Source organism: Halorubrum sp. SD683 (genome assembly GCF_002135045.1).
GTDB lineage: Archaea > Halobacteriota > Halobacteria > Halobacteriales > Haloferacaceae > Halorubrum > Halorubrum ezzemoulense.
This window is the reverse complement of record NZ_NEWJ01000005.1, coordinates 1-53,146: the sequence shown is the minus strand read 5'-3', so window position 1 is coordinate 53,146 and position 53,146 is coordinate 1. Positions and strand designations below refer to the sequence as shown.

Below are 53,146 nucleotides of genomic sequence, written 5' to 3'. Positions count from 1 at the left end.
CTCCGGCCCGGTGACCCTCCTCGGTCCACTCGACGTCGCGCGCCTCGCGGCCGAGGAAGTAGTTCTTCTCCGCCTTCGAGTCGACGAAGTGGAGGATCTGTCCGTCCTTCTTCACGTACATCGTGCCCGTGCCGGGCTCGATCTCCTCACCGCTGTAATCGCAGGTGCGTGTCTCGACCATTGGTTATCGGCCTCCGATGGAGTCGGCGTCGCGCTGGGTCTCCCGCAGCTGGAGCACGTCGCCCAGACGGACGGGACCCAGGACGTTCCGGGTGATGATCCGGCCCTGGTTCGATCCCTCTTGGATGCGGCACTTGACCTGCATGGCCTCGCCGTGCATCCCGGTCTTGCCGACGACCTCGATGACCTCCGCGGTCGTCGAGTCGCCGGTGCCCTCTTCTGCGCTCATGGGAGGTTATCGGAGCTCCGCGACCTTCTCGCCGATGTCCTCGACGTCGTCGGCGGCGTCGCCGGCGTCGACGACGGCGGCGGCGGCCGAGCCGACCTCGAGGCCGGCGGCCTGCCCGACCTCGTCCTGCGTGTCGACGAAGGCGACGGGGATCCCCTTCTCCTCGGCGAGCTCGGGGAGGTGCATCACAATCTCCTCGGGGGAGACGTCCTCGGCGACGATGACGAGGTCGGCGTTGCCGCGCTCGACGGCCTTGGTGGTCTCGTTGGTTCCTTTCTTCACGGTACCGGTGTCTCGGGCGACCTCGAGCGCTTCGAGGGATCGCTCCGCGAGGTCCGCCGGGGTGTCGTAGTCTACGTAAACGGGCATATGTTGTTCACCTATCCTCCGTGCGGGCTCGCGTGCCCGTCCCGTGGTCGGTCCCTAACGGAACGGCACATCATCAACCCCACAGAGGCTGTGCCCCGTGGTAGTCAGGACATCCATAAAAGCGCTTTCAATGTCTCGCGCGTGTGCGAGCGGGAGTCACGGGGCGAGATCGCGGGCAGGACCGGCCGTACCGCGGTCGCCGTCGCACCGCCCGCGGCGGACCCGGCGACACTCCGCGCTTTTTATGCGTCGCTCGCCCCTCAGTCGACTCGACGAATGGTCCGCCTCGTTCACTACTCCGACATCGAGAACGTCTTCGACGCCCCCGAGCGAGCGGCGCGCCTCGCCGGCCGGATCCGAGCGCTCTCGGGCCCCGACGCCGCGGTCGTCGGCACCGGCGACACGACCGCGCCGGGCGTCCTCTCGCTGGTCGCGACGGGCAGGCAGGTCCTCGACTTCTACGAGGTGACTGACACCGCCCTCGACACGTTCGGCAACCACGAGTTCGACTACGGTCCCGACCCGCTCCGCGGCCTCGTCGCCGACTCGCCCGCGACGTTCGTCTCCGCGAACGTCCGCGGCGAGGCCGGCGAGCCGTTCGGCCGCGACGAGGGCGTCGTCCCGTGGGCAACCCGCGAGGTCGACGGCGAGACGGTCGGGTTCGTCGGCGTCACCGACCCCGCGACGGACTCGCTTAACCCCATGGCCGCCGACCTCTCGTTCGACGACCCCGTCTCGGCCGCGCGCGACGCGCTGGCTGAGATGCGTGCCGCGGTCGCCGAGCGCGAGAGAGGCGGGGGCGGCGACGAGGGCCTCAATCACGTCGTCGTCCTCTCGCACCTCGGCGCGGGCGACGACGACCTCGCCCGCGAGCTCGATGTCGACGCGATCGCCGGCGGCCACGTCCACAGCCGTCGGAACGAGGTCGTCGACGATACCCTGCTCGTCCGACCCGGCGTCAACGGCGAGGCGGTGGCCGAGATCGACCTCGATTCCAAGCCGCCGGCCGCGACGCTCCACGAGCCCGACGGGGCCGACCCCGCGCCGGGGCTCGCCGACGCGCTCGCCGAGCGGATGGCCGCGGCCGACCTCGACGAGACCGTCGACACCGTCGACCGACCGATCGAGCGGTCCGGCGACGTGGTCCACGGCGGGGAGTGCCGCGTCGGCAACTTCGTCGCGGACGCGTTCCGGTGGGTCCACGACGCCGACGTGGGGCTGTCGAACGCGGGCGGGCTCCGCCAGGGCGACCCGTGGACGGGCGACGTGACGAAGGCCGACCTGATCAGCCTGATCCCGTTCGAGGAGCCGGTGGCGCTCGCGTCGGTCACCGGCGCGGAGCTCAGCGACGTGTTCCGCGAGATGGCCGCCCCCGACGTGGACTTCGGCGAGGACGACTGGTGGCACGGCCACGTCTCGAACGCCCGCGTCGTCTGGGACGACGACGCCGAACTGGTCTTAGAAGCCACCGTCGGGGGCGAGCCCATCGACCCGGACGCGCGCTACACGGTCGCCGTCTCGGAGTACCTGCTCCACTCCGAACACGAGTACCCGACGCTCGGCCAGCGTCATCGGGTCGACGAGGCGGACATCCAGTACGAGGTGTTGGCCGCTTACGCCCGCGAACACGGGATCGCCCCCGAAATTGAGGGACGGATCGAGATCCGGAACCGGGCCCCCGCGGCGGACGACGACTGAACGAGCGGCGACGGGCGGGCGGTCGGGATGCGAGTGTCGGATCGCGTCTCGAAGCGGCGAGTCCGGCGTCACGGCCCCGGTAGGTTCGATCGGGTCACCGAGAGAGAGTTTAACACTGTTTGTTTCGTGTGTACATATAGCACATGGACGCGCTTGACGAGGTGCTCGGGAAGTACGCGACGAGCCAGAAGCTGATGGATCACATCAGGTACACCGCCGAGTCGCTGAGCATGGAATTCGACGGCTGGGGCGAACAGTACGTGAGCGGTCCCAGTCTCTACGTCCTCATCGTCGCCGAGGTGAACTTCGCCGACTACACCGACCCCCTCGGCGACAACGAGTGGCCGGTCGACCGGTGCCGCGTTGTCACGGAGTCGCGTGATACGTTCACGAAGGTCGCCCGGGACGTGGCGTTCAGTCGAGACGGGGCCGTCATCGTGACCGGCGACGGTACCGTTCAGCGACAGATGGTGCGGGTCCGGAACCCCTCTCGCGGCGAGATCGAAGACGTCGACGGCCTCGAGTTCCCCGGCTGGATGGGGACCAAACACATGAGCGCCTTGGAGACGTCGCTCCGCGACGACGTCCTCTGGGGAATCACGCTCAGCGAGGAGGACGGACGCGTTACGACGTTCCTGAACGGTACGTACCAGGACTACCCTCGCGACGAGATCGGGGGGCGGTGGCGACCCGAGACGTAGGCGGACGCCCCACTGAGCGACGACCGCGAGGTTTCGGCGGGACCGTGCGCGTCCGTCGCCGCCACGGCTACTCGAGGTCGACCTCGACGTCGCGCTGGAGTCCGGCCGCCTTCACCGTGTTGTACAGCAACATCGCGCGCGTCATCGGCCCGACGCCGCCGGGGACCGGCGTGATAGCGCCCGCGACTTCTTCCGCCGACTCGTAGTCCACGTCGCCCACCAGCTCGTACCCCTTCTCGGTGTCGGCGTCGACGCGGTTGATCCCCACGTCGATCACGGTCGCGCCCTCTTTGAGGGTTGAGCCGTCGACGAACTCGGGGATACCGGCGGCCGCGACGACGATGTCCGCGTCGGCCAGTTCCCCCTCTAGGTCTTCGGTTCGGGAGTGGCAGACGGTCGTCGTCGCGTTGCCGGTCGGGGACTTCTGTATCAGCAGGTTCGCCATCGGCTTGCCGACGATGTCGGAGCGGCCGACGACGACCGCGTCCGCGCCCTCCGTCTCCACGTCGTAGGCGGCGAGCAGCTTCTGGACGCCGTGGGGGGTACAGGGCTTGAACCGGGCGTCGCCCGCGACGAGGCGGCCGACGTTCTCCGGGTGGAAGCCGTCAACGTCCTTCTCGGGGGCGATCCGCCGGAGGACGGTCCGCTTGTCCACGTGGTCCGGGAGCGGGAGCTGGACCAATACCCCGTGAACGTCGTCGCGGTCGTTGAGGTCGTCGATCGTCTCGTACAGCCGCTCGGCGGGCGCGTCCGCGTCGATCTCGACATGGAAGCTCTCGATGCCCACCTCCTCGCAGTCGCGCTGTTTCATCGAGACGTACGTCTCGCTGGCGGGGTCGCCGCTCATCAGCACCGTGGCGAGGCCCGGCTCGACCCCGGAGTCGGACAGCCGCGACACCTCGTCGGCGACCGCGTCTCGCACGTCCGCCGCGACCGCCTCCCCGTCGATGATCTCCGTCATGAGCGATTCTCGTCGTCCCCGCGGTAAAAGTGAACCGGGATCATGCGTATCGAGTCTCTCATAACTCCCAGGTTATACGTATATATGGATCAGCTACTCCGGGAACAGCTCTTCCTCGCCCTCGACGGCGTCGATCGCGGCGACCTCCGCGTTGGTCAGTTCGAGGTCGGCCGCCGCGAGGTTGGCGCGGAGGTGGGCCTCGCTCGACGCCTTCGGGATCGTCACCACCGGCTCCTTCGCGGCCGCCCACGCGATCGCGACCGCCTCGGGCGTCGCGTCGTGCGCCTCGGCGACCGCGGCGACGGCGTCGATCTCGCGCACCCGACCGCCAGCGAGCGGCGAGTAGGCGACGACCGGATACCCGTGTTCGCGGGCGTGACCGAGTAGCTCGGGTCGGAGGAACAGCGGGTGGAGTTCGGTCTGGTGGGCCGCGGGCGGCCGTCCGAGAACCTCGATCGCGCGGTCGAGGTCCGCGACCTCGAAGTTCGAGACGCCGACGTTCCGCACGAGTCCGTCGTCGCCCACGCGGTCGATGGCGGGCAGCGTCGTCTCGGGGTCGTAGTCGCCGCGAGGGCGGTGAACGTACAGCAGGTCTATCGCGTCGACGCCGAGCCGGTCCGCGCTCTCGCGGGCCGCGGACGCGACCGCGCCGGCCGCGAGGTCGTCTGTCCAGAGCTTCGTCGCGACGGTCACGTCGCCGCGGTCGAGGTCGCCGTCGGCCAGCCCGGCGGCGAGCCCGTCGCCCACGACCGCCTCGTTGTCGTAGATCCGAGCGGTGTCGAGGTGGCGGTAGCCGACGGAGACCGCCGTCGCGACCGCACCCGGATCGTCGATCCCCATCGTTCCGAGACCGACCGGCGGGAGGTCCATGTCGCGACGTGCGCGGGACGGGAACTAAAGGCTCTCGCCGTGTGAGCTGGACGGCGGGGCCGCGCTCGCGGCCGTGAGTTGACGCCAGCAGTTACGAGCGCGGCCCCCGTACGGACGCTCATGTTTCCCTTCCCCTTACATAGTCGTCGACCCGCCCTCCAGCGCTCGCGCGTCGCGTCGGTGGTCGGCGCCGACGCCGCATGAGCCGGACCGGCGCGTGGTCGCTCCCGACGGCCGCGGGACGCGTCGCGGTCGCCCCGGGCGAGATACGCGTCCGGAACCGACTCGACCGCGTGTGCGTCGAGGGGCTCCGGGCCCTCGCGAACGGCTGAGCGCCTTCCGTCGGTCGCGACGTTTCGGGGTCGGCGGTCGCCGCCGCTATCGCCGCGCTCGGGACGCTACTGGAGTGGGTCGGCAGCGGTGGGACTGGTGGCGGGATCGCCGCGTTCGGGCTCGTGACCGGGTTCGCCGGGGTTTGCGTCTCGGCCGTCCGGAACGCGCGGACGGAGATACCGCTGCGAGACGTCCGGCGCGCCGAGTTCAGGGACGGCGACGTGGTCGTCGTTCACGAGGACGAAGACGGCGACGCGGTCGAGACGGCCTTCCGACCGCGGTCGCCCGCGGCCCGGAACGACGCGGCGCTCGCGCTCCGCCTTCGCGGCGTCGACCTGCGCGGTGCCGACGACGCCGACGGCGTCTCTCGGACCGTCGTCGACGCGCCCGAGACGGAACTCGTCGCGTGAACCGTGACGGCTCGTCCCGTTGTCCTACCGGGGTTCACCGCGTCATCGACACCGACCGCTCGACGACCTCGTACCCCTGCGCGGCGAGCGCCTCGGCGTAGTACCGCTCGGCGACCCGCCCCTGCGGGAGCCGCCGGAGGCCGAACCGGCGCGTCGGTCGCAGTTCGAGGTCGACGACGGTCCCGCCGTCGGTCGTCTCGCGGACCGTCGCCGCGTATGAGGCCCACGGCCGACCGTCCGCCGTCCCCTCTATCTCGACCGTCGCGACCGGCGGGTGGTCGGAATCGCTCTCGCCGACCGCGGCGTCGTCGACCGCGTCCCTCCCGCTCACGTCGACGGAGAGGTCGAGCTCGACCGACTTGAGGCCGAGGAGATACGAGAACTCGTAGGTCGCGTCCGTCCCGGGCGCGCTTCTGTCGGTAGCGGCGTCGGTCGACGCTGCCGTGTCGGCGGCGCTCCGGACCTCGTCGGCGACGCCCCACTGGAACGCGAGGTTCGGCGGTCTCGCCGACCCGAACCGCCGGACGACCGCTCCGGGCGACGCGTCCGTCCGGAGGCGAGTCGAGCCGCGCCGTCGAAACACGGGCACGCGGAGCGCGACGACGATGACGGCGCCGACAGCCACGCCGGGCCAGAACGAGATGGCGACGACCGCCGCGAGAAACGCGACGACGACGAGCAGCGCGAGGGTCCAGCCGACGGCGCGCTCCGCCCGGCGGTAGCGGGCGACGACGGACCGCACGTCCGATGCGTCTGTGTCGAGGGGCTGACTCGCGGAGGGCGAGGGCATCGCCCGCGCTTCGGGGACCGATCACATGTCCGTTTTGATCGCGCGGCCGTCGCGAGTCACACGCCGAATCAGATCCCGCCGTCGGCGTCGGGCGGCGCTCGCCCGCAGATGCTCACGAGGTCGTGGAGGTCGTCGATCTCGTAGGTCGGGTGGCAGTCCAGTTCGGTCGACCGGCGGTGAGGGCGGCGGAGGAACGCGGAGTCGATTCCCGCGTTGTCGGCCGCGCGCACGTCCGACTCGTTGTCGCCGACGAACAGCGCCGTCTCGGCGCCGAGGTCCTCGAGGGCGCGCTCGATGTAGTACGGCGAGGGCTTCTTCCGCGAGAGGCTGGCCACCGAGGGGTCGCGGCCGTACGCGACCTCGAAGTGGTCCGCGAGCCCGAAGTGGTCCAAGAGCGCGTCGACGGTCGCCTGCTGGTTCGAGGAGACGACGCCGAGGGAGGCGTCCAGCGCGCGGACGACGTCCACGTCGTCGTACGGCGTCTTCTGTCCCTCCCGGGCGGCGTCGATCTGCGCCGCCGACGCGACCTCGTCTCTGACCCGCCAGAACTCCGCCGGGTCGACGCCGTAGCGCTCGCAGATGTCGGCCAGGGTGGCGGGGTCGACCCCGACGGCGACGTCGTCGACGTGGGCGAGGTCCGGGTCCTCGACGCCGAGGCTCACGAAGGCGTCCCAGGCGGCCTCGCGGAGCGTGTCGAACGGCGTCCGCCCGACCAACACCCCGTCGTTGTCGAAGACGACGGCGTCGTACACGCATCGCCGTGGGTGGGTAACGGGCAAAAAGGTTTCACACGTCGGCCGGTCGGTGCCTCAGACGCCGAAGAGCCGGAGGAAGAGCCCGGCGAGCAGCGCCAGCGCACCGACGATCACGCCGACGAAGGGGATCGGTACCGGGAGCGGGATCACGATCAGCGCGACGCCGACGGCGATCAGCGCGGTCGAGAGCCTCACGGGATCGCTTCGCCGTCGACGCTCAAATACCTTCAGGCGGATTGCGCGCGGCTGACGACCGCCCCCGGCGAGCGCGATAACTCCCGCACTTTCAATACCCGTCCCGTCGAACTCTCAGAACGGACCATGAACATCTCTGATATCGCAGTGCCGGAATACGTCGAGGTCGACGTCGACGAGCGTCTCGCCAAGGTCCGTTCTATCTTCGAGCGAGAGAACCCGAAGGGGATCGTCGTCGTCGAGGACGGCGAGTACGCCGGGGTCGTCGGGGAGAAACAGCTCATGCGCTCGCGCATGGAGGACGACACGAAGGTGTCGGCGGTGATGAAGCCGGCGCCCTCCGTCGACCGTCACGAGGACGTCCGCGAGACCGCCCGGCTCCTCGTCGAGGGCGACGTGAAGATCGCGCCCGTCTACGAGGACGAGAAGCTCTTCGGTATCGTCACGGTCGACCAGATCCTCGAGGCCGTCCTCGACAGCCTCGACGCGATCACCGTCGGCCAGATCGCCACCGAGGACGTGATCGGCATCGGTGAGACCGAGAGCGTCGGGCGCGCCATCAACCGCCTCCGCGAGAACGGCGTCTCCCGACTGCCGGTCCTCGGCGACGACGGCGACCTCGTCGGCGTCGTCACCACGAACGACATCGTGGAGTTCGTCGTCCGCGACCAGGAGCGACAGGGCAGCGGCGACCGCGCGGGCGACATCGACCGGATGCTCGACATCCCCGTCTACGACATCATGTCGAGCCCCGTCGTCACCGCGCGGAACGCCGAGACCGCCCAGGCGGTCGTCGAGCGCATGTTCGACAACGACGTCTCCGGGCTAGTCGTCACGCCCGAGGGCGTCGACACCGTCGCCGGGATGGTGACGAAGACCGACGTGCTGCGCGCGCTCACGTTCACCGAACAGGATTCGATGGACGTCCAGATCACCAACGTCGACCTGTTGGAGGGGACCTCCCGCGAACACATCGTTGAGTCCATCGAGCAGGTCGCCGACAAGTACGCGGACATGCACGTCATCCACGCGCACGTCCGACTCCACGCGCACAAGGAGAAGCTCCGCGGCACGCCCCTGATCCAGTGTCAGATCCGCCTCCGCACCAACGAGGGTCAGGTCGGCGGCTCCGGCGAGGGGTACGGCGCCGAACACGCCTTCCACGTCGCGCTCGACAAGCTGGAGCGGAACGTCTTGGAGATCAAGGGCGTCAACGCTGACGAAGAATACCGCGGCCAGCTCCTCCGGAAGCTCGGCGACCTCTAAGTCGGTAGCGACCCGCGACGGCGGACGCGCGCTTCGCGTCGCCGTCGACAGACCCCGACCGCACCGCCGGGACGGGACCGTCTCCGGCGTGCGTTTCCGTCGCTGCGTCTCATTCTTCCCCGCCGATCACGCGTCCGAGCCCTCGGCGAGTCCGTCGCCGACGATCCGGAAGGTCGCGGTGTCGCCGGCCGGCTTCGACCGGTGCTTCTCGAGGGTGGCACGGCGGTTCCCACCGCGGTACCGGTCGACGCGCAGGATGGCCCCGGTCCAGTGGTTGAGGGTGTTCCCGCCGAGCGCGCGGTCGCGGTCGCCGTCCGGGTCGGTGAACACCTGGTTCGTGATGATCACAGCGATGTCGTGACGGCGGGCTAACGAGAGGAGGTGCGTCACCTGCTTCGCGACCTTCCGGAGCGACTCGCCGCCCTCGGTGTCACTGGCGCGCTCCAGCCGGTAGAAGCCCGTCGCGGAGTCCAACACGATCAGCTCGACCTCCTCGGCGAGCTCCTCGGCGTCGCGCACAGCCTCGCGCTGGTCGTCAAAGTCGTACGCCTCGGAGATCACGAGCCGCGAGGCGATCGAATCGACCGTCTCGTCGGTGTCCGGGTCGTCGGCGCGGCCCGCGGCCAGCTGCTCGAACCGATCGATCGAGAGCCCCTCGGTGTCGACGTAGAGGGCGCGGTCGCCGCCGGCCGCGACCTCCACCGCGGCCGCGAGCGCGAGGTTCGTCTTCCCGGCGGCCGGCGGCCCGTACACCTGCGTGACGACGCCGCGCTCGAAGCCGCCGCCCAACAGCTCGTCGACCGGGCGACAGCCGGTCGGGATCGGATCGCTCACTGTGAAGTGATCCGCCCGCGCTCGTATTTAAACGGTCGATCGCGTCGCCGTCGGGAGAGCGCCGTCCCACATCGACATGAGTCGCTCCCCGTCGGAGAGAGCCGGCGCTCGTCGGGGTGTGATAAGTGTGAGAGAAACGGAGATAGGCGCCATTCGCGTCGAACGACGGCCGAAATCCGGTAGTGCGTGCGGACGCGCCGTCCGCTACGTGGGGGTTAGTTGCGGACGAGGTTCGTCGCGCGGGGTCCCTTGGGGGACGATTCGATGTCGAATTCCACTTCCTGACCCTCCTCGAGGTCCGGGCCGCCGACGTCTTCCATGTGGAAGAACACGTCTTCGTCGTCGTCGAGGTCGCCGTCGTCAGTCGAGATGAAACCGTAGCCGCCAGTGTCGTTGAAGAAATCAACCTTACCGTTTGCCATTGCGAATAGACGTACAGCCCGTTTGGGGATAACCCTTGCGAGGGCCACGGTACCACGGAGGTTCCGGACGTTCGTCTATCGGGGATATTCCGTGTACGGCCGTCTCTCAGGGGCGTCTCGCCGGTCTGCGGCGGTCGCGGTCGTGTTCACCGCGCGCAACCAGCCGCGGGGTTCATTTACGAGCGACTACGTAGTTCGGGCAACGACATGGAGCGCCGCCACTTCCTCCGATCGCTCGCCGCCACCGGAACCGCCGCCGGCGCGACCGCCACGGCCGGCTGCGCCGGCGTCCTCGGCGACTCCGGCGACGACGGGACGATCCTCGGCCCGCCGGAACAGAATCGCGGCGAGCCGGTCCACCCGATCCACGGCGACGAGATGCCCGAGTTCACCGTTCCCGACCCGATCGCGGGCGAGGAGATATCGACGACGCAGTTCGAAGGGGAACGCGCGTTCCTCTGGACGTCCTTCTACACGAACTGTCCGGACGGCGTCTGTCCGGCGCTCATCCTCCGGCTGCGGCGCGTTCAGGAGGTCGCCGCCGAAGAGGGGTTCGGCGACGAGGCCGCGTTCCTCCCGCTCACCTTCGACCCGGAGCGCGACACGGCGGACGTGCTCCGCGAGTACGCCGGGCAGCGCGGCGTCGACCTCGACGCCGGGAACTGGCACTTCCTCCGCCCGGAGAGCTACGAGGCGGGCGTGGAGCTGATGGACGAGAACTTCGGACTCAAGATCGAGAAGACGGACGGCGAGCAGTACGAGAACCTGGAGTACGCGTTCCCGCACTACGGGCTCATCCTGCTGGTCAACAAGCGGGGTATCGTCGAGCGGGCGTACCCGCGCGGGCCGGCCACCGACGTCGAACGGATCGTCGACGACTTCCGACGGGTGGTCACGGCGTGAGGCGACGGCACCTCTTGGCGGGGCTCGCGAGCGTCGGCGTCCTCGGCGGCGCGGGGGCCGTCGCGACCGGCGGGGTACCGGACGCGCTCGGTGGCAACGACGCGCCCGAACTCGTCGAGCCGATAACGCTCGACACGGTCGACGCGCCGGGGAGCCGCGATGGCGAGGTGACGCTGCCCGCCCCGGACCGACCGACGTTCGTCGACTTCTTCGGGACGTGGTGTCCGCCCTGCGCCGAGCAGATGCCGGCCCTCGCGGAGGCGCACGATCGGATCGGCGACGAGGTGCTGTTCGTGTCGGTGACGACGGAGCCCGTCGGTGAGGCGGTCAGCGAGGAGACGGTGGCCGACTGGTGGCGGGAGAACGACGGCGACTGGCTCGTCGCCGCCGACGTCTCCGCCGAACTCGCGGCGCGACTCAACGTCGGAAGCTACCCGAGCGCGCGCGCCGTCGACGCCTCCGGGCGCGTCCGCTGGGCCACGTCCGGGACCCACACCACCGAGGAGTTCATCGAGGGTATACGGCAAGCGCTCGACGGATGACGGGGCGACCCGACTCATGACCGACGTCTCGCTTGCGACAAACGTCCCGCTGGCCGTGACCGCGGGTGTGACAACGTTCTTTTCGCCGTGCGCGTACCCGCTCCTGCCGGGATACGTGGGCTTCTACGTGAACTCCGTCGACGCCGACTCCGCGTCCGTCGTCGGGGCGGGGGCTCGAGGGATCGCGGCCGCGATCGGCGTGTTAGCGACGTTCGCGCTGCTCGCGGGCGCGACCGTCCGGATCGGCTACTCGACGCTGTCGAACATCACGGTGTTCGAGACGCTCGTCGGCGGGCTGCTGATCGCCTTCGGACTGCTCGTGGTTTCCGGGCGCGCGCCGTCGATATCCGTGCCGCTGCCGGAGCGGCGGTCGAGCGTGTTCGGGTTCGGCGTCTTCGGCGCGGGGTACGCACTGGCCGGCGCCGGCTGTGTGGCCCCGGTGTTTCTCAGCGTCGTCGCCCGGGCGATCGCGCTCCCGTCCGAGACGGCGGTACTCCTCCTCGGCGTCTACGCCGGAACTGTCGCCGTCCTGATGGCCGCGACGACCGTCGCGACGGGCGTCGGTCTCGTCAGCAACGCCAACCGGGTGATGAACCACGCGGGACTGCTGAAGCGGATCGCGGGCGCCGTGATGATCGTCGCGGGGATCGGCCAGCTGTACCTCTCGCTGGTCGTGTACTGAGGCCGGACTCGTCTCCCGAACACGGACGGGCCGCGTCTCGCTCCCCGAAACGGGTCCCGTAGATTCTTAACCGATACAGCGGAACTTCCGTACAGCCGAACCGATCGGTTCGGTCCCCGTATCATGAACCTAGACGAGTTCACCGCCGCGAACGCACCGACCGACAGCGCGGAACCGTTCCAGCGCGAGAACAGCTACACCCTAGACGTCGATGTCGACGGCACCGTCATGGCGAAGGCCGGCTCGATGGTGGCGTTCACGGGCGACGTGTCCTTCACCGGGAAGGCCTCCGCGGAGGGCGGTATCACCGGGTTCCTCAAGGAGGCCGCTACGAGCGAAGGAACGCCGATCATGGCCGTCGAGGGGCAGGGCCACGTTTACTTCGCCGACGACGGCAAGAAGGTCCAAGTCGTCGAACTCGACGCCGGCGAGTCGATCACGGTCAACGGCGAGGACGTGCTCGCCTTCGAGGAGTCGCTCTCCTACGAGATCAACACGATCGACAGCCTCGCTGGCGCGCTCGCCGGGGGCTTCAGCAACGTCTACCTCGAGGGGCCGGGCTACGTCGCGATCACCACCCACGGCGACCCGATCGTCCTCGAACCGCCGGTGTCGACCGACCCGAGCGCGACCGTCGCGTGGAGCGGCACGTCGCCGGACGTGGAGGTCAACCGCAGCCTCTCGGACATGATCGGCCAGGAGTCGGGCGAGCGCTACCAGATGCGCTTCGGCGGCGAGGGGTTCGTCGTGGTCCAGCCGCGCGAGGAACACGTCTGAGGCGGCGACGGGAAGTCAGCCCGGTAGCCCGGGGCTATCGCGCCGCCAGCCAGCCGGCGAAGTCGCCGGTGAGGAAGCCGACGTAGTCGACGACGCCGAGGTACAGCACGACGACCACGACGATCAGGATCGGGACCCGGACCGCCCAGATCCAGACTGCGTCGAGGCCGGCGCCGTCAGCGATCCCCTTTCTGAGCTCCTCGCGGCCGACGTCCGGGATCACCCAGCCGACGAACAGCGCGAGCAGCAGCGAGCCGAGGACGAGCAGGATCCCGTCCGCGAGCCCGTCGTACAGGCCGAGGAAGATCGAGTCGATCGTGACCGGGACGCCGAGCAGGAAGACGGCGGCTCCGAGCGCGGCCGACGCGGGCACCCGGGCGACACCGACCTCGTCGATGAGGTAGGAGACGAGCACCTCGAGGATACTGATCGCGGAGGAGAGCGCGGCGATCCCGACCATGCCGAAGAAGACGACGCCGAGGATCCGGCCGCCGGGAATGCCCGCGAACGCGGCGGTGAGGCTCACAAAGATCGTCCGCGGGCCGCCGGCGCCCGGTTCGATCCCGATCGAAAAGAGGACGGGGAAGACGACGAAGCCGACGAGGACGGCGACGAGCGTGTCCAGCGCCGCAATGATCCCGGCGTCGGCCGCGAGGTTCCGGTCCTCGCCGAGGTAGGAGGCGTACGTTATCATCACGCCCATCCCGAGCGACAGCGTGAAGAACGCCTGTCCGGCGGCGGCGGGGAGGATCTCAGTCCAGTTCGCGGCGATTGTGGCGAAGTCGGGCGAGAGGTAGTAGGCGTACGCCGCGCTCGCGCCGTCGAGGGTGAACCCGTACGCGGCCAGTCCGACGAGCAGGACGAGTATGGCCGGCACCATCACCTTCACGCTCAGTTCGATCCCCCGCCTGACGCCGGCGGCGATGATCCCGACGACGAGCAGCATGAACATGGCGTGGAAGAGGAGGGTGTCGAGCCCGGTCGAGACCGACTCGTACAGCGCGTCCGCGGCCGCCGGGTCGGCGACGGTGAAGCCCTCTGTGATCCCGATGAGCGTGTAGCGCAGGAACCACCCCGCGACGACGCTGTAGTACGAGAGGATGATGAAGCCGGTGACGACGAACAGCCAGCCGGCGGACGACCAGACGCCGCTGCCCAGTTCCCGAAGCGCCCCGACTGGGTTCCGGTCGGTGCGGCGCCCGATGACGAACTCTACGAGGATCGCCGGGAACCCGATCAGCGCGACGAACGCGAGGTAGGTGATCAGAAACGACGATCCGCCGTACTGGCCGGTGATGAACGGGAACCGCCAGATGTTCCCCAGCCCGACTGCGCTCCCGACCGCGGCGAGGATGAACCCCGCCCGCGTCGCCCACGTCTCGCGTGCCATTGGTGTGCTGGATGAAATCCCTCTCCCCGATAAAAACGTGTCTCTCTGGGCCGCTTACTGCTGATAATCGAACATGATCAATCGGTCACCGGCCCGGAGACGAACGTTTGCCGCCGTGCGTCCGTCGACACGTCGGCCGGTCGGACCCGCATCGGGGACCGTGAATTTAATAGCCGGACAGGGACCTCACGAGGTATGGAACGCGTAGATGTCGCGATCGTGGGCGGCGGGCCGGCCGGGTCGTCCGCGGCGCACGCGGCCGCGACCGGCGGGGCGGACGCCCTGGTCGTCGAGAAAGGGGTCCCCCGAGCCGACCGCGACGGCCTCGGTCCCGACTCGACCGACGCGGCCGGGATCTTGGACTACTGGGTGGACATCATGGGGATCCACCCCGACGAGTTCGACGACGGAGTAATTCAACGCGAGCTGAACCGCGCCGAGTTCCGGGGGCCCGACGAGTCGGCGACGCTCACTTCCACCGGCATCGACTCCTCGTACGACAAGTTCGGCTACACCTTCCAGCGGGCGCGGTTCGACGACTGGCTCCGCGACCGAGCCGAGGAGGCCGGGGCCGAGTACCGCGTCGGGACCTCCGTCCGCGGCGTCGACACTGACCTCTCGGTGGGCCCCGCCGACGGCGATCCGCGCCACACGCTCGAAATCGCGGACGGCGGCACCGTCGGCGCCGAATTCGTCGTTCTCACCGACGGCCCGCAGCGGACGGTGACGAACCGCGTCCTCGACGAGTACCTGCCCGCGGACGCGCAGGCCTCCGAGCGGTTGGCCTCCCGGACCGCGAACCACATCGCGTATCAGGAGTATCGGCGCGTTCCCGAAGACGTGTTCGAGGAGGTCGAGGACGCGCTGGTCTTCTGGTGGGGCGTGATGCCGGGCGAGACCGCGTACCCGTGGATATTCCCGAACGCGGACCGTGTCTGCCGGGTCGGGCTGACGATGCCGATCGGCCTCGACATCGACGAGATCGACGCCTCGGAGTACGCCCTCCTCCGCGAGGACGACGAGTCGATCCCGCAGGGCGGCGAGTACATCCGCCGACTCTTGGAGTGGCAGTACGGCGACGAGTACGACATCGAGGAGGAGTTCCCGCTCGTCGAGGACGCGGGCAAGCGGGGCGGGACGGAGACGTACCCGATCTCGTCTACCCGGCCGATCGACTCGCCCGTGGAGGCCGGCATCGCGGTCGCGGGCGGCGCGATGGGGACCACGTCGGCGTTCCACGAGGGCGGCGATCACGTCGCGGTCCGAACCGGCGCGATCGCGGGCGAACTCGCCGCCGAGGGCGACTTGGCCTCGTATAACCGCCGCTGGAAGGAAGCGATCGGCGACGAGGTCGTCCGCAACGTGACGATGGCCGACATGGTCGCGGAGTACGAGCCCGCCGACTGGGACCGCGTCATCGCCGCGGCCGACGCGATGCTCGCCGCCGAGACCGGCGACGACCTCCTCTCGCAGCCGTACCGCTCCGGGTGGGAGTCGCTCAAGCTGCTGGTCGGTTACAAGTGGAACAAGCGCCGGGTGAAGAAGGGGTACGTCGGCATCGACGAGAGCGAGTACGTGTACTGACCCGCGGACGCCGTCGACCGCGTCGCCGGCGGCGCTGCCCCCCGACGAGACCGGTCCCGCTACCGGATCACGGGCGCCGCCAGCTCCACCGGCTCCGCGTCGATCCCCGCCACGTCAACCGGTTCGGTCTCGTGGGTCGGCCACCGACCGGTCTTCGTGAGCCGCTCCGTCAGGTCCGGCGCGACGAGGTGCGTGTCCTCGCTTTTCGTTCCTCGGACCGTCGGATTCCACGCGTAGCCCATCGGCCACCGGACGGGCTCGTCGCCGTCGGGCGTCGCTATCCACTCTCGGCCCGCGAACCCGGCCGCGCCGCCCTGGTGGTGCTTCTCCCATTCGTCGGCGAAGCCGACCGCGTCGTACGCCTCTCGGATCGCCTCGAACACGTCGCCGGCGGCGTCGGGGGCGTCCGCGGACGCGGCGTCACCGTCTCCTCCGACGAGCGTCCCGGCCGCCGCGGCCTCGGTGGCTCGGATCGCGGTGGCCTCGACGCGCGCCGCGGCGCGGTGTCGCTCCTCGAACCAGTCCGGCGCGTCGAAGGCCACCGTCCGCGTCATCGAGGCGTAGAGCCCCGCCCGCTCCGCGGTGACCGAGACGAGCGCGTAGTCGCCGAGCGCGGCGTCGCTCGGGGTGTAGTGGCGGAACGCCTGCGCTCGCTCCGCGCCGCCGACGAGGACGACCGGCGTGTCCACGTCGCGGGAGGCGAGCGAGATGTCAATGCCGGCCGCGACCTCGTACTCCGGGTCGTCGGGTTCGAGGTTCCGGCAGACGGTCTCGACGGCGGCCGCGACCTCCCGACCCAGCTCGCGGTACCGCTCGACGTCGTCGTCGGTGAGGGGTTGTCGGAGCCGGCTCCCGTCGACCGCCTCGAAGCCGGACACGTCGAAGTCCGCGGCGGCGGGCGCGGGCGACCGCTCGGCGACCGCCGCGGCGAGTGAGTCGGCGTACCACGGGAACGACTCGACCGCGAACGCGTCCGGAAGCTCCTCGTCGGCGAGCCGGTCCGCCTCGATGTCGTCGGCGATTACGCGGAGTTCGCCGTCGTAGCCAGCGGCCGCGACGCCCGTCGCCGCGTCGGCGTCCACGACGTTGTCGCCGCCGGTGAGCCACGCGAACCCGTTCGGCCGCGCGAACCAGACCGCTTCGAGTCCGCGCTCGGCGAGGTAGGCGTCCAGCCTGTCCGTGCGGGCGGCAAGGTCGACCATACGGACGGACTGTCGCCGAACGGGTAAAACCGGTCGGAACCCGTCTGCGCGCGGACGCCGTGCGACCGCTCCGTACCCGCCGTCCGGTCGACACCGACCGACGACCCGCCTGGGCCGCGACCGTCGCCGCGCCGTCTCCCGATCGAGCCGCCGGGCCGGCCCCGCGGGCGGTTCGAAACGAAAGGTTCAATTATGTCCCACGGAAACGACGAGACGCGTCAGTAAGCCCCTTCGGGTTGGTAGTCTAGTCCGGTTATGACACCTCCTTGACATGGAGGAGGCCGGCGGTTCAAATCCGCCCCAACCCACTTTCTTGCGGCCGATACCACACGACGGCGGGAGTCCCGGATGTAATCACCGGACGATATAGCGACGAGTTCAGCGGAGGCAGTGCGTTATTCTGTCTAACTGAACACTGAACGAGTCATCAGACTGTGATCGCAAACCCGTCGTTCGGGGAGATTTTCTGAGCAGAGATTCTTCCCTCCGAGCATAAGTTTCCGATCCGAGGTCACCTCCGAATTCGGCTCCCGATTTGCGCTACAACTCCCGGTTGTAATCGTCGCGGTCGTGGCGGTAACCGGATTGTCACTGTACCTCTCTGTGACTATGGCCGCGGCTTCCGGCCTCCTCGTCGGAACCATCGTCGGCTTGCTCGTCGCTGCTCTCGCAACGATACTCGATTAATTCCATCGGCTATCGGTGGACGACCCGGGACGGACGCTTGATCCGGCGGTACGTCGAGGGGTCCTGATCCGCCGCGAGCCGGGGGACCTCACCGCGTCGGTCGGGGGTGGCTAATGAGAAGTTTCTTTTACCTCACCCCGGAGAATAGCGGTAGATGAGTGACCGAGGCGGTCGACCGTCGGACCGAACCGAATCCCCCGCTTCGAGCGGTGAAACGGCGGGTTCCTTCGATCCGGCGTCGCCGACCTCGTCCGCCCCGGTCGCCGACGACGGCGCGTCGACCGGGCGACTGGTCGTCGTCTGCGGGCTGCCCGGCGTCGGCAAGACGACCGTCGCCGAGCGGATCGCCGACCACGTCGACGGGCGGATCCGGCGGACCGACGTGATACGCAAGCAGCTGTTCGACGACCCGGAGTACACCGACGCGGAGACCGAGGCGGTCTACGCCGAACTGCTCGCGCGCGCTCAGGACGATGTCGACGACGGGGGCGCCGTCGTCCTCGACGCGACGTTCGCGGATGCCCGGTTCCGGGCGGACGCCCAGGAGACGGCCGCCGAGGCCGCGGCCGAGTTCGACCTCGTCGAGGTCGCCTGCGACGAGGCGGTCGTCGAGCGCCGGATCGAGCGCCGAGACGGGATCAGCGACGCCGACTTCGAGATCCACCTCCACTTCAAGGAGCTGTTCGACGAGGTGGCGTCGGAGCACGTCGTCGTCGACAACTCCGGGACCGAGGCGGAGACGTTCGCGCAGGTCGACGCGGCGTTCGGCGAGCGGGCGACCGACGGCGGCGCGGCCGGGTACGACGCGGCCGGGTACGACGCGACCGACGGCGACGCGACCGACGGCGACGCGACCGGCGAAGGTACGGCCGTCGAAGATTCGACTGCCGACGGAGACGATCGGTCGACCACGCTCACCGACGCGGAGTGAGGTCGGTCCGGCGCCCCGGGGCGCCGTCGTCGTGCGAACGGATCGCGTGACGGGCGCACACACGCGTCTCCAATCACTTATACGGGCGAGCGCACAACGGAAGGTATGAGCGAAGAATCCGGGCGGAAGAACCTCCGCATGCCCAACGACGACGAAGTGTTCGCCGTAGTGACAGAACACCTCGGCGGCAACCACGTCCAACTGCGCTGCGCCGACGGCGAGGAACGACTCGGCCGGATCCCCGGCCGCATGAAGTACCGCACGTGGATCAACGAGGGCGACGTGGTCCTCGCCGAGCCGTGGGACTGGCAGGACGAGAAGGCGAACGTCGAGTGGCGGTACGATGACGAGGACGCCGACCAGCTCCGCCGCGAAGGCCACATCCAGTAGCGACGCCCGACTCGTCGGGCGAGCGGACCGCCCCGGACGCGCAGTTGTGTTGTCACCGATCGATGCTCTCGCCGCTCTTCTCGATTACGCCGCGACCCGGCAGCGGGTCGTCTCGGTCCCCGAACCGGCCGGCGGAAAGATACGGTCAGTACGGCGACGGCCACCGATTCCGCCGGAATCGGGACCGATCGAGAGCGGCCGGGGCGGCCGAGTCGCTCCGGCTCATCCTCCGTAGTGTGTAGTATTGTGGTCTATATCCAAAACCGTTATCAGTCCCGGGCGTGTACCCGGTGGTATGAGTTCGACAGAAGCCGCTCCCGCAGAACCGATCCAGCTGGACGACGCCGACGCGTTCGGCGACCGAGTCGCCGAGAACGATGTCGTTCTCGTCGACTTCTACGCCGACTGGTGCGGTCCGTGCCGGATGATGGAGCCCGCCGTCGAGGCGGTCGCGAGCGACACCGACGCGGCGGTGCTGAAGGTCGACGTCGATGTCCACCAGGCCCTGGCCGGCGAGTACGGCGTCCAGGGGATCCCGACGCTGCTCGTGTTCGCCGACGGTGAGCCGGTCGAGCGTATGGTCGGCGCGCAGAGCGAGCAGGCGCTGACCGACGCGGTCGGCGAACACACCGCCTGAATCGGTCCGACAGGCGTCACACACTGAACACCCGAGACGCGGGACCGCGCCGGCCATCGCGGCCCGAGTCGCCGAAACCGACACCATGAGAACGATCCAACTCGACGACGACGGTATGACCCCGAGAGAGCTCCGCGCGGACGTCCCGGCCCTCGGCGACGCGGCGTACTTCAACTTCGGCGCGCACGGGCCGAGCCCGGAGTACGTCGTCGAGGCGGCCGGGTCCTTCATCGAGGAGCACGAGTACGGCTCCGCGACCACCGACCCGTACGGCCACGCGTTCGAGACGTACGACCGCGTTCGCGAGCGGATCGCGGCGTTCGTCGGCGCCGACCCCGAGGAGGTCGCGCTGACGGAGAGCACGACCGACGGGATCACCCGCGTCGCCGGCGCGATCGACTGGGAACCGGGCGACGTGGTCGTCCGGACCGATCTCGAACACCCGGCAGGCGTCCTCCCGTGGAAGCGCCTCGAACGCGAGGGCGTCGAAGTCCGCGTCCTCGAAACGGAGGCGGGCCGCGTCGACCGCGACGAGTACGCAGCGGCGGTCGCGGACGCCCGGCTCGTCTGTTTCAGCGCGATCACGTGGACCCACGGCACCCGCCTCCCCGTCGCCGACCTCGTTGAGGTCGCGAACGACGCGGGCGCGTTCACCCTCGTCGACGCGGTTCAGTCGCCCGGGCAGGGCGCGATGGACGTGAGCGAGTGGGGCGCCGACGCGGTCGCCGCGGCCGGCCACAAGTGGACGCTCGGCCCGTGGGGCGCCGGATTCCTCTACGTGGACCGCGACGCCGCGGCCGATCTCGCGCCCCACGCGGTCGGCTACCGCGGCGTCGAGGACCCGACCGGCGACGAGATCGAGTTCAAGCCGGCCGCAGGGCGCTTCGAGGTCGGGACGACGACGGCGGCGGCGCACGTCGGCCTCGTCGAGGCGCTCGACGCCATCGAGGCGGTCGGCCTCGACGCGATCGAGGCGCGGATCGAGGCGCTCACCGACCGGCTCAAGGACGGCGTCCCCGAGGACCGACTCCTCAGCCCGCGGGCGTTCGAGTCCGGGCTCGTGACGATCGACGTCGACGACCCGGAGGCGACCGTCGAGCGACTCGGCGAGCGGGACATCGTCGTCCGGTCGCTCCCGCACCCGGACGGGATCCGGGTGTCGGTCCACGCCGTCTCGACGGAGGCGGAGGTCGACCGGCTCCTCGACGCGCTGGAACCCGAGTGGTGACCGGCGGGACGGGTCGCCGTCCCGTTCCACGTCGCGGGGTCGCGTCGGCTCAGTCGCACGCGCCTCGACCGGACGCGTTTTAGTACTCGACGCGCAATACCGCCCATGGGATTCCACACGTTCGACGCCGAGCAGGCGTCGCAGCTCGAGCGCCCGAGCCGCTACCGATGGGTCTCCGCGGAGGAGCTTATCGGCCCGCTGGTCGAGGTCGGCGCCGCGGTCGTCGCCGACCTCGGCAGCGGTACCGGCTTCTACACCGACGCCGTCGCCGAACACGCCGAGACCGTCTACGGCGTCGACGTCCAGTCGGAGATGCACGAGTACTACCGCGACAAGGGGCTCCCGGAGAACGTCGACCTCGTCGCGAGCGACGTCTCGGACCTCCCCCTCGCCGACGGCGAACTCGACGGGGCGTGCTCGACGATGACGTACCACGAGTTCGCGAGTCCGGACGCGATCGGCGAGCTCGCCCGCGTCCTCCGCTCCGACGGGCGGCTCGTCGTGTTCGACTGGTCGGCCGACGGCGACGGCGACCACGGGCCGCCGGTCGACGAGCGCTTCGCTGCGCGCGACGCGCGCGAAACGCTCGCCGACGCCGGGTTCGAGATCGAGCGCGCCGAGACGCGGACCGAAACGTTCGGCGTCGTCGCGCGGGCACCCTAAACGACCGTCCCGTATCTGTCCGAAACCGCCGCCACACCGTCGCATTCGAACGTTCGTGAAGAAATACCGTTAGGTGTATCCAGCCCGTACGAGGGGTATGTCCGTCCGTCACCGATCGGTAGCCGTCGCCGCGCTCGCCATGTTCGCGACGCTCGCCGCGCGACCGGCCGCGGCCCACGTCGACTACGTTACCGAGGACTCCGGCGACCCGCTCGACGCTGTGGCGTTCGTCGTCGAGGTGCTCTCGGACCCGTTCAACGCGGCGCTGTTCGCGGGGTCCGGAGCGCTCGGGCTCGTCGGCATCGCGGCGTACCTCTGGGTGCGACCGACGATCGTCGACATCGTCGTCCTCCGCGAAAAGCTCGCCGGGTACGCCGACCTCGTCCCGTGGATGCTCCGCCTCGCCGTCGGGCTCCCGCTCGTCGGCGCCGGCTTCGAGGGGTATCTCTTCGCGCCGACGCTCGCGTTCGACACCGGGGCGAGCCCGCTCCTCCGGGTGCTGTTCATCGGGCTCGGGTTCTTCACCCTCTTCGGGCTGGCGACGCGGATCACCGCGACGGTCGGCCTGCTGACGTACGCGTGGGTGTTCCTCGCGGTCGACCCCCTCGTCTTCCTCGCCGTGGAGTACGTCCCGGTGTTCCTCGCGCTGCTGATCCTCGGCGGCGGCCGCCCGAGCGCCGACGACATGCTGCTGGCGGTCGCGAGCACGCCGGGCTCATACTACGGCCGGGTCGACCCCGTCCAGTACCTCAAGTCGTTCCTCGACGAGTCGACGGCCCCGCTGCGGCGCTACGTCCCGGCGGTGCTCCGGGTCGGGATGGGCGTCTCGTTCGTCTACCTCGGCCTCATTCAGAAGCTCGCCGACCCCGCGAGCGCGCTCCAGGTCGTCGAGAAGTACGACCTCACGGCGGTGGTCCCGGTCGACCCGGGGCTGTGGGTCGTCGGCGCGGGGGTGACCGAGGTCGCCGTGGGGCTCGCGCTGATCGCGGGTTTCTTCACCCGCGGCGCGGCCGCGCTCTCGTTCGTCCTGTTCACGACGACCCTGTTCGGGCTCCCGGACGATCCCGTCCTCGCGCACGTGGCGCTGTTCGGGATGGCGTCGGCGGTGTTCACGCTCGGCTCCGGCCCGCTCGCGTTCGACTACTGGTTCGGTCGGCCGGCGCTCGACGGCGACGACTCGGCGGTCGCGGCGGACTGACTGCGACGGGTGCTCGTCCGTGACGGGCCACGACCGCAGGCGGGCGCCGCGACCGCGACCCCCCGCCGGCTTTTAAGTTACTCTCGCGCGGTGAGGGAGGTATGCGAGTGGACCTCGGCAACGCCCTGGCGACGACGCCCGGGCTCACGACGGCAACGCTGGACCGACTCGACGACCGCGTCGCGGCCGCGCACGAGCGGATCGCGGCCGGGATGGCCGACGACGAGTTCGGGTACGCCGCCCTGACGCTCCCCGAGACCGCGGACCCGGACGCGATCTACGCCGCGGTCGAGGGGTTCGACCGCCCCGAGGCGGTGCTGACGGTCGGGATCGGTGGCAGCGCGCTCGGCGCGGCGACGCTGTCGAACGCCCTCGACAGCGACGTGGACGCGTACGTCCTCGACAACGTCGACCCCGACGAGACGCGGCGCCGCCTCGCCGACCTCCCGCTCGACGACACCGTCGTCAACGTGGTGTCGAAGTCGGGGACGACCGCGGAGACGCTCGCGAACTTCCTCGTCGTCCGCGAGGCGATGGCCGACGCGGGCGTCGACTGGACCGAGCGCACCCTCGTCACGACGGGCGAGTCGGGGAACCTCCGCCGGCTGGCCGACCGCCACGACCTTCCGTCGCTCCCGGTGCCCGACGGCGTCCCCGGGCGCTTCTCGGCGCTGTCGACGGTCGGGCTCGCCGTCGCCGCGCTCCAGGGCCACGACATCGAGGCCGTCCTCGCGGGGGGCCGCGACGGGATGGACGCGCTCGCCGGGTCGCTGTACGACTCGCCCGCGTACGCCTACGGGGCGGCGACGTACGCGCTCGCGGAGCGGGGCGCGCTCACCAACGCCGTGATGCCGTACGCCGAGTCGCTGGAGACGTTCGCGGAGTGGTTCGCCCAACTGTGGGCCGAGAGCCTCGGGAAGGACGGGCTAGGGCAGACCCCGGCGCGCGCGCTCGGGGCGACCGATCAACACTCCCAGCTCCAGCTGTACCGCGCCGGGCCACCCGACAAGCTGGTGACGCTCGTCCGGCCGACAGAGCGCGCCGACGCGCCGATCCCCGAGACGGACCTCGACGGGCTCGCGTACCTCGGCGGCTCGTCGCTCGGCGGCCTGCTCGACGCCGAGTTCGAGGCGACTGAGGCGAGCCTCGCGGCCGCCGACGTCCCCAACGTGCGGGTCGAGATCGACCGCGTCGACGAACGCGCGCTCGGCGAACTCCTGTTCGGGATGGAGGCCGCTTGCGTGCTGTACGGCGAGCTCGCGAGCGTCTCGACGTTCACCCAGCCCGCCGTCGAATGGGGCAAGAAGGCGGCCCGCGGGCTGCTCGGCGGCGGCGACTTCGAGGAGGCCGAGGCGGTCGCGGAGAAGCGCGAACTGCGAATAGACTGATCCGCTCTGCGAGTGGGGACGTTGCCGGCGCCAATCCCCTTCCGGTGCGTCTAAAGCCCTTGCGAGTCGTGTTCACTGTAATGAGCGACGACCTCTCGGCCTCGGCGGTCGGCCAGCGCGTGTTCCGCGTCGCGAGCGCCCTGTTCGCGATCGTGTTCGCGCTCCTCGTCGCGAGCGCGATCACCGCGCCGGGCGCGGAGCTGGCCGCCTCCCTCGGGCTGGTGTCGGAGGGCACGACCGGCTACCAGCTCCTTCAGACGCTGCTCCAGTTCGTCGGGTTCGCGATCGCGGTCGCCGGCTACCTCGCGATCACCGACCAGTGGACGCTCGCCCGGATCTCCCGCCCCGACGCCCGCGAAGCGGCGATCATCGTCGGCGGGGGTATCGCCCTCTTCGCGTTCCAGTACGGCGCGCTGTTCGCGCTCGATCAGGTCGGCCTCTCGACCGGGCAGAATCAGGCGGTCGTCCCCGCCGGCGACCCCGTCCCGTACTACCTCGCGATGATCGCGGTGTCGCTCGCGGTGGTCGGCCCGGTCGAGGAGCTGCTGTTCCGCGGCGTCGTCCAAGGCACCGTCCGCCACGCGTTCGACGCGGTTCCCGCGGTGCTCATCGCGAGCCTCGCGTTCGGGCTGATCCACCTCCCCTCGGTCTCGGGGACGCCGGTCGAGCAGTGGGCGTACGTCGGTATCGTGGTCGTGTTGGGGTCCGTCCTCGGCGCGTTCTACGAGTGGACGGACAACGTGGTGGTGCCGGGGCTGGTCCACGGCATCTACAACGCGGTCACCTACGCGGTGCTGCTCGCGCAGGCCCTCTGAGGGGCACCGGTTCAGTACGTCTCTTTCCCCCACCGCAGGTCGTCGTAGGTCGCCTGCTGGTCGCTGCCGAGCCGCTCCTCGAACTTCCGGCGGAGCGCCGCCTTCTCGCTGGCTGAGATGCGCGCCAGCGCGTCCGCCTTCGCGACCGGCTCCGGCGGGCCGCGGGTCGCCGCCACCTCGGCGACCACCTGCCGGGTGAGCCGTTCGCGGGTCCCCGCGTCGCGGGTGAACGCGTACGGCGCCTCCAGCTTGTAGGTCACGTCGGTCCGCGGGTCGTAGACGACCATGAACGTGGGCTCGTACAGCTCGGGGTCGAGCTCGCGGTCGACACCGAGCGCGTCGCCGTCGGCGGCCATCGGCGCGTCCGCGCCGCCGCGGCTGCGGAACCACGTGGTGAACGTGAGGTCGTCGTCGAGCCGCGCGCCGCGCTCTGCGCCCCGGTCGTCGTCGGTGAACTCTCCGTCGCCGGCGGCCCCGTACGGCTCGCGGCGCTCCAACAGCCGGGTGAACAGCGCGGTGTCGTCGGGCCACGGCGACTCGACGCCGGCGCGCGAGAGCGCGCGGACGGCGGTGCCGCTCGCGGGGTTCTTCACGAAGCCGGCCAGCGGCACGTCGCGCTCGACGAACCGCTCGACGAGGCGGACGTACTTCTCGATTACCGCGCGCGGCTTCGCCTCGCGGGCGAGCGCGCCGAGCTCCGGGTCGCGGTCGGCCCACGTGAACAGCTCCTTCGGGTAGATGGGGCCGTCGAGGACGAGCAGGTCCTCCACCCGGTCGGCGTGGTCGAGCGCGTGGGTTCCTTCCGCGAGGTATAAGGCGAGCGCGTGGACGACCCGCTCCGCGTAGCGGTTCACCCGCGGGACGTGGAGGACGCGCTGCTTGGTGTGGCCCTCGTCGCGGCGCGTCCACTCGCTGTCGAAGCCGGCGGTCGAGTCGCCGGCGTGGACGGTGGCCACGATGGTGCGGTCGCGGTGGAGGTCGAGGTCGGTCGGCGAGCTCGCCATCGCCGCGTGGGCGACGTCGACGACGAGGCCGTTCTTGAACGTCGTCGGGTTGATCGTCCCCGAGTCGAGCCCGTGGACCGCCTCGAACGGGCGCTCGGCGAGCGCCACGTCGTCGATGGCGGCCCGATGGCGCTCGTGGTCGCCGAGCGCCGCGAGCACGACCCGGCCGTCGCGGCGTAGTTCGGGGAGCCACTCCCGCCAGACGCGCTCGGCGAGGTCGTCGTGGTCCGTCGCGTCCACGTCGCCGCCGATGCCGTACGCGAGCCGGGCGATGTTCTCGACGTGGATCGGATCGAGCGTCACGACCGTACGGCGGGCCGGACCAATATAAAAGGCGTCGGCCGCGCGGTCGACGACCTGGGCGCCCGGCGCGAGTTCGCTCAGCGGGGGTTCACTCGGCGGGAGTTCGCTCAGTGAAACCGGTTCCGTCCGGTGAAGTTCGTGTCACTCAATGAGGTCATTCCGCCCGCCGGGACGAACGTGTTCGATCATCGCCGAACAATCGGCAACGTCGTGGGGTAAATTGTGTCAGCGCGATATCACTCAGAGGCTTAATTACCAGCGTCTCAGGACCTGAGAGACGGTATCAGCGATAATATCTGGAGGCGACGTGTTTTTATACCGTGCGACAATCGTCGCCCATGGCAGAGACTGCGACCGGCGTGGACGCGGGGGGATCGGGCGGGCTGGCGGAGAGCGTGCGGGACGTGATCCGCTACATCCCGGACGGCACCTCGATGCCGGAGGAGATGTGGAGCCCGCGGCATCGGAACATCCTGATTTCGATCGCGGTCCAGGTGCCGCTGCTGATCGGGCTCGGCCTCTACAACGGGACGGAGTCGTTCACCGGCGCGCAGATTCCGGCGACGCCGCTGTGGATGCTCGGCGGGTTCGTCGCCGTCATCCTCGGCACCGGCGCGCTGGCAAGCTGGTCGCGGCTCGGCCGCCGCCAGCGGACGGTGCTCTCCGCGTTCAGCCTCATGACCGTCTCGATGGCGATGGTCAAGCTGTCGGGCGGCTACATCGAGGCGCACTTCAGCTTCTTCGTGTTTATCGGGGTGCTCGCGCTGTACGAGGACTGGCTCCCGTTCGCCGTCGGCGTCGTGTACGTGGCGGTCGGCCACGGCGCGTTCAGCCTCATCGATTCGAGTCTCGTCTACAACCACACCGCGGCGATACAGAACCCGATCGTCTGGGGCGGCATTCACGCGGTCTTCGTCCTCGCGCTGGCCAGCGCGCTGATGGTCAACTGGTACTCGATCGAGAAGTCGCGCGAGGCGGCGCGCGAGCAGCTGGAACTGGCGGAGCGGAAGCAGGCGGAGATCCAGGACGTCGAGGCGGCGAAGGCGGAGGTCGAGGAGCGCCGGGAGGAGGTCGAGCGGCTGAACAGCCACCTCGAGACGAAGGCGGACGACTACAGCGCCGCGATGGGCCGGGCGGCAGACGGCGACCTCACGGTCCGGCTCGACGCGGAGAGCGAGAGCGAGGCGATGGCGCAGATCGGCGCGGCGTTCAACGAGATGATGGAGGACATCGACGCGGCGATGGGCGAGGTGCGGTCGTTCGCGCAGGACGTGTCGACCGCGAGCGCGGACACGGTCGACGGCGTCGAGACCGCGTCCGACCGGAGCGAGGCCGTCAGCCGGTCGGTCACGGAGATCGCCGAGGGCGCCGACGAGCAGCGCGAGATGCTGCGGCAGGTGTCCGACGAGATGAACGACCTCTCGGCGACGATCGAGGAGGTCGCCTCCTCGACCGAGACGGTCGTCTCGGTCGCCGAGCAGACCGCCGACATCGCCGACGAGGGCGAGGAGACCGCCGAGGCGGCGATCGGCCGCGTCGAGGAGTCGCGCGAGGCGCTCGACTCGGCCGCGGGGACCGTCCAGCAGCTCGACGACCGGATGGAGGACATCGGCGAGATCGTCGACCTCATCGGCGACATCGCCGAGCAGACGAACCTGCTCGCCTTGAACGCGAACATCGAGGCCGCCCGCGCGGGTGGCAGCGGCGGCGGGAGCGACGGGTTCGCGGTCGTCGCCGACGAGGTGAAGCAACTCGCGGAGGAGACGCAGGACGCCGCCACCGAGATCGAGGAGCTCATCGGCGCCACGCAGTCGCAGACCGAGGGGACCGTCGAGGCGGTCCGGAGCGCCGAGGAGAACATCGCCGCCGGGGCCGACGCCGTCGAGGACGCCGCGGACGCGTTCGCGCGGGTGTCGGAGAACGCCGCGGAGACCGACGAGGGGATCCGCGAGATCAGCCGGGCCACCGACGATCAGGCGGCCAGCACTGAGGAGACCGTCTCGATGGCCGAGGAGGTCGCGGAGATCAGCGGGTCGACCGCCGACGAGGCCGACGCGGTCGCCGAGGCCGCTGACGAGCAGCTGACCGCGATGAGCGAGGCGACGACGGCGGCCGGGTCGCTCGCGGAGCAGGCGGAGCGGCTCGGCTCGCTCGTCCGGGACTTCAACGTCTCCGGCGGCGGGACCGGTCCCGCGTCGGGCCCCGGCCCGAGCGCGGCGGTCGGCGACGGCGGCCAGCGCGAGTAGACGCGCGGCGACGAGACGTTTTTCCGCGGTTCGGCGCTGTCCGGCTATCTATCGTTCGACTCGCTCCGAACAGCTTCGAGGACCGCCAGCGCGCGCTTCACTCCCGCGCCGTCCTCCACGAACACAAGCGTCCGGGGCGGGCGGACCGCCTTCGGCCGGACGCGGAGGTCGACCTCCCTCGCCGCGTCCGCGACCGCGTCCGGGGCCGCGACCGCTTCGATCCGCGCGCGGTCCGGCTGGACGTACACCTCGGCGACGGTCGGGTCGGGGTCGGTCTCCGTGGACGCGTCCCCGTCTGACGAGCCGTCGCGCTCGCGGACGATCCGGTACGCCAGCGCGCCGTCGGCGGTCGGCTCGACCTCGGGGTCGGCGTCGGCGACGGTCAGCCCGCGGAGCCGGCTCTCGTTCCCCGTCACCTCGGAGGCGAGGAGCTGAGCGATCCGGACGCCGTCCGCGAGTCGGTCCGTCACCATCTCACGCCGCCCCCGAGTCGTCGGCGTCGGTCGGATCGCCTCCCGCGTCGCCCGCCTCGGCGGCGAGCTCCTCGCGCACGTCGACCGCGAGGCGGTCGACCGCGACGCCCTGCTCGCGGGCGTAGAGGACCGCGGCGGCCTCGATGGTGACCGCCAGCGCCCGCTGACGCTCGTTGATCGCGGCGACGGCGCGCTGCTTCTCGACGCCCGCGGCGACGACGGCGTCGAGCGCGCTCTCGAAGGTGGACTGCTCGCGGAGGACCGACTCGTCCGGGGTGAACCCCTCCGGGACGGTCACCTCGGCCGGGTCGAACTGCGGGAGCAGATCGCCGTCCTCGGACGCCAGCAGGCCGCGGCCGAGCGCGACGTCGACGAGCCGCTTCGCCTGGTCGGGCGAGAACCACTCGCGCTCCAGCGACAGCGCGACGACGAACTCCCCCTGCCCGAGCCGGTCCTGTGCCCGAGCCTTGAACGGGGCGGCGACGGCGACCTCCAGACTCATGTGAGACGAACGGCCCGGCGGGCGCGTAAACGTGTCGAACCCGGGGGCGACCGGACGATCCCGGGACTCAGTCGTCGCCGGGGGCGGCGGTCTCCGCCGGGTCGGCGTCGGCCGAGGTCGGATCCGCGTCGATCGTGAGGCCGGTCCCGGCCATAACGAACAGCACAAACGGCGAGAGGAACGCGAACAGGTAGTACGGCGCGTACTCGATGGTCGGGACGCCCGTGGCGCTCGCCATGAAGACGGCGCCCGCGTGCCACGGCATCAGGGCGCCGGTCGGCGTCCCGGCCGCTTCGACCGCGCGCGAGAGCTGGTCGGTGTCGAGGCCGAGTTCGTCGTAGGTGTTCCGGAGCGTGACGCCCGGCAGGACGATGCTCATGTACTGTTGGGCCGTGAGGGCGTTGATGAAGATCGCGGAGACACCAGTTCCGGCGACGAGCGCGCCCGGACTCCGCACGGACGAGGTGAACGCGTGGGCGATCACCGCGAGGACGCCGGTGCGCTCCAAGATGCCGCCGAGTGACAGCGCGGCGACGACGACCGTGATCGTCCACGCGGAGCCGGTGAGTCCCCCGGTCGCGAGGAGTTCGTTCACGGTCGTAGAGGCCGACTCCGGCGAGGTCCCGTACATGAATATCTCCCAGGCGGCGACGAATCCGGTCCCTTGGAGGAGGATCGTCGTGAGCGCGCCGGCGAACACGCCCGCGACGAGTGTCGGCAGCGCGGCGTACCCCCGCAGCGCCAGCCCGAAGGTGACGACGAGCGGGACGAAGGCGACGGCGGTGACCGCGTACGTCTCGGTGAGACCGCCCTGGATCGCCGCGATCTCGCCGGCGGGAATGTCGCCGCTCGTGCGGAGGCCGAGCGCGGCGAAGCCGAGGACCGCGAGACCGAAGGCGATCGCGGTGCCGGTCCGCATCCGTCGGATGTGCCCGTACAGGTCGGTGTTGGTGACGCCGGCGGCGAGGTTCGTGGTGTCGGAGAGCGGCGACTGCTTGTCGCCGGCGTACGCGCCCGAGAGGACCGCGCCGACCGTCATCGGTGCGGGGACGCCGAGCCCCGCGCCGATGCCCACGAAGGCGACGCCGAGCGTCCCGACGGTGGTCCACGAGGAACCGATGGCGAACGCGACGATCGCGGCGAGGACCGCTGCCGCGGGGAGGAACGTCGTCGGGGACAAGATCTCCAGGCCGTAGTACATCATGCTGGGGATCGTGCCGGCGCTGACCCACGTCGCGATCAGCCCGTAGATGGTGAAGATGATGAGGAGCGCCTGGAGCCCCATCACGAGGCCGTTCGCGATCCCGTCGAACAGCGCGTCCCAGTCGTAGCCGAGCCACAGGCCGAACGCGCCGACGAAGGCGATGCTCCACAACAGCGGCGGGTGTGGGTCGAGGCCGAGGACGGCCGAGCCGATTCCGAGGAACGCCACGACGGCGAGGACCGGGACCAGCGCCGCCGTGAGACTCGGGCGGCGGTCTGGATCCAGGTCGTCGTACGCCGTCGGGGTGAACGAGCGTGCCATGTCCGATTGTATTCCTTTGAAGCATAAGTATGGCTCGAAATATGCGTGTGATAGATAGCGATAGATCTTGCCGCTTACGGTGAGCGGCTTCGGCGGGCCCCGCGGCACCCGCCGCGTCCGCCCGTGTGCCGCCGTGTCGCGGCGGTCCGCGAACGGACGCTCTTATACGCGTCGGCGGCGAAGCCGGGATAACATGATATTCGAGGGCCTCCCGACGACTCCGCGCTCCGAGGAGCTCGTCGACAAGGCGTTCTCGCGGGCGGCGCGGGCCGGGCGCGCGAAGCGCGGCCACGAGGCGCAGGAGTCGATGCTACGGACCGCCGGCAACGTGCTCTCGGACAACTTGGAGAACGTCGTCACCTCGTGGCCCGACTTCGGCTTCGACGTCGACCCGTTCTACTACGAGCTCGCGGACGCACTCGTCGACGTCGACCGCCTCCGCCAGGCGCTCTCGCAGGTGATGTGGGCGAGCCGCCAGATCGAGGACCTCCGCGACGAGTACACGACGAAGGTCCGGAACTCCGACGTGGACACCGCGCGGAAACACCGGAAGCAGGCGTTCGCCCGCATGGCGGACATCATGGACCAGATCAAAGACGACCTGCGCTACATCGGCGACTCCCGGGACCAGCTGAAGGTCCTGCCGGACGTGGACCCGGACGAGCCGGCCGTCGTCGTCGCCGGCTACCCGAACATCGGCAAGTCGTCGTTCGTCAACCGGGTCACCCGCGCGTCGAACCAGATCGCGGAGTACCCGTTCACCACGAAGGGCGTCCAGATCGGCCACTTCGAGCGCGACCACATCCGCTACCAGATCGTCGACACGCCCGGACTCTTAGACCGGCCGGCGGACGAGCGCAACGATATCGAGCGGCAGGCGGTGAGCGCCCTCGAACACCTCGCGGACGCCGTGATCTTCGTCATCGACCCCTCCGGCGACTGCGGCTACCCGCTCGAGGTCCAGCTCGAACTCCGCGAGGAGGCCCGCGAGCTGTTCGACGCGGCCGTGCCGCTGCTCACGGTGGCGAACAAACACGACCGCTTCGAGGGCGTCAAGGCGGAATCGGTCGACGCGACGATGAGCGTCACGGAAGACGAGAACGTCGAGGAAGTCCTTGACATGGCCGTCGACGCGGTCGGCTACGAGCCCGACCTCCCCACCCGCGACGGGGAGTAGTCGGTCGACGCGCTCGACGGTCGCGAACCGCGAAAAAAGGCTCCTCGCGGCGCTACGCCGGCGCCGCCTCGTACACGACGTTCACCGAGACGCTCACGCTCACGTCGCCGCTCTCGACGGCGGTCGCGGCCCCGGCGTCGCCGCCCGCGGCCGACTCGTACGTCTGGGCGACGTACGGCCGCGACTGCGACCGCCCGGTCGACACCTCGTAGACCCCCGAGACCTCGAGCCCGCTCGCGTCGGCGAGCGCGGCGGCGTCGGCGTCGGCGTTCGACATTGCCTGCGCGATCGCCTCCTCGCGGACCTCCCGCTCGGTCTCCTCGCTCAGCCCGAACTCGATCCGCTGGACCTCGTCCGCGCCGGCGTCGATCGCGACGTCGATCACCTCGCCGACCGCGTCGACGTCGTCGAGTTCGATCGCGTACTGGTGGACGCCCTGGTACCGCGTCCGGTTCGGGTCGTCGCGGGTCTCGTAGCTCTCCTGTACGTCGTACCGCTCCGTCCGAATCGCGTCGTCGCTGAGGCCCCACTCGGTCAGCGCCGCCCGGAGATCCTCCTCGCCCGCGGCAAGTTCGTCGCGCACGGCCGCGGCGTCCGACCCGGTCGCGGTGACCGCGACGCGGAGGGTGGCGCGGTCGGGCGCCGAGGTCGCCTCGCCCGTCGCCGTCACCTCGATGTTCCGTTCCAGTTGCGCCTCGTCGCCGTCCGTCGGGGTCGCGGTGCCCGCGAACCCCGCACAGCCGGCCAACGCGACGAGGGCCGCGATGCCAACGATCGCTGTCAGTCGCCTGTTCATACGCGCTTAGTCGGTCCGAAAGCACGTATAAACCGCAGATAACGCAAAGAGTCGTTTTCGTCACCGTCCGTCGTCGCCGTCGCGCTCGCCGGCCGCGTCCTCGGTGATCTCCTCGTCCGCGTCGTCGTGGTCCGCGATGAACGCGTCGTCGCTCGCGCCTCCGGAGTCGCCCGCGTCCGCGTCGTCGGAGTCGCCGTCGCCCTGCGAGCTGGTACCCTCGATACCGCCGTCACCGCGGTCCGCGGCGGACTGCACGTCCGTCCCTTCGGAGCGGTTCGACTCGCGCTCGACGCCGCCGGTCACGGTTGCGGCGCGGCGGCCGGAGCCGAACAGCCGCTCGCGCAGCGACCGGCTGCTGGGCCGCTCTGTGAGGAGCACCGAGGCGTCGACCTCGTGGATGACGTCGAGGTGGAGCGAGTTGGAGACGAGCCGCGAGAGCAGCCCCTTCTCCGTGGCCCCGATGATGACCAGCGTCTTTCCGGCGGCCGCCCGACAGATGCCGTCCTCCACGTCGCCGCCGTCGTCGACGACGAGCTCCGCGTCGTCGAGGTCGTGTTCCGCCGCCCAGTTCGCGAGGAACGCCTCGCCCCGTCCCCTGTTTCCGGGCCCGTCCACCACGTGAAGCAGCGTCACCTCGGCCCCGGTGGCGTCGGCGAGCACCTTCGCCACCTCCGCGCTGAGGTCGGAGTCGGGGCCGCCGGAGGTGGGGATGAGGATCCGCGAGGTGTCGAGATCGCGCTCGTTGAGGATGAGGAAGTCGCAGGGAAGCTGGTTGGTGAGCTCGTCGATCGGCCGCTCGGCGCGGGCGGCGCTCCAGAGCTGGTCGTCGCCCCACCCCATCAGCACCGCGTCCGGCCGGGTCCGCCGCGCCATGTTGAACACCTCCTCGAACGAGCGGTGCGAGACGACCGTGGAGGTCGACACCTCCACGTCGTAGTCGGCCGCGGTCGACCGGAGGTTCGCCATCCCCTCGCCGGAGACGTCCGCGATGCGCCGCCCGGCGTCCCCGGTGGACAGCGACATGCGCTCGGGCGCCTGAACGACGTGGACGATGTGGACGACGCCGTCGTCGTGGTCGCTCGCGAGCCGCGCCGCCAGGTCGACGATCGGGCCGTCGGTCCGGGGGTTCGTGATCGGTACCATGACCCGGTACCCCTCGCCCGCGAACAGCGTCGCCTCGGTGGCGTCCAATATCGGGACGTACGAGCGCCCGGCCGCGCGGCCGAACACCCACTCGGGGACCGTGAGGCGGCGGCTCACGCCCTCGAAACGCGCCTCTTCGAGGCGCTCCTCGCTGGTCTGGAAGTAGTTGACGAGCGTGACGAGGACGACCCCGCCGATGGTGTTCCCGAGCAGGACCGGGAGGACGAAGCCGACGAGCCCGGAGAAGAGGCTGATCTCCGCGCCGTACAGCGGGATGCCGTGCTGGAAGAACAGGTACAGCACCTCGGTGAAGGAGACGACCACGTGAAACAGGTCGCCGAGCGGGATCGCGAGGAACGCGAGGTAGACGACGAGCATCCGGCTGACGGAGTCGGTGGAGGCGAAGCCGACCCAGACGACGCCGGCGACGACGAGCCCCGCCATCGCGGCCTTGAAGAACAGCGGCACGAACGGGACGCCGAATCCCCCCTCGGAGATGTACCGCGCCGCGTCGACGGTGTCGCCCGTGAAGACGCCGCCGTACGAGAGGACGGCCGCGCCGATCCCGCCGCCGACGAAGTTGCCCGCGAGGACGATCGTCCAGTGCCGGAGGAGCGTGGGGAGGCTCGCGAGCCGCTCCAAGGTCAGGGCCACCGGCGGCAGGGTGTTCTCGGTGTACAGCTGGTACCCGCCGATGATGATGTAGATGAACCCGAGCGGGTAGAGGAGGACGCTCAGTATCGGGTGAGAGTCGGTCGCCGCGGTCAGCGACGCGTACAGCATGAACGTGATCGTGATAGCCAGCCCGGCGGCGAGCCCGCTGAAGAAGAGTTCGCGGCTCCCAGAGGTCACCTCCTCGTCCGCGGCCGCGATGATCCGCTGGAACACCTCGTCGGAGGAGAACCGGTCCCGGACGGCCTCGCCGACCGCGGGCGCGCCGCTCCGGGACCGCTCGACGACCTCTCGCATGGAATCGTCGTCGGATTGCGTGGGATCCGTCACTGGCCGAGCCCACGGAGGCCCGATAAAAAGCCCTTGCTCTTCCGATCACGCGGACGCGAACCGGCGGACCGCAGCGACGGGCGAAACGAGACGAGTTCAGGGGCGGTCGGGCGAAACGAGACGGACTTAGGGCGGTCGGGAGAACGAGACGGACTCAGGCGCGCTCGACGGTCACCGAGCGGACCTCGACCTCCACCTCGCCGCCGACGACCGACTCGATCCGGTCGTCGAGCGCGGGCGCGAGCCCCTCGACGGTGCCGCCGGGGGGCGTGCCGACCCGGATCACGACCCGGTCGGTCTCGAGCGGCGGGACGGTTCCCGTCCGCTCGACGGTCAGATCGAGGAGTTCGAACTCCGCGTCCAGCGCGGTCAACTCGTCGCTCGCGGCGGCGCGGATGTCGGCCTCGGTGGTCGAGGCGACGTACGACTCGTAGGTGACGCCGCCGAGGAACACCGACAGCAGCGCGATGGCGACCGCGAGGACGGCGGCGCGCTTGAGGAACGCGGCGCGTGCCTCGTCCTCCCGGAACCACCGCTGCGGGCGGTACCCCTCGTACCATAGCATCACGAGCGCCGAGAGGTTGATCGAGAGGACGTTCACCGCGACGATGACGCCCGCCCCGATCACGAGCCGCGGGATCCGAAAGGCGATTCCGATGCCGACCGCGGCCGCGGGCGGGATGAGCGCCACCGCGATCATCACGCCGACGAGCGTCGCGGAGACGCCGGTCATCAGCGAGACGATGCCCGCGATCCCGGCCCCGACCGCGACGACCAACACGAGGACGTTCGGCGCGAGTCGCTCCGACACCTCCGCGAGTTCGAGCGGGTCCAGCCCGGGCGGAACCAAGGCGAGCGAGCGCAGCGCGAACGCGAACGCCGTCGCCGCGATAACTGCGACCGCGACGCCGATCACCTGCATCCGCACTCCCCGCCGGAACAGCGCCTCGTCGTCGACGACGGTGCCGATCGCCGCCGACATCGCCGGCCCAATGAGCGGCGCGATCACCATCGAGCCGACCACGGTGGCGGGCGAGTCGAGCAGCAGCCCCGCCGTGGCGATCACCGACGAGATGACGGTCATCAGCACGTACGTGCCGAGCCCCGAGGCGAGGTCGTCCGCCTTCGCCTGGAGCTCCTCCCGCGAGATGCGGTCGCCGCTCCGCTCGGCGTCCGCCTCGTACTCTTCTTCGAGCGCCTCGAACCGGCGCGAGATGACCGTTTCGGCCGCGACGATCACGGTGTACGTGCTCTCGTCGATCCCCGCCTCCCGGAGTCGGTCGAGGACCGGCTCGACGGCGGCGGTCGGCAGCGGGAACGTCGCGACCGCGGTGTACTCCCGGCCGCTCGTCTCGTCGGTGACGACGTAGTCGACCCCCTCGTCGTCGAGCGCGCGGACGACAGCGGCCCGCTTGCCCGCCGGAATCATGACCTGAACGAGTCGCACGATCGGCGGTCGCGCCGACAGCCCTTATAAGATCGGCACGCAGCGGCCCGGCCGGGCCACGAGAAACGGAACTTTAATGCGCGAATCGCTCGCACCTCCGGACAAGAATGATCTCGCCGCTGGTCATCGACACGTTCCTGCTCGACTACCACCTCGGGCACGTCCTACTGTTCGGGCTCGTCGTCTCGCTTCTGGGCGTCGCGCCGCTGAAGTCCCAGAAAGCCCTCGCGTCGATCATGGCCGTGTTCGGAGTCATCTTCCTGATGGCCCCGTACACGACGATGCCGCCGACGTTCATCCTCCTCGGCATCCCGCTCGTCCTCGTCGGCACGCTGCTGTGGACGATGGCGCGCTGAGAACCGCGTCAACTGACCGTCGAGCGGCGCGCGCGGCCGAACTCTCTTCCTCTCAGCTCTCTCGACCCCCTAGACGGACTCGGTCGGCTCCCCCGCGGTTTCGACTTCTGTTCGATCCCGCTCCTTTTTGCCCCACCGGGGACACTCCCCGCCATGGTAACGGTACGGGCCCCCGCGACGAGCGCGAACTTGGGGAGCGGCTTCGACGTGTTCGGGGCGGCCCTCTCGCGGCCGGCCGACGTCGTCACCGTCGAGAAGGCGGCCGAGACGACGATCGAGGTCACCGGCGTCGGCGCGCAGTACATTCCGGAAGACCCCGACAAGAACACGGTCGGCGCCGTCGTCGAGGCCCTCGACGCCCCCGCGCGCATCCACATCGACAAGGGGGTGCGCCCGGCGTCGGGGCTCGGCTCCTCCGCCGCGAGCGCCGCGGGCGCGGCCGTGGCGCTCAACCGACTGTACGACAGGGGCCGCTCCCGGGAGGAGCTGGTCCCGATCGCCGCCGAGGGCGAGGCGGTGGTCTCCGGGGTCGCGCACGCGGACAACGTGGCGCCCTCGATCCTCGGCGGCTTCACCGTGACGACCGCCCAGGGCACGCACTCGGTCGACGCCGCGGTCCCCCTGGTCGTCTGTCTCCCCGACGTGGCGGTCTCGACCCGCGACGCACGCCGGGTCGTCCCCGAGACCGCCTCGATGGAGGACCTCGTGGAGACGGTCGGCAACGCGGCGACGCTCGCGGTCGGGATGTGTCGCTCCGACCCGGCCCTCGTCGGCCTCGGCATGACCGATCCGGTGGTCACGCCCGAGCGCGCGCGCCTGATCACCGGCTACGACGACGTGCGCGAACGCGCCTTCGACGCCGGCGCGACGGGCGTCACCGTCAGCGGCGCCGGTCCGGCGGTGATCGCGGCCTGCCGCGAGCGCGACCGCCGGGCCGTCGCGGCCGAGATGCTCGACGCCTTCGCCGGCGCCGGGATCGAGGCGCGCGCCTACCAGACCCGCATCGGCCGCGGTACGACCGTGCTGGACGAGTGAGCCCGGGCGGCCGTCCCGCTCGCAGCGGATCACGCGGTCGGCGCGTGGTCCGGCCGATAAGTCGACGGTGACGAGCCGCCGTCGATCGCGCCCTCTCGTCCGGCCCATCCCTCCCAACGGACACGCCGGACTGCGCGGCTCCGCCGCGACCGGACAAGCGTAAAGAGCCGCCGGCGAGAACTGGTGGTATGAACGACACCGCAGGGCTCCGGCTCACGGTGCGTGCCGCCGAGAAGCGGGACGCGGGCCGGGGCATCGCCAGGCTCCCCGAGTTGGCCCGCAAGCGGCTCGCCCTCCTCAGCGGCGACACGGTCGAGGTGCGCGGCGAGCGCACCGCCGTCGCGAAGGTGTGGCCGGGCGGTCCCGACGCCGCCGAGGGCTCCGTCCTCATCGACGCCGACACCCGTGCGAACGCCGGCGTGAAGGTCGGCGATACTGTCACGATCGCGGCCGTCGACGTCGCCGACGCCGACCGCGTGACGCTGGCCGCGCCCGGGCGGCTCGCCGAGGTGGACGTGAGCCGCGAGGTGGTCGAGCGGGCGCTCTCCCGCGAGCTCCGCGACCGCCCCGTCACCGAGGGCGAGGCCGTCCACGTCGAGCGACTGGGCGGGCTCCGGTTCGTGGTCGCTCGGACCGACCCGGCGGGCACCGTCCGGATCACGGCCTCGACGGACGTCTCCGTCGAGTACAAGGACGGCGCCGGGTCCGCCGGAGACCGCGCCGACGCGTCGGCCGCGCCGGGGAGCGACCGCGCCAGCGGGCCGGCGAACCCGGGGACCGAGACGCCCGGCGACGACGGCCGTCCGAAGGGCGGGTCGCCGCCCGAGGAACACACCGCAGGCGCGACCTACGAGGACATCGGCGGATTGGACGAGGAGCTGGAGCTGGTCCGGGAGACCATCGAGCTCCCGCTCTCCGAGCCGGAGGTGTTCACCCGGCTCGGCGTCGACCCGCCGAAGGGGGTCCTCCTCCACGGCCCGCCGGGGACGGGGAAGACGCTCATCGCCCGCGCCGTCGCCAACGAGGTCGACGCGACGTTCATCACCGTCGACGGCCCGGAGATCATGTCGAAGTACAAGGGCGAGTCGGAGGAGCGGCTCCGCGAGGTGTTCGAGCGCGCGAGCGACGACGCCCCCGCGATCGTTTTCTTCGACGAGATCGACTCGATCGCGGGCAAGCGCGACGACGGCGGCGACGTGGAGAACCGCGTCGTCGGCCAGCTGCTCTCGCTGATGGACGGGCTCGACGCCCGTGGCGACGTGATCGTCATCGGCGCGACGAACCGCGTCGACACCATCGACCCCGCCCTCCGGCGCGGCGGGCGGTTCGACCGCGAGATCGAGATCGGCGTGCCCGGCGAGTCGGGGCGGCGGCAGATCCTCGACGTCCACACGCGCCGGATGCCGCTCGCGGACGACGTGGACTTGGACCGGATCGCGGGCCGGACGCACGGGTTCGTCGGCGCCGACATCGAGGGGCTATCGCAGGAGGCGGCGATGACCGCGCTCCGTCGCGCCCGGGAGTCGGACTCGCGGGCGCTGAACGACGTGACCGTCACGAAGGCGGACTTCGAGGCGGCGCACGCCAACGTCGAGCCGAGCGCGATGCGCGAGTACGTCGCCGAGCAGCCGACCACAGACTTCGCGGACGTCGGCGGCCTCGACGACGCCAAGGGGGAGCTCGAACGCGCCGTGACGTGGCCGCTGTCGTACGGGCCGCTGTTCGACGCCGCCGGCGCCGACCCCCCGACCGGCGTCCTGCTGTACGGCCCGCCGGGCACCGGGAAGACGCTGCTCGCGCGCGCCATCGCCGGCGAGAGCGGCGTCAACTTCATCCAGGTCGCCGGGCCGGAGCTGCTCGACCGGTACGTCGGGGAGTCGGAGAAGGCGGTCCGCGAGCTGTTCGACCGCGCGCGGCAGGCGGCGCCCGCGATCGTCTTCTTCGACGAGATCGACGCGGTCGCGACCGACCGGGACGCGGCGGGCGGTGACGGCTCGGGCGTGGGCGAGCGGGTCGTCTCCCAGCTCCTGACGGAGCTCGACCGGGCCAGCGACAACCCGAACCTCGTCGTCCTCGCGGCCACCAACCGGCGGGACGCGCTCGACCCCGCGCTGCTCCGTCCCGGCCGGCTCGAGACGCACGTCGAGGTGCCGGAGCCGGACCGCGAGGCGCGCCGCAAGATCCTGGAGGTCCACACCCGCGGGAAGCCCCTCACGGACGAGGTCGACCTGGAGCGCGTCGCCGACGAGACGGAGGGGTTCTCCGGGGCCGAGATCGCCTCGCTGTCGCGGGCGGCGGCGATGCGCGCCATCGAGCGCGTCGCCGACGAGCACGGCGAGGCCGCAAACGACCACGCCGACGAGGTGGGTATCACCGGGGAAGACTTCGACGCGGCGCTCGAGTCCGTCCGGCCCGAGAGCGTCTGAGGGCGCCGAGGTCCCGCGGGCCGGTCCCGTCTCCGGTCAGTCGTCTCCGCTCGACTCGGCGGCCGCGCCGTCCTCCGTTCCCTTCTTTTCCACCTCTCTGCCCTCCGTTCCCCCGTCGTCGGACTCGCCGTGATCGTGTCCGCCGTGCGCGCCGGCGTCTCCGAGCGCGCCGGGACCGAACTCGTCGACCGGGGTGACGCTGTAATCGACCGTGAGCGTGTCTTTCGTCGCGCGGACCTTGCCCACGAACGTCGATATCTCCGCGAGCTCGCCCTCCAACACGAACAGCTCCATACAGTACTGCGAGCCCACGTGGCTGTGGAAGTTCGAGGCGACGATCCCCTCGTCCTCGTGGCGCAGGCGCATCATCCGCTCCTCGACGTTCGTCGTCTCGTAGTTAAAAAGCACCGTCACGACGGCCATGAGGTCGCGGTCTTCGAGCTTCGCGTCCTCGAACTCGCCGAGGAGGTTCCGGGAGGCCTCGCGGACGACCTCGCTGCGGCCGGTGTACCCGTGCTCGTCGGAGAAGTTGTCGATGCGCTCTAGCAGCTCCTCCGGCATGGACACGCTGACGACTGTCATATATTAAATCATACCGCGGAAGTTGTTAATCCTTGAGGTCCGGGCCGCCGCGTTCCGCTTCTCGCTCGGGTCGGTCGCCGCCTCCTCCGGTCCCCTCGCTGTCGCCGCCTGCGATCCGCTCGCCGAGCCACGCGTAGTGGTCGAGTAGGGCTGCCTCGCCCGCCTCGGTGAGCGCGTACACGTCCGCGATCCCCTCGGTGCGCCGGCGGAGGTGGCCGGCCTCGACGAGCGCCGAGAGCGTGCCGTAGAACGATCCCGGATCGATCCGCTCGTCGTAGTGCGATTCGAGCCGGCTCTTCAGCGACTGCGCGCGCAGCTCCCCGTGTTCGTACAGGAGCGCGCAGAGGTCGCGGCGGCGGCCGCTGTGGAACCACTTCGTCATGTGTCGCGAGTCGGCCCGCGGCGGCATAAATCGCTCACGACGCGTCGACAAGCTCGTCGAGCCGGCGCACGCGCCGGTCCCCGAGCACGCACCGCCCGCGCTCGTCGTGGCCGACGCGCTCGACGTGGACCGCGTCGAGGCCGGCGTTCCAGGCGGCCGCCACGTCGCTCTCGCCGTCGCCGACGTAGTAGCCGCGACCTCGGGTCGGATCGACGCCGAGGTCTCTCATCGCGGTCTCGATCGGGTCGGGGGACGGCTTCCACCCCGTCTCGTCGGTGCAGCAGACGACGGCGTCGAAGCGGTCGTCGAGGCCGACGCGGTCGAGGACTGGCTCGGCGAGGAACTCCTGACAGTGGGTGACGAGCCCCGTCGGCCCGCCGACCTCCTCGACGCGGTCGAGCAGCCGCGCGGCGTCGTCGTGGAGGTACGTCGCCTCCGCGCGGGCGACCGGGTCCTCGACGGAGTGAAACGCGGGCCAGAACGCCTCGGGGTCGACCCCCATCCCGCGGAGCGTCTCCGCGCGAGACCCGCCGAGACCGCTCCAGAGGACCCGCGCCTCCCGGTCCGAGAACTCGCGGCCCAGCCGGCCGCCAACGCGGTCGAACACCGCTCGGGTGTACTCCCACTCGGCGTCGACGAGGGTCCCGTCGAGGTCGAACAGGTGGAAGTCGTAATCGGTGACGGCCATATGGTATATCCGTACACCGGGGGCGGGCAAGTGCGTTGCGGGTGCGCGGGATCCCTGCTCACACCGACCGGAGCCGTCCGGGCGGCCGGCTTCCCCCCCTCGCGTCACCCCCGGACGTGGACCGACGAGCCGAGGTACTTGCGGAGGACCTCGTCGACCGAGTCGGCGTTGAAGCGGCCGAGGTCCGCGGCGATCGCGTCCGTCAGCGCGTCGCGGTACGCCTCGTCGGTGCGGAGTTCGCGGAAGTCGGCGGCGGCGACCTCGAGGCTCGCGGCGTCCGCCAGTCCGAGGCGCTCCGCGGCCAGCCGCCGGAACGACGGCTCGTCGCCGACCTCGCCGCGCCACAGCCGGTCGCGGAAGAACAGCCACCCGTCGGCACCGGGGTCGCTCGCGGGGAGTTCCATCGTCGTCTCGAACCGGCCCGGGTCGACGGCGGCGTCCGCGGGATCGAGTCGGACGGCGACGCGGAAGACGTAGGCGGCCTCCATGCGTCGACCGTCGCCGGACCGATTCATAAAGCTACATACCGTTCGGCGTCGTGGACCCCGTCATGTGGCAGCGTCTCCGCGGCCTCGCCGGGCGCGCGTACCGGCGGCACCTCCGCCGCGAGATCGACGACGTCCCCGACCACGTCGCCGTCATCCAGGACGGGAACCGTCGGTACGCCCGCGAGCAGGGCGACGACGCTCCCGAGGGACACCGCGCCGGCGCGGACACCACCGAACAGGTCCTCGACTGGTGCGCCGACCTCGGCGTCTCGGAGCTCACCCTCTACGCCTTCTCCACCGAGAACTTCGAGCGCCCGGACGAGGAGCTGGAACCCCTCTTCGACCTGCTCGAACGCAAGCTGCGCGAGTTCGCCGACGCCGACCGCGTCCACGATGATGGCGTCCGCGTCCGCGCCATCGGCGACGTGGCCCGGCTCCCGCCGCGCGTCCGCGACGCGGTCGAGTACGCGGAGCGGCGCACCGCCGGCAACGACCGGTTCACGCTCAACGTCGCGCTGGCGTACGGCGGCCGGACCGAACTGCTCGACGCCGCGCGCGCCATCGCCCGCGACGTAGACGCGGGCGAGATGGCTCCCGGGGACGTCGACGTCGAGACCGTCGAGTCGCGCCTGTACGACCGCCCGATCCGCGACGTTGACCTGATCGTCCGCACCGGCGGCGACGAGCGCACCTCGAACTTCCTCCCGTGGCACGCCAACGGCAACGAGGCCGCCGTCTACTTCTGTGCCCCCTACTGGCCTGAGTTCTCCGAGGTCGACTTCCTGCGCGCGATCCGCACCTACGAGTCGCGCGAGGAATCGTGGCAGCGCGCACGGGCCGAGCGCGCGGTCGCGTTGGTGCGCGCGCTCGCCGAGGTGGAGTTCGCCGAAGCCCGCGCCGCCGCCGCCAGGCTCCGCGAGCGGATCCCCCGGCTCGACGGCAGCGACCTCTCCGACGACGCGCTCGACATCGCCGACGGTGACTCGGCCGGCCCGGCCGACGGCGAGTCCGCCGGTCGGATCGACGGCGACGGGCCGGAGTCGACGGGAGCCGACTAGGCGGCGCCGGGCGCGACGCCGCCCTCGTTCCGCGTCAGTAGGTACAGCGCGAACGACGAGAGCCAGTGCGACCCCGCGTAGTCGTCGGTGAGCACGTCCGCGGCCCCGGCCTCCGCGTGGCGGCGCGCCGCGGCGTCGAGGGGCTCCCGGAGCCGGTCCGCGGCCGGGCCGTCCCGCCCGTCGAGCGCGTCGGCCACTCCGGCGAGACACCACGCCCGGGAGACGTTGAGCCCGATCAGGTGTATCGCGGCGCCGTCGCCCTCGTCGGGCTCCACGTCGACCGGCGAACACAGCGCGTCGTGCGGCGGCGCGGCGAGGTCCGGGAGAAAGTCGTCGAGCCACGACGCGAACGGGTCTGGGTCGAGGACGCGGCGCATGAGGTCCGCCTCGGTCCGCGCTGGCGAGACGAAGTCCCAACCGACCGGCTCCGCGCCGACGACCGCGGCGGTGTCGTCCGCGTAGAGGCGGCGCGCCGCAGCCGCGGCCTCGCGTTCGAGGTCGGCGTCGCCGACGACCCGCGCGTAGTCGAGCACGCCGGCGAGCGCGAACGCGGTGTTGCCGTGCGTACCGACGCGGTGAGCGCGGTCGATCCCGAGGAACGACTCTCGGACCCCCTCCCGGACCCGCCCTTCCAGCGGGCGGAGGGTCTCGCGCCACGCGTCGGCGCGCAGGTCGTCCCACAGGTCGAGTTCGGCGGCGAGCCGGAGCAGCCACGCCCAGCCGTACGGCTCCTCGAAGCCGGGGTTCTCGTCGAGGTACGCGACCTCGCTCGCGACGCTCTCGGGAGCCAGTCGCTCGTCGATCCCGGCAGCGACATCGGCCTCGTCCGGGTGGTGCGGGACGAGCCGCAGCGCGCGGACGAGCGCCCAGTGGCTGTGGACCGCCGAGTGCCAGTCGAAGCAGCCGTAGAAGACGGGGTGGTCTTCCGACGGGGGCGGCGGCGCCTCCGGCCCCTCGACGGCGCCCCGATAGTGGGGGTACTCGGTCTCGACACCGTCGAGCGGGTGGGCGGCGAGCGCGGTCGCGACCGCGTCGTCGAGCGCGTCCGCCCGCCCGGATCGGAGCGCGTCCGGCGACAGCTCCTCGAAGGCGTTCATGCCGGTCGGTCGGCGGGGCGCCTGTTCAATCGGTCGGTCGGGTGCGGACTGGTCGCACGCGGCTCGGGAGCGCGAGGGAACGACCCGCGCCGCGGCGCTCCGGCGGCCCGGTCACGCGGGGTTCTTCCGCGTCAGGTCGCTGCCGCAGATCGGACACCGCTCCTTGTTCTCGTCGAAGGTGCGGTTGCAGCCGACGCACTGGAAGCGCCACTCGCGCTCCTCGGTGATCCCATCGCGCTCGATGGGCTCGACCGGGAGGTCGAGCCGCTCGGCGACGTTCTGCATCGCGTAGTCGTCGGTGACGAGCGTCCCGTGAAGCTCCAGCGCGGTCGCGATGAGCCGGATGTCGGTGTCGGACAGCTCAGCGGCGTCGCCCGACCCCTTCGCGGCCCGGCGGACTCGGTCGACCGCCTCGGGCGCCGGGACGTGAACGGTCATCCCGGAGCCCTCCATCGCGTCGAACCGGAGCGCGACCTCGCCTGTCAGTTCGTCGTGGACCGCCGGGATGGAGACCACGTCCTCGTCGGTCGTGTACTCGTGGATGAACGCGGACGAGTCGAGGACCTGCATCAGCGGGCGACGACGATGTAGTCTTTCACCGCCTGTACGTTCGCGACCGGGACCCGGAGCCGCCCCATCTCGTCGACGTCGAAGTCGACGCGCTCGCTCCTGAGCTGCTCGTGCGGGCTGACGAGCAGGTGGTTCAGCTCGCCGGACTCGAGGTTCATCGTGATGTTGTACAGGTCCCCGAGCTCCGTGCCGTCGGCGCTCATCACCGCCTTCCCGGAGAGGTTCTCCGCGAGGATGTCGACCATACCCGCACGGTCCCGGGCGACGGTCTTAAACGCCACGGGCCGTCCGACGGGCGACCGACGCGGACGGGCTCGGCGCCGGGCGCTCGGTGACTGGGCACCGGTTTCGCCGCCGCGGATCACCGCGGCGTTTTGAAAGGCTTAACTGACGGCCGGAACGAATGGTGGCTATAACCTTCTCGGGGCGATCACATATGACCGACCACACACACGCGGACACCCTGCGAACCCCCATCGTCGCCGTGCTGGGTCACGTCGACCACGGCAAGACGAGCCTGCTCGACACGATCCGCGGCTCCGCCGTCAGCGAGGGCGAGGCCGGCGCGATCACCCAACACATCGGGGCGACGGACATCCCGCTCGACACCATCTCCGGCATGGCGGGCGAGCTGATCGACCCGTCCGACTTCGACCTCCCCGGCCTGCTGTTCATCGACACGCCGGGCCACCACTCCTTCTCGACGCTGCGCGCCCGCGGCGGCGCGCTCGCCGACATCGCGGTGCTCGTCGTCGACGTCAACGACGGCTTCCAGCCGCAGACGGAGGAGGCGATAGACATCCTCCGGCGGACGGGGACGCCGTTCGTCGTCGCGGCCAACAAGGCCGACACGACGCCGGGGTGGAACCCGCAGGACGGCGAACCGATCCAGAAGAGCATGGAGGCGCAGTCGGAGCGCGCGAAGTCCATGCTCGACGAGAACCTCTACGAGATTATCGGCCAGCTGTCCGACGCCGGCTTCTCCGCCGACCTCTACTGGCGCGTCCAGGACTTCCAGAAGAACATCGGCGTCGTCCCGCTCTCGGCGCTCACCGGCGAGGGCGTCCCGGACCTCCTGACAGTCCTCATGGGTCTCTCCCAGCGGTTCATGAAAGAGGAGATGGCGATCGACGTCACGGGGCCCGGCGAGGGGACGGTCCTCGAAGTGAAAGACGAGCGGGGGTTCGGCGCGACCGTCGACACCGTCGTCTACGACGGCGTGATCCGGAACGGCGACACCATCGTGGTCGGCGGACAGAACGAGCCGATCGTCACCGAGATCCGCGCGCTGCTCCGTCCGCGGCCGCTCGCGGAGATCCGCACCGAGAAGGAGTTCGAGAAGGTCGGCGAGATCGGCGCCGCGGCCGGCGTGAAGATCGCCGCGCCCGACCTCGACCAGGCGATGGCGGGCGCGCCGGTCCGGGTCGTCCGCGACCGCACCGCCGATCAGGTCATCGAGGAAGTGAAGGCCGAACTCGCCGAGATAGAGGTCGAGACCGCCGACAACGGTGTCGTCGTCAAGGCGGACACGCTCGGCTCGCTGGAGGCGATGGCGAACGCCCTCCGCGAGGCGGAGGTCCCGATCCTGCGCGCCGAGGTCGGCGACATCGCGCCGCGCGACATCGCGGTCGCCGAGACGGCGAACCAGGACGAACACAAGGCGATCCTCGGGTTCAACGTCGACCTCCTCAAGAACGCGGAGTCGGACTTAGAGAACGCGGACGTGAAGCTGTTCAAAAACGAGGTCATCTACCAGCTGGTCGAAGACTACGAGCGCTACGTCGAGGAGAAGCAGCGCGCGCAACAGGAGACGGTGCTGGACAAAGTGGTCCGCCCGGCCCGCTTCCGCATCCTCCCCGACCACACGTTCCGGCAGAACGACCCCGCGGTCGTCGGCGTCGAGATCATCTCCGGCACGCTCCAGAACAACCGCAACGTCGGCTACTTCGAGGGCAACGAGTTCGAGCGCGTCGGCGACCTCTCCGGGATCCAGAAACAGGGCGACGACGTCGACGAGGCCCGCGCCGGCGAGCGCGTCAGCATCGCTATCGACGGCCCGACCGTCGGCCGCGGCATCGAGGAGGGCGACACCCTCTGGACCGAGGTGCCAGAGAAGCACGCGAAGATCCTCGAACAGGAATTAAAAGAGGAGATCACCGCAGACGAGCGCGAGGCCCTCCAAGGCTACTTGGAGACGCGCCGGAAGCGCGACCCCTTCTGGGGGAAGTGACTCCGACAAGACTCTTGTAATCGGCGTCGCCACGTCTGCCTATGGTCTCCCGAGAGAACGCGGTCATCCTCCTGTTCATGGCGGCCGGCTTGGCGCTGGCGTACGGCGGTCGCGTCGCGACGGGCCTGAGCGACACCGTCCTGATCGGCGTGCTGATACTGGTCGGCGTCGTGGCGCCGCAGGCGGTGATTGGCTACCTCGACGCCGAGAACTCGGGGTGACGCGGCCCCGTCCCCTCCGAGCGCACCCGTCGATCGCGTGTCGCCGTTATGTGCGTCGAGCCCGTAACGGGGGTATGGAGACGACCGTGATCGAACACGACGGCGCGATGCTCGCGCGGCTGGAGGGCGACGACCGGGTGTTCGAGGTGCGCTTCGACGCGCTCGAACCGACCGACGTGACGCTGCGGTTCCGCCGCGACGGCGAGCGCGTCGGGAGCGTCTACAACGACGACGGCACGAAGCGAACGATGGCGCGCCTCACGACCGCTCGCGAGGGGACCGACTTCATCGGCGTCGAGGTGCCGAAGGAGTTCGTCGCCGAGGTCCTGGACACGGCGCTTGAAACGGGCCGCGTCACCGACGAGACCGCAGCCGAGGGGTATCGACTCCGGGTGCTCTGAGCCGACGCGCCGCGCCCCCGGAGTCAGGCGTACAACAGGATGATCACCGCGACGAACGCCAACTCGCCGCCGACGAGCAGCGCGGCCAACAGCCAGGCCTTGTAGGTCCACAGCCACTCGCGGGCGTCCGCGAACCGGCTCCCGCCGTCCGCCTCCGAAGCGGCGCGGTACGCGGCGTCGACCCGCCAGCCCGTCTCCGAGTCGTACGTCGCTGGCACGCGGGTGCCGACGAGCTCGTCGACGTCGAGCGGCGAAACGCCCGCGGCGTCCAGAAATCCGAGGAATTCCTCGGACTCCTGAAGCGATCCGTCGCGGGGCGCGTCGAACCGCTCGGTGTGCGTGGCGTCGCCGTGCGGCGGACGCATCTCGACGACCACTCGGTCGCCGACCGAGCGTACCCGAGTGACGATCAGCGCGTTCTCCTCGTCGTTAAGGTACGCCTCGCGGAGCCGGCGCTTCACCTCCTCGTCGACGCCGGCGTCGTCGAGGTCGTCGGGGAGGGTCTCGGAGTCGGGGAACGCGTCGGCGTCCGCGTTGTCAGCGCCTTCGCGGTCGGCGGTCGTCGAGACGCTCTCGTCACCGCCGGATCGGTCCGCCATCGACCCGGGATTGGCGACGCGCTCTGATAAGGTCACGGCCGCTCCCCGAACGCGATACGTGACTGTCGTCGCTACGAGCGACCCCCTGACCGAGCATAGCCAAGCCCCGGCCGCTCGGCGATGCGCGGTCACCGACCCGAGCACGACTGCCGAAGCCCCGGCCCCGCGCCTCACGCCTCCCCAGCCTCGTCGCTGGCGCCGCCGGCGCCAGCGACTCCCTCGCGCGTGCGGCTCGGCCGCGAGGCGGCCTCGCAGGCACGCGCCACCGCACCTCGACTGTCAGCCGCTCACTGGAGCCGGTAGCGTAAGATCGCGGCGATACCGCCGAGGTTGGCGAGCTGCTCGCCCGGCGCGAACTCCGAAGAGAAGACGACCACGTCGCCGCCCTGCTGCTCGACCGACTCGATCACCGCGTTCACGTCGATCTCCCAGTCGCCGTCCCCCTGCCGCTCCGTGCGGAGGCGCTCGTCGACGACGAGCAGCGTCTCGACCGCGCCGAACTCGGCGGCCTCGGCGGTGTCGTCCGGGCCGTACGTCGCCTTCTCGCCCGTCGCGATGTTCTCGGTCAGCTCGTCGATGAGGCTCGCCTCCTTCGAGATGCGGGTCTCCTTCTGGACCTCGTCGACCGCGCCGCGCTTGAGCACCTCGTGGACGCCGCGGTCGCCGACGGCGGCGGTGTCGACGGTGGTGATCCGGTCGGAGAGGTCGCGGAACTCCTCGTCGACGTAGTCGCGGGCGTCGTTCTTCGTGAAGCCGGGCCCGGCCAAGATTACGGCGTCGGCGTCGAGGTGCGCGAGCGCCTCGCCGAGTTCCGCGAACAGCTCCTCGCGGGGGCGAGAGAACTCGCCTTTGCCGGTCGGCTTCGTGAACGAGGCGTACTCCTCCGTGCCGTACTGCTGGACTGTGTGGACGTACGCCGCGCCCTCTTCCACGGTCGCGATGGCCACGTCGGGGTTCTCCGCGGCCTCGGTGGCCTCCTCCAACCGCTCCGTCTGGTCGGGCTTGAAGTGCTTCTCGACGGTTATCTCGTCGTGCTCCTCGACGTTGAGCGTGTGGTGGGCGTTGAGCTGGTCCTCCCGCGAGCAGCCGACGATGACGCCCGAGACGCGGAGGCGGTTGGCGAACCGCGCGAACTCCACGTCCTCCACCTGAAGGGTGACGAAGATGTGTTCGCGCTGCCCGCCGGTGTCCCGCATCTGGTCGTCGTTCCGCTGGATACGTCTGGTGGTGTCGCCCTCGACGAGGTCCCCGGGTTCGAGGACGTGCGCGAGGTGCCAGAGGTCGTCCACGTTCTCGGGGACCAGCGTGAGCCGTTCCCGGCCCTCTTCGCCGTACCCCCGCTCGGAGATGCGCATGTCCGAGCGTTCGCTCGGGACCGTATCAACTCTTGTCTTCCGCGTCGGAGAGCCGCGGCCCCCACACGAAGCCGCCGTCCGGGCCGGCGGCGTCGGGCTCGTCGGCGTCCGTCCCGTCCGGTTCGGCGGCGTCCGCGTTGACCTCCGCGGTCGCGTCGGCCGGGTCGTCTCCGCCCTCGATCGGCACGGTTCGACCGGTCTGGACCGCGGCCGGCGGCTCGCTCCGCATCGGCCGCCCGCCGTCGCCGGACACGGCGGGAACCGACGGGGCGTCGCGTTCGCGGCCGACCTCGGCAGCCGCTGTGCCGCCCCGAGCCGCCACCTTGCCGCGAGTCTCCGTGCCGCCCCGAGCCGTCGCGTTGCCGCGAGTTATCGCGTCGCCGCGGGTCGCCGCGTCACCACGAGCCGTCACATCACCGTGCGTCGCACCCGTTTCGCGGAGCGCTCGGCCACCGGCGTCCGTGGCGATGTGAGCCTCCGTAACGCCCGGCTCCGTCCGGCTGTCGGGGCCACCCGCCATGGCGGCGGCCGCGCCCCGCCCGTAGAGTCCGTGTGCGACGACGCGGACGAGGAAGGCGAGCGCGACGCCGACGACCAGCGGCGCCGTCGGCGCCGCGACGGCGTACCCGACGGCGAGCGCCCCGGCGGCGAGCGTCCACCCGGTGGCGTACGGGCCCGTCGCGGCGATATCGGCCACCGTCTGCGGACTCAACCCGTCCCTGAGCCGGCCGGAGGCGGCGAACGCGGCGAGCGCCGCCGGGCGGACGTACGCGAACGCGAGGAGGTACGCCCCGACGAGGGCGGCGACGACGCCGACGGCCGCGACCGCGACGACCGCCGGCCCGCCCGGCCCGAGCGCCGACTCGACCGCCGTCGCTGTCGCCGCCGGGTCGACCGGCCCCTCGATGAGGGCCGCGACGACGCCTCCGGCGACCGCGAGCCCCCCCGCGAGCGGCGCGAGCAGCGCCGCGGACAGCAGCACCGACTTGACGCCGTCTCTGACCAACTCCCCCCACGCGACCAGCGAGGGCGTGCCCGTCGCCTCACCGGTCTGGATCGCGCTTCGAGTCACCCGGACGAAGTACCCCCGCGCGACGAGCCACGGCGCGAGCGCGACCGGCGCCGCCGCGGCGACCGCCGGGCTGACGAAGAGGACGCCGACGAGCCACGCCGGCGTCAGCACCCACGCCAGCAGGGTCACGGCGCCGCCGACGAGGACGACGCCCGCGGTGTCGTCGGTTTGGGTCAGCGCCGTCGCGGCCGCGGTGAGCATGTGACTACACACAGGAGCGGGAGCAGCATAAATGGTCTCCGGCCCGAGCGTTTATACCACTCCACGGGTTACACCAAGTTGGCCGCGCGGGACAATCGTGTGCCTCTGACAACCTATCTGCGGCCGCCACTCGGCGGTCGTCCCCCGCCCGCGGCTTTCGTCTGACCGTACCATCCCAGCGGCGGCGCCGCCGGCGTGTGCCGGTACCGATTTATCCCGTCCCGCCGACGGATCGGGTATGACCGGCGACGAGCGGACGGCCGACGTGGAGCCGGCGCTCCGCAGCTACGGCGTCAGCGTCGAATCGATCGACGGGGGCGACCCGCTGGAGCTGACGTACATGACCGCCTTCCCCGGCCGCGAGGTCCACCGCGGCGAGATCGGGCGCGCGCTCAACGCGCTCATCGACCGCGCGGAGGCCGACGAGTGGGACCCCGTCCGCGTCGAGGGCACGGTCGTGCGGTCTCCCGGCGATGTCCTCGGGACGTGGCACGCCGAGGCGGAGTGGTTCGAGGCGCTCGCGCGCTACGAGATCTCCGAGACGGAGTTCTCGGCCCGTGTGCTCGACACGCTGAACGAGACCGAGGCGGAGGGCGAACCCCCGGGCGCGTCCGGCGGACCGGACGCGTCCGAGGCGGATCCGGAGGGCGACCGGTGACCCGCCGACACCCCGTCAACCGAGCGCAGCGCCGCCTCGCGCGCCCGGCCCGAGAGCGGTTCGCCACCCGGGCGGTCGCGTTCGACGCCGACGGCGCGACCTGTCGCGGGACGCTGTACCTGCCCGGCGGCGACGCCGACGACCCGCCGATCGTCGTGATGGCGCCCGGGCTCGGCGCGGAGCGCACCTTCGGTTACCCGGCCGTCGCGGAGCGGTTCGCCGACGCGGGCTACGCCGCCCTCCTCTTCGATCACCCGGAGTTCGGCGAGTCGGACGGCGACTCGCAGACGGTCGACCTCGCCCGCCAGCGCGCGGCGTACGAGGCCGCGATCGACCGCGCGGGCCGCCTCGACGACGCGGGCGACGACCTCGTGTTGTGGGGCGCGTCGCTGTCGGCCGCGCACGTCCTGACGCTCGCCGCGGAGCGCCGGGACGTCGACGCGGTCGTGGGCCTCGTCCCGATGCTCGACGGGCGCGCGATCGCCCGCCGACGCGGCGGGCGGTACCTGCTCCGCTCCGGCATCGCAGGGCTCCGCGACCTCGTCGGGCACCGGGTCGGCCGCGGTCGCACCGTCCCCATCGTCGGCGGGACGGACGAGCGCGCGGCGATCACGGAGCCGGGGACGAAGCGGAAGTACCTCGACCTCGTCGACCGCGAGTCGGCGTGGCGCAACGAGACCCCCGCCCGGTCGCTGCTCGGGCTCGTCGGCTACCGCCCCGTGACGCGACTCGACGAGGTCGACGCGCCGACGCTGCTGCTCGCGGGGACCGACGACAACATCGTTGACGCCGAGTCGGTCGCGGACGCCGGCGAGCGGCTCTCGCGCGGAACCGTCGTCACCATGCCCGCCGACCACTTCTCGGTGCTCGGCGACGACTTCGAGGGCGCGATCGGGCACCAGCTCTCCTTCCTGCGCGACGCGCTGGAGTAGGTCGCCGCGGGAGAGGCGAACTCGGGCGTCGTCGCCCGCGCGACCGCTTAAGTGAGTCCGCGGCGCATCCCCGCCCATGACAGCCATCGCGATGCTGAGCGTCGCCCCGGTGGTCGAGGAGAGCATGGCCGAGGAGGTGGCGGCCGC

58 protein-coding genes, 1 tRNA gene and 1 pseudogene (1 of these 60 cut by a window edge) are annotated in these 53,146 nt (G+C 70.7%); 31 read left to right on the top strand and 29 right to left on the bottom strand.

Features of this window, described 5'->3' with window-relative positions:
* The 3 genes in view from B9G49_RS03205 to rpl7ae are tightly spaced (at most 6 nt apart) and all read right to left on the bottom strand, a layout consistent with a single transcriptional unit that may run on beyond the window.
* Window positions 1–181 carry the 5' portion of a 50S ribosomal protein L24e gene (locus B9G49_RS03205; protein ID WP_049930824.1) on the bottom strand. It extends 14 nt beyond the left edge of the window, so only the first 181 of its 195 coding nucleotides appear in the window; its start codon is at window positions 179–181; its stop codon lies beyond the left edge, outside the window.
* Window positions 182–184: 3 nt separating this feature from the next.
* The gene (locus B9G49_RS03200; RefSeq protein ID WP_004595321.1) at window positions 185–409 is read right to left on the bottom strand and encodes a 30S ribosomal protein S28e; all 225 of its coding nucleotides are present in this window, start codon (window positions 407–409) and stop codon (window positions 185–187) included.
* A 6-nt stretch (window positions 410–415) separates the two neighbouring features.
* Complete coding sequence (rpl7ae, locus tag B9G49_RS03195) at window positions 416–778, bottom strand: 50S ribosomal protein L7Ae (protein ID WP_004595322.1); 363 nt, start codon at window positions 776–778, stop codon at window positions 416–418.
* A gap of 276 nt (window positions 779–1,054) precedes the next feature.
* Here rpl7ae and B9G49_RS03190 point away from each other — a divergent pair, with 276 nt between their 5' ends.
* Both B9G49_RS03190 and B9G49_RS03185 read left to right on the top strand, forming a co-directional pair.
* On the top strand, window positions 1,055–2,476 hold the full coding sequence (locus B9G49_RS03190; protein WP_086215389.1) for a bifunctional UDP-sugar hydrolase/5'-nucleotidase: 1,422 nt from the start codon (window positions 1,055–1,057) through the stop codon (window positions 2,474–2,476).
* A gap of 143 nt (window positions 2,477–2,619) precedes the next feature.
* Window positions 2,620–3,177, top strand: coding sequence for a diadenylate cyclase (locus tag B9G49_RS03185; protein WP_049930827.1), 558 nt, complete (start codon window positions 2,620–2,622; stop codon window positions 3,175–3,177).
* 67 nt (window positions 3,178–3,244) lie between these two features.
* Here B9G49_RS03185 and B9G49_RS03180 read toward each other — a convergent pair whose 3' ends face one another.
* Together B9G49_RS03180 and B9G49_RS03175 are read right to left on the bottom strand one after the other, a co-directional pair.
* The gene (locus B9G49_RS03180; protein WP_086215388.1) at window positions 3,245–4,138 is read right to left on the bottom strand and encodes a tetrahydrofolate dehydrogenase/cyclohydrolase catalytic domain-containing protein; all 894 of its coding nucleotides are present in this window, start codon (window positions 4,136–4,138) and stop codon (window positions 3,245–3,247) included.
* A gap of 93 nt (window positions 4,139–4,231) precedes the next feature.
* Complete coding sequence (locus B9G49_RS03175; protein WP_086215387.1) at window positions 4,232–5,008, bottom strand: aldo/keto reductase; 777 nt, start codon at window positions 5,006–5,008, stop codon at window positions 4,232–4,234.
* Between the two features lie 200 nt (window positions 5,009–5,208).
* On the opposite strand from B9G49_RS03175, the gene B9G49_RS17125 reads away from it, so the two are divergent.
* Together B9G49_RS17125 and B9G49_RS16920 are read left to right on the top strand one after the other, a co-directional pair.
* Entirely contained in the window at window positions 5,209–5,340 is a 132-nt protein-coding gene (locus tag B9G49_RS17125) for a hypothetical protein (protein ID WP_255376741.1), read from the top strand.
* Window positions 5,341–5,463: 123 nt separating this feature from the next.
* Complete coding sequence (locus tag B9G49_RS16920; protein WP_233125149.1) at window positions 5,464–5,751, top strand: hypothetical protein; 288 nt, start codon at window positions 5,464–5,466, stop codon at window positions 5,749–5,751.
* Between the two features lie 34 nt (window positions 5,752–5,785).
* Here B9G49_RS16920 and B9G49_RS03165 read toward each other — a convergent pair whose 3' ends face one another.
* The 3 genes from B9G49_RS03165 to B9G49_RS16635 form a co-directional block, all read right to left on the bottom strand.
* Complete coding sequence (locus tag B9G49_RS03165) at window positions 5,786–6,541, bottom strand: hypothetical protein (RefSeq protein ID WP_049930833.1); 756 nt, start codon at window positions 6,539–6,541, stop codon at window positions 5,786–5,788.
* A gap of 68 nt (window positions 6,542–6,609) precedes the next feature.
* Window positions 6,610–7,293, bottom strand: coding sequence for an HAD family hydrolase (locus B9G49_RS03160; RefSeq protein ID WP_049930835.1), 684 nt, complete (start codon window positions 7,291–7,293; stop codon window positions 6,610–6,612).
* Between the two features lie 57 nt (window positions 7,294–7,350).
* Window positions 7,351–7,491 (bottom strand): hypothetical protein, encoded by a 141-nt coding sequence (locus tag B9G49_RS16635; protein ID WP_169514831.1) that lies wholly within the window; start codon window positions 7,489–7,491, stop codon window positions 7,351–7,353.
* 126 nt (window positions 7,492–7,617) lie between these two features.
* Here B9G49_RS16635 and B9G49_RS03155 point away from each other — a divergent pair, with 126 nt between their 5' ends.
* On the top strand, window positions 7,618–8,757 hold the full coding sequence (locus tag B9G49_RS03155; protein WP_086215386.1) for a CBS domain-containing protein: 1,140 nt from the start codon (window positions 7,618–7,620) through the stop codon (window positions 8,755–8,757).
* A 126-nt stretch (window positions 8,758–8,883) separates the two neighbouring features.
* Here B9G49_RS03155 and radB read toward each other — a convergent pair whose 3' ends face one another.
* Both radB and B9G49_RS03145 read right to left on the bottom strand, forming a co-directional pair.
* Window positions 8,884–9,591, bottom strand: coding sequence for a DNA repair and recombination protein RadB (gene radB, locus B9G49_RS03150; RefSeq protein WP_086215385.1), 708 nt, complete (start codon window positions 9,589–9,591; stop codon window positions 8,884–8,886).
* A 215-nt stretch (window positions 9,592–9,806) separates the two neighbouring features.
* Complete coding sequence (locus tag B9G49_RS03145; RefSeq protein ID WP_004595330.1) at window positions 9,807–10,013, bottom strand: cold-shock protein; 207 nt, start codon at window positions 10,011–10,013, stop codon at window positions 9,807–9,809.
* Window positions 10,014–10,220: 207 nt separating this feature from the next.
* Between B9G49_RS03145 and B9G49_RS03140 the strand changes: the two genes are divergently transcribed.
* From B9G49_RS03140 to B9G49_RS03125, 4 genes are all read left to right on the top strand, one after another.
* Window positions 10,221–10,916, top strand: coding sequence for an SCO family protein (locus B9G49_RS03140; RefSeq protein ID WP_049930840.1), 696 nt, complete (start codon window positions 10,221–10,223; stop codon window positions 10,914–10,916).
* Window positions 10,913–11,458, top strand: coding sequence for a TlpA disulfide reductase family protein (locus tag B9G49_RS03135; RefSeq protein WP_086215384.1), 546 nt, complete (start codon window positions 10,913–10,915; stop codon window positions 11,456–11,458). The genes B9G49_RS03140 and B9G49_RS03135 overlap by 4 nt, the downstream gene beginning before the upstream one ends.
* A gap of 16 nt (window positions 11,459–11,474) precedes the next feature.
* Entirely contained in the window at window positions 11,475–12,140 is a 666-nt protein-coding gene (locus B9G49_RS03130; RefSeq protein WP_086215383.1) for a cytochrome c biogenesis protein CcdA, read from the top strand.
* A gap of 123 nt (window positions 12,141–12,263) precedes the next feature.
* Entirely contained in the window at window positions 12,264–12,917 is a 654-nt protein-coding gene (locus B9G49_RS03125; RefSeq protein ID WP_049930842.1) for an AIM24 family protein, read from the top strand.
* Between the two features lie 34 nt (window positions 12,918–12,951).
* On the opposite strand, the gene B9G49_RS03120 is transcribed toward B9G49_RS03125, so the two are convergent.
* On the bottom strand, window positions 12,952–14,307 hold the full coding sequence (locus tag B9G49_RS03120) for a sodium-dependent transporter (RefSeq protein ID WP_049930843.1): 1,356 nt from the start codon (window positions 14,305–14,307) through the stop codon (window positions 12,952–12,954).
* A gap of 195 nt (window positions 14,308–14,502) precedes the next feature.
* Between B9G49_RS03120 and B9G49_RS03115 the strand changes: the two genes are divergently transcribed.
* Window positions 14,503–15,891, top strand: coding sequence for an NAD(P)/FAD-dependent oxidoreductase (locus tag B9G49_RS03115; protein ID WP_086215382.1), 1,389 nt, complete (start codon window positions 14,503–14,505; stop codon window positions 15,889–15,891).
* A 59-nt stretch (window positions 15,892–15,950) separates the two neighbouring features.
* Here the strand turns inward: B9G49_RS03115 and B9G49_RS03110 are convergent, their stop codons facing one another.
* Complete coding sequence (locus B9G49_RS03110; protein ID WP_086215381.1) at window positions 15,951–17,093, bottom strand: Xaa-Pro peptidase family protein; 1,143 nt, start codon at window positions 17,091–17,093, stop codon at window positions 15,951–15,953.
* A 233-nt stretch (window positions 17,094–17,326) separates the two neighbouring features.
* Here B9G49_RS03110 and B9G49_RS03105 point away from each other — a divergent pair.
* The 9 genes from B9G49_RS03105 (at window position 17,327) to B9G49_RS03065 (ending at window position 25,030) form a co-directional block, all read left to right on the top strand.
* Window positions 17,327–17,401, top strand: a tRNA-Val gene (locus B9G49_RS03105).
* Between the two features lie 533 nt (window positions 17,402–17,934).
* Window positions 17,935–18,711, top strand: a complete 777-nt coding sequence (locus tag B9G49_RS03100) for an AAA family ATPase (protein WP_086215380.1) — start codon at window positions 17,935–17,937, stop codon at window positions 18,709–18,711.
* A gap of 105 nt (window positions 18,712–18,816) precedes the next feature.
* Window positions 18,817–19,101 (top strand): translation initiation factor eIF-1A, encoded by a 285-nt coding sequence (locus B9G49_RS03095; protein WP_049930850.1) that lies wholly within the window; start codon window positions 18,817–18,819, stop codon window positions 19,099–19,101.
* 295 nt (window positions 19,102–19,396) lie between these two features.
* The gene (gene trxA, locus B9G49_RS03090) at window positions 19,397–19,738 is read left to right on the top strand and encodes a thioredoxin (RefSeq protein WP_086215379.1); all 342 of its coding nucleotides are present in this window, start codon (window positions 19,397–19,399) and stop codon (window positions 19,736–19,738) included.
* An 85-nt stretch (window positions 19,739–19,823) separates the two neighbouring features.
* Entirely contained in the window at window positions 19,824–20,966 is a 1,143-nt protein-coding gene (locus B9G49_RS03085) for an aminotransferase class V-fold PLP-dependent enzyme (protein ID WP_086215378.1), read from the top strand.
* A gap of 105 nt (window positions 20,967–21,071) precedes the next feature.
* On the top strand, window positions 21,072–21,629 hold the full coding sequence (locus tag B9G49_RS03080) for a class I SAM-dependent methyltransferase (protein ID WP_086215377.1): 558 nt from the start codon (window positions 21,072–21,074) through the stop codon (window positions 21,627–21,629).
* A gap of 97 nt (window positions 21,630–21,726) precedes the next feature.
* Window positions 21,727–22,827: a DoxX family protein gene (locus B9G49_RS03075; protein ID WP_049930856.1), complete on the top strand. Its 1,101-nt coding sequence runs from the start codon at window positions 21,727–21,729 to the stop codon at window positions 22,825–22,827.
* Between the two features lie 101 nt (window positions 22,828–22,928).
* Complete coding sequence (locus tag B9G49_RS03070) at window positions 22,929–24,215, top strand: glucose-6-phosphate isomerase (protein WP_086215376.1); 1,287 nt, start codon at window positions 22,929–22,931, stop codon at window positions 24,213–24,215.
* Between the two features lie 80 nt (window positions 24,216–24,295).
* Window positions 24,296–25,030, top strand: a complete 735-nt coding sequence (locus B9G49_RS03065; protein ID WP_086215375.1) for a CPBP family intramembrane glutamic endopeptidase — start codon at window positions 24,296–24,298, stop codon at window positions 25,028–25,030.
* An 11-nt stretch (window positions 25,031–25,041) separates the two neighbouring features.
* On the opposite strand, the gene B9G49_RS03060 is transcribed toward B9G49_RS03065, so the two are convergent.
* Window positions 25,042–26,337 (bottom strand): DNA double-strand break repair nuclease NurA, encoded by a 1,296-nt coding sequence (locus B9G49_RS03060; RefSeq protein ID WP_086215374.1) that lies wholly within the window; start codon window positions 26,335–26,337, stop codon window positions 25,042–25,044.
* Between the two features lie 338 nt (window positions 26,338–26,675).
* Between B9G49_RS03060 and B9G49_RS03055 the strand changes: the two genes are divergently transcribed.
* Window positions 26,676–28,583 (top strand): methyl-accepting chemotaxis protein, encoded by a 1,908-nt coding sequence (locus B9G49_RS03055; RefSeq protein WP_086215373.1) that lies wholly within the window; start codon window positions 26,676–26,678, stop codon window positions 28,581–28,583.
* 44 nt (window positions 28,584–28,627) lie between these two features.
* Here the strand turns inward: B9G49_RS03055 and B9G49_RS03050 are convergent, their stop codons facing one another.
* The 3 genes from B9G49_RS03050 to B9G49_RS03040 all read right to left on the bottom strand — a co-directional run bounded on the left by B9G49_RS03050 (window position 28,628) and on the right by B9G49_RS03040 (window position 31,083).
* Window positions 28,628–29,056 carry a hypothetical protein gene (locus tag B9G49_RS03050; protein ID WP_086215372.1) on the bottom strand — a complete coding sequence of 143 codons (429 nt, stop codon included), beginning with the start codon at window positions 29,054–29,056 and terminating at the stop codon, window positions 28,628–28,630.
* A 1-nt stretch (window position 29,057) separates the two neighbouring features.
* A complete protein-coding gene (locus B9G49_RS03045) occupies window positions 29,058–29,558 on the bottom strand; it encodes a DUF2240 family protein (RefSeq protein WP_198943802.1) in 501 nt (166 codons plus the stop codon).
* A 67-nt stretch (window positions 29,559–29,625) separates the two neighbouring features.
* Entirely contained in the window at window positions 29,626–31,083 is a 1,458-nt protein-coding gene (locus B9G49_RS03040) for a Na+/H+ antiporter NhaC family protein (RefSeq protein WP_086215371.1), read from the bottom strand.
* A gap of 193 nt (window positions 31,084–31,276) precedes the next feature.
* Between B9G49_RS03040 and B9G49_RS03035 the strand changes: the two genes are divergently transcribed.
* Window positions 31,277–32,260 carry a GTPase gene (locus tag B9G49_RS03035; protein WP_086215370.1) on the top strand — a complete coding sequence of 328 codons (984 nt, stop codon included), beginning with the start codon at window positions 31,277–31,279 and terminating at the stop codon, window positions 32,258–32,260.
* Window positions 32,261–32,312: 52 nt separating this feature from the next.
* Here the strand turns inward: B9G49_RS03035 and B9G49_RS03030 are convergent, their stop codons facing one another.
* The 3 genes from B9G49_RS03030 to B9G49_RS03020 form a co-directional block, all read right to left on the bottom strand.
* The gene (locus B9G49_RS03030) at window positions 32,313–33,056 is read right to left on the bottom strand and encodes an SIMPL domain-containing protein (protein WP_086215369.1); all 744 of its coding nucleotides are present in this window, start codon (window positions 33,054–33,056) and stop codon (window positions 32,313–32,315) included.
* A gap of 60 nt (window positions 33,057–33,116) precedes the next feature.
* On the bottom strand, window positions 33,117–35,201 hold the full coding sequence (locus B9G49_RS03025; protein WP_049930869.1) for a formate/nitrite transporter family protein: 2,085 nt from the start codon (window positions 35,199–35,201) through the stop codon (window positions 33,117–33,119).
* Window positions 35,202–35,355: 154 nt separating this feature from the next.
* The gene (locus tag B9G49_RS03020; protein WP_049931052.1) at window positions 35,356–36,630 is read right to left on the bottom strand and encodes a TIGR00341 family protein; all 1,275 of its coding nucleotides are present in this window, start codon (window positions 36,628–36,630) and stop codon (window positions 35,356–35,358) included.
* 125 nt (window positions 36,631–36,755) lie between these two features.
* Here B9G49_RS03020 and B9G49_RS03015 point away from each other — a divergent pair, with 125 nt between their 5' ends.
* The 3 genes from B9G49_RS03015 (at window position 36,756) to B9G49_RS03005 (ending at window position 40,465) form a co-directional block, all read left to right on the top strand.
* Complete coding sequence (locus tag B9G49_RS03015) at window positions 36,756–37,004, top strand: hypothetical protein (protein WP_049930871.1); 249 nt, start codon at window positions 36,756–36,758, stop codon at window positions 37,002–37,004.
* A gap of 153 nt (window positions 37,005–37,157) precedes the next feature.
* Window positions 37,158–38,039, top strand: coding sequence for a homoserine kinase (locus tag B9G49_RS03010; RefSeq protein WP_049930873.1), 882 nt, complete (start codon window positions 37,158–37,160; stop codon window positions 38,037–38,039).
* A 188-nt stretch (window positions 38,040–38,227) separates the two neighbouring features.
* Window positions 38,228–40,465 carry an AAA family ATPase gene (locus B9G49_RS03005; protein ID WP_086215368.1) on the top strand — a complete coding sequence of 746 codons (2,238 nt, stop codon included), beginning with the start codon at window positions 38,228–38,230 and terminating at the stop codon, window positions 40,463–40,465.
* Between the two features lie 36 nt (window positions 40,466–40,501).
* Here B9G49_RS03005 and B9G49_RS03000 read toward each other — a convergent pair whose 3' ends face one another.
* From B9G49_RS03000 to lwrS, 4 genes are all read right to left on the bottom strand, one after another.
* Complete coding sequence (locus B9G49_RS03000; protein WP_233125148.1) at window positions 40,502–41,047, bottom strand: CopG family ribbon-helix-helix protein; 546 nt, start codon at window positions 41,045–41,047, stop codon at window positions 40,502–40,504.
* A gap of 25 nt (window positions 41,048–41,072) precedes the next feature.
* A complete protein-coding gene (locus tag B9G49_RS02995) occupies window positions 41,073–41,429 on the bottom strand; it encodes a helix-turn-helix transcriptional regulator (protein ID WP_049930878.1) in 357 nt (118 codons plus the stop codon).
* Between the two features lie 34 nt (window positions 41,430–41,463).
* Complete coding sequence (locus tag B9G49_RS02990; protein WP_086215367.1) at window positions 41,464–42,117, bottom strand: HAD family hydrolase; 654 nt, start codon at window positions 42,115–42,117, stop codon at window positions 41,464–41,466.
* Window positions 42,118–42,221: 104 nt separating this feature from the next.
* Window positions 42,222–42,605, bottom strand: a complete 384-nt coding sequence (gene lwrS, locus B9G49_RS02985; protein ID WP_086215366.1) for an LWR-salt protein — start codon at window positions 42,603–42,605, stop codon at window positions 42,222–42,224.
* A gap of 62 nt (window positions 42,606–42,667) precedes the next feature.
* Here lwrS and uppS point away from each other — a divergent pair, with 62 nt between their 5' ends.
* On the top strand, window positions 42,668–43,663 hold the full coding sequence (uppS, locus tag B9G49_RS02980) for a polyprenyl diphosphate synthase (protein ID WP_086215402.1): 996 nt from the start codon (window positions 42,668–42,670) through the stop codon (window positions 43,661–43,663).
* On the opposite strand, the gene B9G49_RS02975 is transcribed toward uppS, so the two are convergent.
* The 3 genes from B9G49_RS02975 to B9G49_RS02965 all read right to left on the bottom strand — a co-directional run bounded on the left by B9G49_RS02975 (window position 43,660) and on the right by B9G49_RS02965 (window position 45,575).
* On the bottom strand, window positions 43,660–44,760 hold the full coding sequence (locus tag B9G49_RS02975; RefSeq protein WP_086215365.1) for a DUF2891 domain-containing protein: 1,101 nt from the start codon (window positions 44,758–44,760) through the stop codon (window positions 43,660–43,662). The genes uppS and B9G49_RS02975 overlap by 4 nt on opposite strands.
* A gap of 111 nt (window positions 44,761–44,871) precedes the next feature.
* Window positions 44,872–45,330, bottom strand: a complete 459-nt coding sequence (locus tag B9G49_RS02970) for an NOB1 family endonuclease (RefSeq protein ID WP_049930887.1) — start codon at window positions 45,328–45,330, stop codon at window positions 44,872–44,874.
* Entirely contained in the window at window positions 45,330–45,575 is a 246-nt protein-coding gene (locus tag B9G49_RS02965; protein WP_049930889.1) for a PRC-barrel domain-containing protein, read from the bottom strand. Before B9G49_RS02965 ends, B9G49_RS02970 begins: the two co-directional genes overlap by 1 nt.
* 191 nt (window positions 45,576–45,766) lie before the next feature.
* Between B9G49_RS02965 and infB the strand changes: the two genes are divergently transcribed.
* The 3 genes from infB (at window position 45,767) to B9G49_RS02950 (ending at window position 48,182) form a co-directional block, all read left to right on the top strand.
* Window positions 45,767–47,560: a translation initiation factor IF-2 gene (infB, locus tag B9G49_RS02960; protein ID WP_049930890.1), complete on the top strand. Its 1,794-nt coding sequence runs from the start codon at window positions 45,767–45,769 to the stop codon at window positions 47,558–47,560.
* Window positions 47,561–47,601: 41 nt separating this feature from the next.
* Window positions 47,602–47,781 carry a hypothetical protein gene (locus B9G49_RS02955; RefSeq protein WP_049930893.1) on the top strand — a complete coding sequence of 60 codons (180 nt, stop codon included), beginning with the start codon at window positions 47,602–47,604 and terminating at the stop codon, window positions 47,779–47,781.
* A 74-nt stretch (window positions 47,782–47,855) separates the two neighbouring features.
* Entirely contained in the window at window positions 47,856–48,182 is a 327-nt protein-coding gene (locus tag B9G49_RS02950) for a hypothetical protein (protein ID WP_007345153.1), read from the top strand.
* Window positions 48,183–48,205: 23 nt separating this feature from the next.
* Here the strand turns inward: B9G49_RS02950 and B9G49_RS02945 are convergent, their stop codons facing one another.
* The 3 genes from B9G49_RS02945 to B9G49_RS02935 all read right to left on the bottom strand — a co-directional run bounded on the left by B9G49_RS02945 (window position 48,206) and on the right by B9G49_RS02935 (window position 51,409).
* A complete protein-coding gene (locus tag B9G49_RS02945) occupies window positions 48,206–48,781 on the bottom strand; it encodes a hypothetical protein (protein ID WP_049930897.1) in 576 nt (191 codons plus the stop codon).
* 287 nt (window positions 48,782–49,068) lie between these two features.
* Complete coding sequence (locus B9G49_RS02940) at window positions 49,069–50,136, bottom strand: mRNA surveillance protein pelota (RefSeq protein ID WP_086215364.1); 1,068 nt, start codon at window positions 50,134–50,136, stop codon at window positions 49,069–49,071.
* Window positions 50,137–50,161: 25 nt separating this feature from the next.
* On the bottom strand, window positions 50,162–51,409 hold the full coding sequence (locus tag B9G49_RS02935) for a DUF4013 domain-containing protein (protein WP_086215363.1): 1,248 nt from the start codon (window positions 51,407–51,409) through the stop codon (window positions 50,162–50,164).
* A gap of 238 nt (window positions 51,410–51,647) precedes the next feature.
* On the opposite strand from B9G49_RS02935, the gene B9G49_RS02930 reads away from it, so the two are divergent.
* From B9G49_RS02930 to B9G49_RS17230, 3 genes and pseudogenes are all read left to right on the top strand, one after another.
* A complete protein-coding gene (locus B9G49_RS02930; protein WP_086215362.1) occupies window positions 51,648–52,067 on the top strand; it encodes a hypothetical protein in 420 nt (139 codons plus the stop codon).
* The gene (locus B9G49_RS02925; RefSeq protein WP_049930905.1) at window positions 52,064–52,999 is read left to right on the top strand and encodes an alpha/beta hydrolase; all 936 of its coding nucleotides are present in this window, start codon (window positions 52,064–52,066) and stop codon (window positions 52,997–52,999) included. Before B9G49_RS02930 ends, B9G49_RS02925 begins: the two co-directional genes overlap by 4 nt.
* Window positions 53,000–53,075: 76 nt before the next feature.
* A pseudogene (locus tag B9G49_RS17230) lies at window positions 53,076–53,146 on the top strand (thiamine-binding protein); the annotation flags it as partial.

What these genes read in the sequence shown, in the direction of transcription:
- B9G49_RS02930 (WP_086215362.1), top strand. Translation starts at nt 51,648, where the DNA reads ATGACCGGCGACGAGCGGACGGCCGACGTGGAGCCGGCGCTCCGCAGC.
- B9G49_RS03010 (WP_049930873.1), top strand. Translation starts at nt 37,158, where the DNA reads ATGGTAACGGTACGGGCCCCCGCGACGAGCGCGAACTTGGGGAGCGGC.
- B9G49_RS03130 (WP_086215383.1), top strand. Translation starts at nt 11,475, where the DNA reads ATGACCGACGTCTCGCTTGCGACAAACGTCCCGCTGGCCGTGACCGCG.
- B9G49_RS03155 (WP_086215386.1), top strand. Translation starts at nt 7,618, where the DNA reads ATGAACATCTCTGATATCGCAGTGCCGGAATACGTCGAGGTCGACGTC.
- B9G49_RS03045 (WP_198943802.1), bottom strand. Translation starts at nt 29,558, where the DNA reads ATGAGTCTGGAGGTCGCCGTCGCCGCCCCGTTCAAGGCTCGGGCACAG.
- rpl7ae (WP_004595322.1), bottom strand. Translation starts at nt 778, where the DNA reads ATGCCCGTTTACGTAGACTACGACACCCCGGCGGACCTCGCGGAGCGA.
- B9G49_RS02935 (WP_086215363.1), bottom strand. Translation starts at nt 51,409, where the DNA reads ATGCTCACCGCGGCCGCGACGGCGCTGACCCAAACCGACGACACCGCG.
- B9G49_RS02975 (WP_086215365.1), bottom strand. Translation starts at nt 44,760, where the DNA reads ATGAACGCCTTCGAGGAGCTGTCGCCGGACGCGCTCCGATCCGGGCGG.
- uppS (WP_086215402.1), top strand. Translation starts at nt 42,668, where the DNA reads ATGTGGCAGCGTCTCCGCGGCCTCGCCGGGCGCGCGTACCGGCGGCAC.
- B9G49_RS02945 (WP_049930897.1), bottom strand. Translation starts at nt 48,781, where the DNA reads ATGGCGGACCGATCCGGCGGTGACGAGAGCGTCTCGACGACCGCCGAC.
- B9G49_RS03065 (WP_086215375.1), top strand. Translation starts at nt 24,296, where the DNA reads ATGAGCGACGACCTCTCGGCCTCGGCGGTCGGCCAGCGCGTGTTCCGC.
- B9G49_RS03035 (WP_086215370.1), top strand. Translation starts at nt 31,277, where the DNA reads ATGATATTCGAGGGCCTCCCGACGACTCCGCGCTCCGAGGAGCTCGTC.
- B9G49_RS17125 (WP_255376741.1), top strand. Translation starts at nt 5,209, where the DNA reads ATGAGCCGGACCGGCGCGTGGTCGCTCCCGACGGCCGCGGGACGCGTC.
- B9G49_RS03120 (WP_049930843.1), bottom strand. Translation starts at nt 14,307, where the DNA reads ATGGCACGCGAGACGTGGGCGACGCGGGCGGGGTTCATCCTCGCCGCG.
- B9G49_RS03125 (WP_049930842.1), top strand. Translation starts at nt 12,264, where the DNA reads ATGAACCTAGACGAGTTCACCGCCGCGAACGCACCGACCGACAGCGCG.
- B9G49_RS03040 (WP_086215371.1), bottom strand. Translation starts at nt 31,083, where the DNA reads ATGGCACGCTCGTTCACCCCGACGGCGTACGACGACCTGGATCCAGAC.
- B9G49_RS03050 (WP_086215372.1), bottom strand. Translation starts at nt 29,056, where the DNA reads ATGGTGACGGACCGACTCGCGGACGGCGTCCGGATCGCTCAGCTCCTC.
- B9G49_RS03100 (WP_086215380.1), top strand. Translation starts at nt 17,935, where the DNA reads ATGAGTGACCGAGGCGGTCGACCGTCGGACCGAACCGAATCCCCCGCT.
- B9G49_RS02995 (WP_049930878.1), bottom strand. Translation starts at nt 41,429, where the DNA reads ATGACGAAGTGGTTCCACAGCGGCCGCCGCCGCGACCTCTGCGCGCTC.
- B9G49_RS03115 (WP_086215382.1), top strand. Translation starts at nt 14,503, where the DNA reads ATGGAACGCGTAGATGTCGCGATCGTGGGCGGCGGGCCGGCCGGGTCG.
- B9G49_RS03015 (WP_049930871.1), top strand. Translation starts at nt 36,756, where the DNA reads ATGATCTCGCCGCTGGTCATCGACACGTTCCTGCTCGACTACCACCTC.
- lwrS (WP_086215366.1), bottom strand. Translation starts at nt 42,605, where the DNA reads ATGGAGGCCGCCTACGTCTTCCGCGTCGCCGTCCGACTCGATCCCGCG.
- B9G49_RS03085 (WP_086215378.1), top strand. Translation starts at nt 19,824, where the DNA reads ATGAGAACGATCCAACTCGACGACGACGGTATGACCCCGAGAGAGCTC.
- B9G49_RS03200 (WP_004595321.1), bottom strand. Translation starts at nt 409, where the DNA reads ATGAGCGCAGAAGAGGGCACCGGCGACTCGACGACCGCGGAGGTCATC.
- B9G49_RS03190 (WP_086215389.1), top strand. Translation starts at nt 1,055, where the DNA reads ATGGTCCGCCTCGTTCACTACTCCGACATCGAGAACGTCTTCGACGCC.
- B9G49_RS03165 (WP_049930833.1), bottom strand. Translation starts at nt 6,541, where the DNA reads ATGCCCTCGCCCTCCGCGAGTCAGCCCCTCGACACAGACGCATCGGAC.
- B9G49_RS02965 (WP_049930889.1), bottom strand. Translation starts at nt 45,575, where the DNA reads ATGGTCGACATCCTCGCGGAGAACCTCTCCGGGAAGGCGGTGATGAGC.
- B9G49_RS03140 (WP_049930840.1), top strand. Translation starts at nt 10,221, where the DNA reads ATGGAGCGCCGCCACTTCCTCCGATCGCTCGCCGCCACCGGAACCGCC.
- trxA (WP_086215379.1), top strand. Translation starts at nt 19,397, where the DNA reads ATGAGTTCGACAGAAGCCGCTCCCGCAGAACCGATCCAGCTGGACGAC.
- B9G49_RS03020 (WP_049931052.1), bottom strand. Translation starts at nt 36,630, where the DNA reads ATGATTCCGGCGGGCAAGCGGGCCGCTGTCGTCCGCGCGCTCGACGAC.
- B9G49_RS03185 (WP_049930827.1), top strand. Translation starts at nt 2,620, where the DNA reads ATGGACGCGCTTGACGAGGTGCTCGGGAAGTACGCGACGAGCCAGAAG.
- B9G49_RS02990 (WP_086215367.1), bottom strand. Translation starts at nt 42,117, where the DNA reads ATGGCCGTCACCGATTACGACTTCCACCTGTTCGACCTCGACGGGACC.
- B9G49_RS03180 (WP_086215388.1), bottom strand. Translation starts at nt 4,138, where the DNA reads ATGACGGAGATCATCGACGGGGAGGCGGTCGCGGCGGACGTGCGAGAC.
- B9G49_RS03175 (WP_086215387.1), bottom strand. Translation starts at nt 5,008, where the DNA reads ATGGACCTCCCGCCGGTCGGTCTCGGAACGATGGGGATCGACGATCCG.
- B9G49_RS03095 (WP_049930850.1), top strand. Translation starts at nt 18,817, where the DNA reads ATGAGCGAAGAATCCGGGCGGAAGAACCTCCGCATGCCCAACGACGAC.
- B9G49_RS03055 (WP_086215373.1), top strand. Translation starts at nt 26,676, where the DNA reads ATGGCAGAGACTGCGACCGGCGTGGACGCGGGGGGATCGGGCGGGCTG.
- B9G49_RS02955 (WP_049930893.1), top strand. Translation starts at nt 47,602, where the DNA reads ATGGTCTCCCGAGAGAACGCGGTCATCCTCCTGTTCATGGCGGCCGGC.
- B9G49_RS03080 (WP_086215377.1), top strand. Translation starts at nt 21,072, where the DNA reads ATGGGATTCCACACGTTCGACGCCGAGCAGGCGTCGCAGCTCGAGCGC.
- B9G49_RS02970 (WP_049930887.1), bottom strand. Translation starts at nt 45,330, where the DNA reads ATGCAGGTCCTCGACTCGTCCGCGTTCATCCACGAGTACACGACCGAC.
- B9G49_RS03110 (WP_086215381.1), bottom strand. Translation starts at nt 17,093, where the DNA reads ATGGTCGACCTTGCCGCCCGCACGGACAGGCTGGACGCCTACCTCGCC.
- B9G49_RS03005 (WP_086215368.1), top strand. Translation starts at nt 38,228, where the DNA reads ATGAACGACACCGCAGGGCTCCGGCTCACGGTGCGTGCCGCCGAGAAG.
- B9G49_RS03030 (WP_086215369.1), bottom strand. Translation starts at nt 33,056, where the DNA reads ATGAACAGGCGACTGACAGCGATCGTTGGCATCGCGGCCCTCGTCGCG.
- B9G49_RS03000 (WP_233125148.1), bottom strand. Translation starts at nt 41,047, where the DNA reads ATGACAGTCGTCAGCGTGTCCATGCCGGAGGAGCTGCTAGAGCGCATC.
- B9G49_RS02950 (WP_007345153.1), top strand. Translation starts at nt 47,856, where the DNA reads ATGGAGACGACCGTGATCGAACACGACGGCGCGATGCTCGCGCGGCTG.
- B9G49_RS03070 (WP_086215376.1), top strand. Translation starts at nt 22,929, where the DNA reads ATGCGAGTGGACCTCGGCAACGCCCTGGCGACGACGCCCGGGCTCACG.
- B9G49_RS03075 (WP_049930856.1), top strand. Translation starts at nt 21,727, where the DNA reads ATGTCCGTCCGTCACCGATCGGTAGCCGTCGCCGCGCTCGCCATGTTC.
- infB (WP_049930890.1), top strand. Translation starts at nt 45,767, where the DNA reads ATGACCGACCACACACACGCGGACACCCTGCGAACCCCCATCGTCGCC.
- B9G49_RS02940 (WP_086215364.1), bottom strand. Translation starts at nt 50,136, where the DNA reads ATGCGCATCTCCGAGCGGGGGTACGGCGAAGAGGGCCGGGAACGGCTC.
- B9G49_RS03145 (WP_004595330.1), bottom strand. Translation starts at nt 10,013, where the DNA reads ATGGCAAACGGTAAGGTTGATTTCTTCAACGACACTGGCGGCTACGGT.